This is a genomic window from Flavobacterium sp. Sd200, from assembly GCF_009826935.1.
In the GTDB taxonomy this organism is placed as follows: domain Bacteria; phylum Bacteroidota; class Bacteroidia; order Flavobacteriales; family Flavobacteriaceae; genus Flavobacterium.
The window spans coordinates 1-57,671 of sequence record NZ_WUMN01000002.1; the positions used below are offsets into that span (position 1 = coordinate 1).

General features: G+C 42.1%; 36 protein-coding genes (1 of these 36 running past the window's edge). 7 read left to right on the plus strand and 29 right to left on the minus strand.

The genetic code is table 11. The features are described 5' to 3' along the window. From GR160_RS06205 to GR160_RS06215, 3 genes are all read left to right on the plus strand, one after another. A partial coding sequence (locus tag GR160_RS06205; protein WP_160749001.1) for a T9SS type A sorting domain-containing protein occupies positions 1 to 3,139 on the plus strand: 3,139 nt, incomplete at its 5' end. 167 nt (positions 3,140 to 3,306) lie between these two features. Beyond that, a complete protein-coding gene (gene pta, locus GR160_RS06210; RefSeq protein WP_160749002.1) occupies positions 3,307 to 5,400 on the plus strand; it encodes a phosphate acetyltransferase in 2,094 nt (697 codons plus the stop codon). 25 nt (positions 5,401 to 5,425) lie between these two features. After that, positions 5,426 to 6,622, plus strand: coding sequence for an acetate kinase (locus tag GR160_RS06215; RefSeq protein WP_160749003.1), 1,197 nt, complete (start codon positions 5,426 to 5,428; stop codon positions 6,620 to 6,622). A 90-nt stretch (positions 6,623 to 6,712) separates the two neighbouring features. Here GR160_RS06215 and GR160_RS06220 read toward each other — a convergent pair whose 3' ends face one another. From GR160_RS06220 to GR160_RS06240, 5 genes are all read right to left on the minus strand, one after another. Beyond that, entirely contained in the window at positions 6,713 to 8,641 is a 1,929-nt protein-coding gene (locus tag GR160_RS06220) for a family 43 glycosylhydrolase (RefSeq protein WP_160749004.1), read from the minus strand. 289 nt (positions 8,642 to 8,930) lie between these two features. Further along, positions 8,931 to 10,079 (minus strand): alpha-hydroxy acid oxidase, encoded by a 1,149-nt coding sequence (locus GR160_RS06225; protein ID WP_160749005.1) that lies wholly within the window; start codon positions 10,077 to 10,079, stop codon positions 8,931 to 8,933. Positions 10,080 to 10,140: 61 nt separating this feature from the next. Continuing rightward, positions 10,141 to 11,517 (minus strand): FGGY-family carbohydrate kinase, encoded by a 1,377-nt coding sequence (locus GR160_RS06230; protein WP_160749006.1) that lies wholly within the window; start codon positions 11,515 to 11,517, stop codon positions 10,141 to 10,143. Positions 11,518 to 11,529: 12 nt separating this feature from the next. Continuing rightward, a complete protein-coding gene (locus GR160_RS06235) occupies positions 11,530 to 12,810 on the minus strand; it encodes a sugar isomerase (protein ID WP_160749007.1) in 1,281 nt (426 codons plus the stop codon). A 100-nt stretch (positions 12,811 to 12,910) separates the two neighbouring features. After that, complete coding sequence (locus tag GR160_RS06240) at positions 12,911 to 15,007, minus strand: bifunctional aldolase/short-chain dehydrogenase (RefSeq protein WP_160749008.1); 2,097 nt, start codon at positions 15,005 to 15,007, stop codon at positions 12,911 to 12,913. A 400-nt stretch (positions 15,008 to 15,407) separates the two neighbouring features. On the opposite strand from GR160_RS06240, the gene rhaT reads away from it, so the two are divergent. Then, positions 15,408 to 16,463 carry an L-rhamnose/proton symporter RhaT gene (rhaT, locus tag GR160_RS06245; protein WP_160749009.1) on the plus strand — a complete coding sequence of 352 codons (1,056 nt, stop codon included), beginning with the start codon at positions 15,408 to 15,410 and terminating at the stop codon, positions 16,461 to 16,463. 260 nt (positions 16,464 to 16,723) lie between these two features. Beyond that, on the plus strand, positions 16,724 to 17,770 hold the full coding sequence (locus GR160_RS06250; protein WP_160749010.1) for a GntR family transcriptional regulator: 1,047 nt from the start codon (positions 16,724 to 16,726) through the stop codon (positions 17,768 to 17,770). A gap of 103 nt (positions 17,771 to 17,873) precedes the next feature. On the opposite strand, the gene GR160_RS06255 is transcribed toward GR160_RS06250, so the two are convergent. The 3 genes from GR160_RS06255 to GR160_RS06265 are packed head-to-tail and all read right to left on the minus strand — an operon-like array spanning position 17,874 to position 23,466. Next, positions 17,874 to 20,588, minus strand: a complete 2,715-nt coding sequence (locus GR160_RS06255; RefSeq protein ID WP_160749011.1) for a family 78 glycoside hydrolase catalytic domain — start codon at positions 20,586 to 20,588, stop codon at positions 17,874 to 17,876. A 52-nt stretch (positions 20,589 to 20,640) separates the two neighbouring features. After that, complete coding sequence (locus GR160_RS06260) at positions 20,641 to 21,996, minus strand: glycoside hydrolase family 28 protein (RefSeq protein WP_160749012.1); 1,356 nt, start codon at positions 21,994 to 21,996, stop codon at positions 20,641 to 20,643. Positions 21,997 to 22,023: 27 nt separating this feature from the next. Beyond that, complete coding sequence (locus GR160_RS06265) at positions 22,024 to 23,466, minus strand: family 43 glycosylhydrolase (protein WP_160749013.1); 1,443 nt, start codon at positions 23,464 to 23,466, stop codon at positions 22,024 to 22,026. A gap of 209 nt (positions 23,467 to 23,675) precedes the next feature. Between GR160_RS06265 and GR160_RS06270 the strand changes: the two genes are divergently transcribed. Beyond that, positions 23,676 to 24,863, plus strand: coding sequence for a DUF4861 family protein (locus GR160_RS06270; RefSeq protein ID WP_160749014.1), 1,188 nt, complete (start codon positions 23,676 to 23,678; stop codon positions 24,861 to 24,863). Positions 24,864 to 24,951: 88 nt separating this feature from the next. Here GR160_RS06270 and GR160_RS06275 read toward each other — a convergent pair whose 3' ends face one another. After that, the gene (locus GR160_RS06275) at positions 24,952 to 25,509 is read right to left on the minus strand and encodes a hypothetical protein (RefSeq protein ID WP_160749015.1); all 558 of its coding nucleotides are present in this window, start codon (positions 25,507 to 25,509) and stop codon (positions 24,952 to 24,954) included. Between the two features lie 126 nt (positions 25,510 to 25,635). Between GR160_RS06275 and GR160_RS06280 the strand changes: the two genes are divergently transcribed. Continuing rightward, positions 25,636 to 26,535, plus strand: coding sequence for a LysR family transcriptional regulator (locus GR160_RS06280; protein ID WP_160749016.1), 900 nt, complete (start codon positions 25,636 to 25,638; stop codon positions 26,533 to 26,535). 90 nt (positions 26,536 to 26,625) lie between these two features. Here GR160_RS06280 and rhaM read toward each other — a convergent pair whose 3' ends face one another. From rhaM to GR160_RS06380, 20 genes are all read right to left on the minus strand, one after another. Further along, a complete protein-coding gene (gene rhaM / locus GR160_RS06285; RefSeq protein ID WP_160749017.1) occupies positions 26,626 to 26,940 on the minus strand; it encodes an L-rhamnose mutarotase in 315 nt (104 codons plus the stop codon). Between the two features lie 16 nt (positions 26,941 to 26,956). Then, complete coding sequence (locus GR160_RS06290) at positions 26,957 to 29,416, minus strand: glycoside hydrolase N-terminal domain-containing protein (protein WP_160749018.1); 2,460 nt, start codon at positions 29,414 to 29,416, stop codon at positions 26,957 to 26,959. A 98-nt stretch (positions 29,417 to 29,514) separates the two neighbouring features. Continuing rightward, positions 29,515 to 30,675 carry a glycoside hydrolase family 88 protein gene (locus GR160_RS06295; RefSeq protein WP_160749019.1) on the minus strand — a complete coding sequence of 387 codons (1,161 nt, stop codon included), beginning with the start codon at positions 30,673 to 30,675 and terminating at the stop codon, positions 29,515 to 29,517. Positions 30,676 to 30,816: 141 nt separating this feature from the next. Next, positions 30,817 to 32,889: a beta-galactosidase gene (locus GR160_RS06300; RefSeq protein ID WP_160749020.1), complete on the minus strand. Its 2,073-nt coding sequence runs from the start codon at positions 32,887 to 32,889 to the stop codon at positions 30,817 to 30,819. 10 nt (positions 32,890 to 32,899) lie between these two features. Beyond that, positions 32,900 to 34,405, minus strand: coding sequence for a glycoside hydrolase family 43 protein (locus GR160_RS06305; RefSeq protein ID WP_202390734.1), 1,506 nt, complete (start codon positions 34,403 to 34,405; stop codon positions 32,900 to 32,902). Between the two features lie 145 nt (positions 34,406 to 34,550). Then, complete coding sequence (locus tag GR160_RS06310; protein WP_160749022.1) at positions 34,551 to 35,336, minus strand: rhamnogalacturonan acetylesterase; 786 nt, start codon at positions 35,334 to 35,336, stop codon at positions 34,551 to 34,553. Between the two features lie 49 nt (positions 35,337 to 35,385). After that, complete coding sequence (locus GR160_RS06315; protein WP_237421176.1) at positions 35,386 to 37,293, minus strand: rhamnogalacturonan lyase; 1,908 nt, start codon at positions 37,291 to 37,293, stop codon at positions 35,386 to 35,388. A gap of 138 nt (positions 37,294 to 37,431) precedes the next feature. After that, positions 37,432 to 39,069 (minus strand): UxaA family hydrolase, encoded by a 1,638-nt coding sequence (locus tag GR160_RS06320; protein WP_160749023.1) that lies wholly within the window; start codon positions 39,067 to 39,069, stop codon positions 37,432 to 37,434. Next, positions 39,069 to 40,580, minus strand: a complete 1,512-nt coding sequence (locus tag GR160_RS06325; protein ID WP_160749024.1) for a tagaturonate reductase — start codon at positions 40,578 to 40,580, stop codon at positions 39,069 to 39,071. Before GR160_RS06325 ends, GR160_RS06320 begins: the two co-directional genes overlap by 1 nt. A 2-nt stretch (positions 40,581 to 40,582) precedes the next feature. Further along, positions 40,583 to 41,407, minus strand: a complete 825-nt coding sequence (locus GR160_RS06330) for a DUF4350 domain-containing protein (RefSeq protein WP_160749025.1) — start codon at positions 41,405 to 41,407, stop codon at positions 40,583 to 40,585. 56 nt (positions 41,408 to 41,463) lie between these two features. Then, on the minus strand, positions 41,464 to 42,795 hold the full coding sequence (locus GR160_RS06335) for a rhamnogalacturonan acetylesterase (RefSeq protein ID WP_160749026.1): 1,332 nt from the start codon (positions 42,793 to 42,795) through the stop codon (positions 41,464 to 41,466). 144 nt (positions 42,796 to 42,939) lie between these two features. Next, positions 42,940 to 44,304, minus strand: a complete 1,365-nt coding sequence (locus GR160_RS06340; RefSeq protein WP_160749027.1) for a glycoside hydrolase family 105 protein — start codon at positions 44,302 to 44,304, stop codon at positions 42,940 to 42,942. Positions 44,305 to 44,475: 171 nt separating this feature from the next. Next, on the minus strand, positions 44,476 to 46,551 hold the full coding sequence (locus GR160_RS06345) for a beta-galactosidase (RefSeq protein ID WP_160749028.1): 2,076 nt from the start codon (positions 46,549 to 46,551) through the stop codon (positions 44,476 to 44,478). 11 nt (positions 46,552 to 46,562) lie between these two features. Further along, complete coding sequence (locus GR160_RS06350; protein WP_160749029.1) at positions 46,563 to 49,388, minus strand: glycoside hydrolase family 2 protein; 2,826 nt, start codon at positions 49,386 to 49,388, stop codon at positions 46,563 to 46,565. A gap of 104 nt (positions 49,389 to 49,492) precedes the next feature. Then, a complete protein-coding gene (locus GR160_RS06355) occupies positions 49,493 to 51,040 on the minus strand; it encodes a glycoside hydrolase family 28 protein (protein WP_160749030.1) in 1,548 nt (515 codons plus the stop codon). Between the two features lie 4 nt (positions 51,041 to 51,044). Beyond that, positions 51,045 to 52,718 carry a glycoside hydrolase family 28 protein gene (locus GR160_RS06360; RefSeq protein ID WP_160749031.1) on the minus strand — a complete coding sequence of 558 codons (1,674 nt, stop codon included), beginning with the start codon at positions 52,716 to 52,718 and terminating at the stop codon, positions 51,045 to 51,047. An 8-nt stretch (positions 52,719 to 52,726) separates the two neighbouring features. Next, entirely contained in the window at positions 52,727 to 53,884 is a 1,158-nt protein-coding gene (locus GR160_RS06365; RefSeq protein ID WP_160749032.1) for a glycoside hydrolase family 105 protein, read from the minus strand. Between the two features lie 218 nt (positions 53,885 to 54,102). After that, on the minus strand, positions 54,103 to 56,241 hold the full coding sequence (locus tag GR160_RS06370) for a hypothetical protein (protein WP_160749033.1): 2,139 nt from the start codon (positions 56,239 to 56,241) through the stop codon (positions 54,103 to 54,105). Between the two features lie 44 nt (positions 56,242 to 56,285). Continuing rightward, complete coding sequence (locus GR160_RS06375; RefSeq protein ID WP_160749034.1) at positions 56,286 to 57,605, minus strand: glycoside hydrolase family 28 protein; 1,320 nt, start codon at positions 57,603 to 57,605, stop codon at positions 56,286 to 56,288. Positions 57,606 to 57,611: 6 nt separating this feature from the next. After that, positions 57,612 to 57,671, minus strand: partial view of an acetylxylan esterase gene (locus GR160_RS06380; RefSeq protein WP_160749035.1) — the end only. Its footprint extends 1,236 nt past the window's final position; 60 of the gene's 1,296 nt are visible here — the last part of the coding sequence; its start codon lies off the right edge, out of view — the gene reads right to left on this strand; the stop codon is at positions 57,612 to 57,614.

A 57,671-nucleotide genomic window follows, 5' to 3' on the forward strand; every position in this document is an offset into this window, starting at 1 on the left:
AACACTGAACTCTTGTGAGAGTACAAGAACGGCAGTTGCAGTTACAATCAATACTACCGCTTCTCCAACAGCATCGGCACAGACATTCTGTAGCGGCGCTACTGTAGTAAACTTAGTGGCTAACGGTACTTCACTAAAATGGTACTCTGTTGCTACAGGCGGAACGCAGCTTGCTTCAAATACTGCACTTGCAACGGGTACTTACTATGTATCGCAGACTTTAAATAGCTGTGAGAGTACAAGGACAACAGTTGCAGTAACTATCAATATTACCGCTGCTCCAACAGCATCGGCACAAACATTCTGCGTGGGTGCAACGATAGCTGAGCTTATTGCTGAAGGTACTGACTTAGCTTGGTATTCAGATGCAACTTCAACAGTGGCACTTGCTTCTACCGAAGTACTTGCAACAAGTACATATTATGTATCGCAAACATTGAACTCTTGTGAGAGTACAAGAACGGCAGTTGCAGTAACCATCAACACTACTGCTGAACCAACAGCCGATGCGCAGACGTTCTGTAATGGTGCTACCGTAGCGGAACTTACTGCTGAAGGTACTGACTTAGCTTGGTATGCTGATGAAACTTCAACAGTGGCACTTGCTTCTACCCAAGTACTTGCAACAAGTACATATTATGTATCGCAAACATTGAACTCTTGTGAGAGTACAAGAACGGCAGTTGCAGTAACTATCAACACTACTGCTGAACCAACAGCCGATGCGCAGACGTTCTGCGTTGGTGCTACGGTAGCGGAGTTTATTGCTGAAGGTACTGACTTAGCTTGGTATGCTGATGCGACTTCGGCTACAGCTTTAGCTTCTACAGAAGTGCTTGCAACAGGTACTTATTATGTATCGCAAACACTGAACGCTTGCGAAAGTACAAGGACAGCAGTTAGCGTAACTATTAACACTACTGCTGCTCCAACGGCTGCTGCACAGACATTCTGTAATGGTGCTACCGTAGCGGAACTTACTGCTGAAGGTACTGACTTAGCTTGGTATGCTGATGAAACTTCAACTGTGGCACTTGCTTCTACAGAGGTTCTTGCAACAGGTACTTATTATGTATCTCAGACATTGAACGCTTGTGAAAGCGTAAGGACTGCGGTTGCTGTAACTATTAATACTACTGCTGTACCAACAGCCGATGCACAGACATTCTGTAATGGTGCTACGGTAGCGGAACTTACTGCTGAAGGTACTGACTTGGTTTGGTATGCTGACGCAACTTCAACTACAACCTTAACTTCTACAGAGATTCTTGCAACAGGAACTTACTATGTATCACAAACACTAAACGCCTGCGAAAGCGTAAGGACAGCGGTTGCTGTAACTATTAATACTACAACTGCTCCAATAGCCGATGCACAGACATTCTGTAATGGTGCTACCGTAGCGGAACTTACTGCTGAAGGTACTGACTTAGCTTGGTATGCTGATGCGACTTCGGCTACAGCCTTGACTTCGACAGAGGTGCTTGTAACAGGTACTTACTATGTATCACAAACACTGAACGCTTGCGAGAGTACAAGAACAGCGGTTGCTGTAACTATCAATACTACAACTGCTCCAATAGCCGATGCACAGACATTCTGTAATGGTGCTACCGTAGCGGAACTTACTGCTGAAGGTACTGACTTAGCTTGGTATGCTAGCGAGACTTCAACTACAGCCTTAACTTCGACAGAAGTGCTTGCAACGGGTACTTACTATGTATCGCAAACGCTTAACGCCTGCGAGAGTGTGAGGACTGCTGTTAGCGTAACTATTAATACTACTGCTGCACCAACGGCCGATGCACAGACATTCTGTACAGGTGCTACCGTAGCCGAGCTTGTGGCTGAAGGTACTGACTTGGCTTGGTATTCAGATGCAACTTCAACTACAGCCTTAACTTCGACAGAAGTGCTTGCAACAGGTACTTATTATGTATCGCAAACACTAAACGCTTGCGAGAGTACAAGGACAGCAGTTAGCGTAACTATTAACACTACTGCTGCACCAACAGCCGACACACAAACATTCTGTAACGGTGCAACGGTTGCACAACTGACAGCTGAAGGTACTGACTTAGCTTGGTATGATAATGAAACTTCAACTACAGCTTTAGCTTCTACAGAGGTGCTTGCAACAGGTACATATTATGTATCACAGACAGTTAACGGATGTGATAGTACAAGAACGGCAGTTGCAGTAACTATTAACACTACTGCTGCTCCAACGGCTGCTGCACAGACATTCTGTAATGGTGCAACGGTGGCAGAGCTTACTGCGACTGGCGATAACTTAGTTTGGTATGCTAATGAAACTTCAACTACAGCCTTAACTTCGACAGAAGTGCTTGCAGCAGGTACTTACTATGTATCGCAAACACTAAACGCCTGCGAAAGTACAAGGACAGCAGTTAGCGTAACTATTAATACTACAACTGCACCAACGGCATCTGCACAAACATTCTGTAATGGTGCAACGGTTGTAGAACTGACAGCTGAAGGTACTGACTTAGCTTGGTATGCTAGCGAGACTTCAACTACAGCCTTAACTTCTACAGAAGTGCTTGCAACGGGTACTTACTATGTATCGCAAACACTAAACGCTTGCGAAAGTACAAGGACAGCAGTTAGCGTAACTATTAATACTACTGCTGCACCGGATGGTCTAACCCAACAGGCATTTAACAGTACGGATAACGCTACTATTGCAGATATCGAAGTTATTGGCGAAGGTGTACTTTGGTATGCATCAGAAGATGAAGCACTAAATGGTGGTACTCCGCTATCTTCGGATACTGTTTTAGAAAATGCAGTTACCTACTATGCTACCCAAACTGTTAACGGCTGTACAAGCCAGACCACTTTGGCAGTAACGATCTCTATAATTTTAGGTAATGACCATTTTACTCAGGATACGTTTAAATACTATCCTAACCCGGTTGATACTGAACTTAACATAGAGTCGTCTCAAAACATCTCGAATGTGGCGGTTTACGACCTGCATGGCAAACTGGTATTTGAAGTGAAATGGAATGTCAATAAAGGCAAACTTAACATGAGTACACTTCAGGCAGCAAGCTATATTGTGAGGGTTACTACGGGTAACAAGGTTAAAAACCTTACGATTATCAAAAAATAATCCTTAACCAAATTATTATATTTAAAGACGGCCTAACGGCCGTCTTTTTTTGTACCTTTAATACATGGCAGAATTAGATTTTTATTTAGTTAAACTTCATATATTAATTAGAACAATTCTAAATAATAATTAATTTTGCATGACATCTACTGCATAAAACAACACCAATGATCAAAACAGTTTTTATTGCCGGAACCGAACCTTACAGTGGTAAATCTATTGTATCGATCGGGCTGGTAAACATGCTTTTGGGTAAAGCCCAAAAAATAGGTTACTACAAACCCATCATTACACAAAATCAACTGGAGGAAAAAGATAACCACATACACACCATATTGAATTATTTTGACCTCCCTATGACATTTGAAGACAGCTATGCCTTTACCTGGCAGCAGGCTATGCAACAAATGGAGACCGAAACCCAAGGTGAGGTTATTGATACGATTATACGTAAATTTAAATACCTTGAGAATAAATATGATTTTACGGTAGTTGAAGGTACAGATTATACAGGAGACGGATCGGCTTTTGAATTTGATATCAATGTGCAGATTGCAAAAAACTTACGTGCGCCGGTTATCGTGGTGGTATCGGGCGAAGGTAAATCTACTGCACAGGTGGTAAATGGTGCACTTACCGCCCTACACAATTTTGATGCCCGTGAAATACAGGTGCTCGCCATTGTTGCGAATAAAATAAAACCTGAAAATGTAAATGATATAGAAGAGTTGCTAAAACAACAACTTCCACCTGAAGTAGTTTTGGCAATTATTCCACAGGACAAGGGCTTACTAAGTCCCACCATGAAAGAGATCAACAAAAAACTAAAAGGTAAACTCCTTTTTGGTGAAGAATTGTTGAGCAATCAGGCGGACACCTTTGTAACCGGAGCCATGCAGGTCCCTAACTTTTTAAATTATATTAAAGAGAATGTGGTGATTGTTACCCCCGGCGACCGTGGCGATATAATTATAAGTGCATTACAGGCTAATCTTTCCACTACTTATCCAAAAGTATCAGGTATCATATTAACCGCAGGGCAGGAACCTGAAGAGCCTATCATTAAGCTCTTAAATGGACTCCAAACTGTTATACCGATTATAGCTGTTGAAACAGGAACATTCCAGACCAGTATTGACGTTGGTGCTATACGTTCTAAAATAACATCCGATAATACACGTAAGATTCAGCTTGCAATAAATACTTTTAATAAGTGTGTAAATACTGCTGAGCTTGATAAACGCATTGTTACCTCTACCCCATCGGGCATTACGCCGCGCATGTTCCAGTATCAGCTTACGGAATGGGCAAAGAGTTCTAAAAAACATATAGTATTACCCGAAGGCAAAGACGAACGTATACTTAAAGCCGCTGCCCGTCTTATCAGTCAGGATATTGTTAACCTTACCATACTGGGAGACGTAAACGAAATTAGCGAAAAAATAAACCGTCTTGGCATTCCTCTTGACCTGGGTAGTGTAAGGATCGTTAACCCTGCAGACGATAGTTATTATAACGACTATGTGGAAACACTTTATGAGCTTCGCAAGACCAAGAACGTAAACATGGAAATGGCCCGCGACATGATGACCGACGTATCTTACTTTGGCACCATGATGGTTTACAAAGGACATGCCGACGGTATGGTTAGCGGTGCTGTACACACTACACAACATACCATTAGACCTGCATTGCAGTTTGTAAAAACAAAACCCGGAATATCTGTAGTATCTTCAATATTCTTTATGTGCCTTCCGGACAGGGTTTGCATTTTTGGCGACTGTGCCGTAAACCCTAACCCTACTGCCGAGCAACTTGCTGAAATAGCCATATCATCAGCAGAGAGCAGCATTCGTTTTGGTATAGAACCAAGAGTCGCCATGTTGTCTTACTCGTCGGGTACATCGGGCGAAGGTGCTGATGTAGAGAAAGTGCGACGTGCTACTGAAATCGTAAAAGAACGCCGTCCTGATCTCAAAGTGGAAGGACCTATACAATATGATGCGGCAGTAGACCCTGTTGTGGGAAGCAGCAAATTGCCGGGCAGCGAAGTTGCCGGACAGGCAAGCGTGCTTATATTTCCGGACCTCAACACCGGTAACAATACCTACAAAGCCGTGCAGCGCGAAACCGGAGCTCTTGCCATTGGCCCCATGCTACAGGGGCTCAACAAACCTGTAAACGACCTGAGCCGTGGCTGTACTGTAGACGATATTTTTAATACCGTTATTATTACTGCCATACAGTGTCAGGAAAATTAATAATTCATAATCCCTATTTATACAAGTGAACATTTTTGTAATAAATTCCGGCAGCAGTTCTATAAAATATCAATTGTTTACCATGCCGTCTGTCAGTCCCATTTGTGTGGGGTTGGTAGAACGCATTGGTCTTGATGATGCCCTTATCATCCATAAAACGTATACCGATGGCGAAGAAACATCGCAAAGATTTGTACTCGATATACCCGACCATGAGGCAGGACTTAACGAAGTAAACAGCCTGCTTACCCACCCTGAGTTTGGCGTTATTAAAAATACAGCCGATATTGCTGCTGTGGGTCATCGCATTGTTCATGGTGGCGAATTATTTTCTACAACAACAATTATCGATGCCGGAGTTAAGGAAGAGCTTAAAAAAACCTTTCAGCTTGCACCGCTGCACAACCCATCTGGTTACAGGGGGATAGAGGTTGCCGAAAAGATCTTTACCAATGCCACACAGGTTGCTGTTTTTGACACGGCCTTTCATCAAACAATGCCATCCGAGGCATATCGTTTTGCACTTCCTAACTCTTATTATACTGATTATAACATTCGTAGTTATGGCTTTCATGGCACTAGCCATAAATATGTATCGGAGCGCGCCAATGCACATTTAGGTAAAAACGACACAAAACTTATCTCTGTCCACCTTGGAAATGGTTGCAGCATTACCGCCATAAAAAATGGGCAAAGTATCGATACAAGCATGGGCTTTGGCCCATTAAGCGGCCTTATTATGGGCACCCGTACAGGCGATATAGACCCAACAGTAGTATTCTATCTTGTAAATTCATTAGGCTATGATATAGAACAGGTGAGCAACCTACTAAACAAGCGTAGCGGTATGCAGGGCTTAACAGGATACAGCGACATGCGCGATATTACCAAAGCTATTAACGAAGGCGACGAAAATGCTAAACTCGCTTATGATATGTATGCCTACCGCATAAAAAAATACATTGGGTCTTATGTTGCTGCTCTTAACGGTATAGATGCCATTATATTTACAGCGGGCGTTGGAGAAAATGATGCCATGGTTCGCCAACTGGTATGTTCTGATTTAGAATATTTGGGCATCGAAATTAATACAGAAGAGAACAGCACCCGAAAACCCGGGTTGCGCGAAATAAACACAGTAGCCTCTAAAGTAAAGATATTGATCATACCTACCAACGAAGAACTCGAAATTGCAAACCAGTGTTATGAACTGCTGAAGTAGGTTTATTTAGAACGAAATACAATAAAATCTAAAACAAAAAATGAGGTGCTGATTATTTAGCACCTCATTTTTGTATCTGTATCTATAGAATTATTTTACAGGCTTAATCCCTTCTAAAGTTGGCTTAACGGTAATGATATTACCTTTGCTGTCAAACTCCAGTTTATCGATGCATACTTCGCGGTGAAAACCTGCAGCATCGCCCATTTTGTATCCGTTAGGATAACTAAACCTGTGGTAAACTATATACCATTCATCCTTGCCCGGCACCTGAACTACTGAGTTATGCCCTGTTCCAAATAGTTTTTTATCAGCATCCTGTTTGATAACAATATTGTCTTTAGGAATGGTAAACTTGCCCAATGGCGATTTTGCAGTAGCATACCTTACTTTATAGTTAGGACTGCGGGTATCGTCTTCGCTCCACAGAAAATAGTAAGTACCGTTACGGTAAATTACATACGTGCCTTCACGATATGTATTATCGGGTTTAAGAACTGTTAATGTTTTTTTGTTAATAGAAACCATATCATCATTAAGCTCTACTCCTGCCATGTAACCGTTACCCCAGTACAAATAGCTTTTATTGGTTTTAGGATCGGTAAATACATCCGGATCTATTTCCTGACCGTCTTTAATACCATCCGGCCTGAAATCTATTAATGCTTTTCCGCTGTCTTTAAACGGTCCGGTAGGATTATCGGCAACAGCCACCCCTACTTTTTGCGCGGCAGTAAAATAATAGAAGTATTTATAAACACCATTTATCTTTTTCTCTACAATACATGGTGCCCATGCGTTTCGGTTAGCCCAGGTAACATCTTTTTTAAGATCGAGCATAATACCTTCGTCTTTCCAGTCAACCAAATTATCCGAAGAGAATACTTTAAAGTAGTAGCCACTCCAACCATCAAAACCATCGCTGGTTGGATAAATATAATATTTGCCTGTTTTTTGCGAATATAAAACCTCCGGATCGGCATAAAAACCTTCCAAAGCGGGGTTGTTATTCACTTTAATCCCTTCAGGAGTACCCCATTTTGCCATAAGGCGTTTCAATTCTGTACGTGTAATAGGCATAACGGTGCCATGGCGTGGTTTAAAATCCATGGTAACGTCCTTATTGATAACCTTGAAGTCCTCAAGATCAGAGCTCTTAGTAAACTCATAACGCCCGTTCTTATAAACGTCATACATAAGGATGTACTCATCAGAATTATTCAGTTTAAACACCCCTGCACCTTCCACACTTTGCGTGGTTTGCTGTAGATATTTATCATGCTCCGTCCACTGGTTAGAAGTCAGGTTTTTAGTAGTAGCCACTTTAATACCGGCAGTATTATCTTCGGTTTTATAGAACAGATGATAAACACCGTCTTTCTCTACAATATCGCTATCTATACATGCACCTTTAGACTTTGGTATAAATAGTAACTTTGGTGCAGCTTCAAGGCCTGTAAAATCGGCATTGGCGTAGGCATAATAAATCTTATCAGGATCGTTATTATGCTGCATTGAGAAATAGATCATGTATTTACCCACAGAGGCATCATATACAGTTTGCGGTGCCCAAACACGCTTTAGGTTTTCGTTGCCCGGAAAGGTTTTCTGTATGTTCACGACCGCCGATGTCCAGTTAACAAGATCGGTTGATTTTAGCAAAACCATAGCCCTGTTAGAATCCCAACCTTTAGACGATGTCATATCGGTAACCACCATATAAAAAGTTTTGCCGTCATGTCCTCTCAAAATATGTGGATCTCTTACTCCCCCGGTAGAACTTATTTTTTTAGAATCGATAACCGGCTGGTTATTGTTTAGTGCTTTAAAGTTATAACCATCGGTGCTTACTCCAAATTTTATAGCTTCGTCTACCACATCGTTACCTGTAAAGTAAGTAAACAAATAAGCAACATAATCTTTATCAGGATATGTTGGCTGGTTTTGCGCAGTGGTTTTGAAACCAAAAATTAACGCAATAAATAAAAGAAGAGAAGAGCCTGAGAACACTTTTTTCATAAAAATAAATTATAGGTTTTAGAGGGATAGCACCCTGCGTTTAGCTATATCGTTTTAGTTTTAACAATCGCAAATTAAAGACTTTTAAACGATATATAAAGGGGGGTAAATTGAAAATGAGGGATGGTAAAATGGAAATTTATTCTGAAAAAGCCATTTTAGAACGATTAATTTGCAGGCATATTATAGCAATTTCATACTATTGTTAAACAACAAAAGCCTGCATTTTGCAATGCAGACTCTTGCTAAATAAATATAAAAATTTAAAAACAACTTCTAATTTTACACCTTACTTTATTAGGTGATTAGGAAAATCTTCAACCCTTTCACAGCACACCTGCTCCATTACCTGTTGCAGTTGTACTTTAAGCATAGATATAGCATGATTGCCACCTTCGTTTCCTAAAGCGGCAACACTGTACATAAAGGTACGCCCCATAAAGGTAAAATCGGCGCCACAGGCAAGGGTACGTGCAACATCTACACCGCTGCGAATGCCGCTGTCCATCATTACTTTTATCTGTCCTTTGTATTTTTCTACAATAGGGTGCATAGATGCTATGGCGCTCTGACCTGCATCAAGCTGCCTGCCACCGTGGTTTGAAACTATAACACCATCAAAGCCAAGTCGTATAGCCATTTCTACATCTTCTTCGCTGCCCACACCTTTAAGCACCAGCTTGCCTTTCCACTTATCGCGAATAGGGGCTATGCGCTCTTCATTCAGCCTTCCGCTAAAGGTGCGGTTCATAAACTGGCCAAGCTGTTTCATGTTCATACCCTTTTCCATATAAGGCTCCAAGGTTTTAAAGCTTGGTTGTCCATGAATAAGGGTTTTAATGGCCCACTCCGGCCTGCCTAATATTTGCAATATATTTCTTAAAGACATACTTGGCGGCATGGCAAGACCATTACGAATATCACGTGGGCGGAAACCAAACGTAGGCACATCGCTAAGTGCTACCAAAACAGGATATTCTGCTGCTGCTGCACGGTCTATAATACTGTCTCTAACAACCGGGTCGGCCGGATGGTATAACTGGTACCAGGCCTGACCGTGGGTGATCTCGGCAATACGTTCTATACTGGCTGTAGTAACAGTGCTTAGTATAAACGGAATATTGTGCTCATAGGCTGCCTTAGCTAAAATTTCAGGTGCATTGGGCCACATAAGCCCCTGCAATCCTACCGGCGATATACCAAAAGGCGCATCATATGTATGCCCAAACAGTTCGGTCTTCATTTCCGACTTAATGTGTTTGGTCAGGTAGTAAGGCTTTAGCTCAATATCGCGAATATCGGCTGTATTCTTTATAAGGTTTACATCTTCGTTGCAGCCTCCGTCAAGATACTCAAAAGCGAAGCGCGGAATTTTGCGCTTTGCCTGTTTTATAAGATCTTCCACCGACGGGTAATTGCTGTTGTATTTAATTTGCATTGTAATTTAATTAGTTATCCTAAATCTACTGATTATAGAATATGAATAATCGACACCGTTGTTATACATCAAAAAACAACGGAACCAGCTTTTTCATCCTGTAATTTTCCTTCAGGAAATTTGAGGTGATCTTTTTATCTGATATTACCATGGCTGCGCCCAGTGCAGAACCTAACGGAGATTGTGTAGACAAGACTTTGAAACTACTGAAATGGTGCGACATGAGTTTCATAAATACATCATTGTCGGTAAATCCACCATCAATATAGATAGTTTTAATATCGCTGTTGCCTATAGCACTGTTAATAGTGTCTATTTGTAACTCCATCAGCTCGATCATCAACTGATGATAAGCTTCCTCAAAAGTATCAAAAGGCTCGAGCTCGGTTTCCTGTGGAAGCCTTTGCAACGATATGCCTTCAAACTTGAAGTACATTGCTGGTTTTTGTATAAGCTTTAAGTATATATCCTGGTCAAACTGCACATTGCGGTGGTAGCCGTACTCCTTTTGGTAGTATGCCGATAGCTTTTCTACTTGTAGGCGATACTCATTACCCATAAAAAAACGAGATGCTTTTACACGCTTGCCATCTATTCGCAGGTAATTAAGACTGTTATTCTCTATATCCTGCTCCGTTAAGCTTTCAGAATTATAAGGGTTAAGCGCAATACTCCATGTTCCGGTAGATAGCAGCAGAAAAGGTTTTTTCTTGCTTAGGATATAAGGCAAAAGTGCCGATGAACTGTCGTGTATGCCTACACCTATTTTTATCTTCTTGTCTTTATAGGTAGTGTTTATGCTGGCCGATGTTGGAACAATTGGAGGAAGTATCTTATCGATGCCCTCGGCATGTACCCACGCATGATAGTCTTCTGCATCATAATCCCAAAGGCTTGTATGACAACCTATGCTTGTATATTCGCTAACCGGGATACCCGTAAACAAATAAGACAGGTATTGTGGCAGGTGCAGGCTATATTTTATCTGGCTGAAAACCTCGGGCTTTGTGGTCTTTATCCAATATAGCTGTAAGCCCGAATTAAGCATTCCCGCCGGGGGAGATGCCGTTTTAGCCGCTATGGTAAGCTCGTTACCGTATTTTTCATAAAAACCGTCAGTAACTGCCTGCGGCATATCTTTAGTATAATTGTACAGCGGTGTTAGTGCTTTACCTTTATAATCAAGATGTACAAGGCTTGCCCCATATGACGAAAAGTTTAATGTTTTTATATCAAACTCAGGGTTTTCCAACACTGTATCAAACGTATCTTTCATCCACTGGCGCAGGGCTTCAAGGTTTTCAGTCTCATAGCCGTCTTCATCAGTCGTTAGCGGAAGGTTTACATACTCGCGGTGTACCTCGTTGTAATCGTCATCAAAAAGAAAGAATTTTTTGTTGGTCTTGCCTATATCAAATACCGCATTAACTTTTACCATCTGTACTGCTTTTTATAAACCTGTAGCTTTAACGTTCATACCTCTTTCTTTAATAAGTTCGCCACGCACTGCAAGAGAGCGGTAAGCTGCCAATGGGTCTATTGCACCACCTGCTTTTTGGCGTGCTGCCTTAAGAATTGGCCTAACATCGGTACGGTAAGCATCCTGAAGTATTTCCTGACATTTAACCACATCGTTATCCTGCTGCGCTGCCCTAAGCTCGTCCTGATTTACCAGCAACGCCTGTGTATAAGCAATAAGTATGGCCTCAAGCGATTGTATAAGGTCTTCCAGAGGGTCTTTAGTATTGTGGCTGGCATCAATCATCCAGGCAAGATCAGGGTTTTGAGGATTGTTCTGCATACCGTAAACCAGCTCGTTGAAAATTAGGAATAACGGATAAGGCTTAATTGAACCTACAGTAACGTCGTCGTCACCATATTTGCTGTCGTTAAAGTGGAAACCACCCAGCTTGCCCCTCATCATCAGTGTAGCAACAATTTGCTCAATGTTTGTATTAGGCAGGTGGTGACCAAGGTCTACAAGTGTGTAAGCCCTGTCTCCGCAGGCATTAGCCAGCATGAACGAAGTACCCCAGTCCTGTATTACAGTGCTGTAAAAAGCAGGCTCATATGGTTTGTATTCTATAAACAGGCTCCAGTCTGCCGGAAGACCTGCATAGATTGTTTTAAGGCTATCCTCTGTATGTTTCAGTACGGTTTGAAAATTGCGCTGACCAGGGAAGTTAGACCCATCTGCCAACCATACGGTAAGCGATTTTGAGCCTAACTCCTGCCCTATTTTAACCACATCAAGGTTATGCTGTATAGCATACTCGCGCGATGCATCTATAGTGCTGCTCAATGAGCCATGTTTGTAGCTTTCCTTAGCACCCGGCTGATCCTGAAAGGTATTAGAGTTCATAGCGTCGAACACTATGCCGTGGCTTGCAGCCACTTCTTTTATTGCTTTTGCATCCTGAGGAATATCCCACGGAATGTGTAACGACACGGCACCAGCCGATTGTGTAAGGGCATGCAGTATACCTATATCGTCAAGTTTTTGCTCCAGTGAAGCAGGCTCGCCGCCATAAGAAAAACGGCCAAAACGTGTGCCTCCTGCGCCCAAAGCCCAGCTTGGTATTGCCACCTGAAAATCGGCAACTTTTTGTACAATTTCGTCAACAGATACTCCTTTTTTAGCGAACCTTTCTGAAATAATGTTCAGTTCGGCATTAAAAACAGTATCCTGCATTTTATTTAAGTCAGCTATTTGCTGTGCAGTAATCTTCATTTTTTGTATTTGTTTTTTTGCCACGAATTACACGAATTTTCTCAAATTGATTTAATTCAATAGTAATGATAATCCGTGAAATTCGTGGCTTTATAATTTATTAGCGAACAAAAGCATTGGCCATACCGCCATCTACATTTATAATTCCGCCTGTACTCTTATCAAGTATGCCCACGCAGGCAAATACACCGTTTGCTATATCATCCGGAAGGATAATTTCGTTAAGCAGGCTGCGTTTAGCATAGTGTGCAGGCAGTTCTTCTACAGTAATGCCATAAGCTTTAGCACGGCCTTCGGCCCAAGCGCCTTCCCAAATTTTACTACCCACAATAACACCGTCAGGGTTTACTGTGTTTACACGTATTTTATCGGCAGCAAGTTCGGCAGCAAGCAGCCTTGTCATGTGTTGCTGTGCAGCCTTAGCAGTACCATAAGCCACATTGTTAGGACCTGCAACAAGGCCATTTTTACTGGCAATGTTTACAATATCGCCACCAAAGCCCTGTTTCCTCATGATTGCCGTTCCATGCTGCGCCATAAGGAACTGACCTTTTACAAGAACATCCTGAAGTATGTTCCAGTCTTTAAGTGTAGTTTCTTCAATTGGTTTAGAGATAGCAAGCCCTGCAGAGTGTACAATAATATCTACACCGCCAAAGGCAAGACACGCTTCTTTATATGCTTTTACTACAGACTCTTCATCTGTCACATTACACACAGCACCATCTGCAAGGTCTCTTTTATAAGTAGCCAAAGCCACCTGAAGGTTCTCGGCATTAAGATCTGTAAGTACTACATTAGCACCTTCCTGCACTAACTTATCAGCAATAGCTTTACCAATACCACCTGCTGCACCGGTAACGATAGCAACCCTGCGGCTTAATGGTTTTTCGGCAGGCATACGGCTAAGTTTAGCCTCTTCAAGAAGCCAGTATTCTATATCAAAAGCCTCCTGCCTTGGCAAAGATGTATATTCGGTAATAGCCTCTGCGCCACGCATTACATTGATAGCATTAATGTAAAACTCGCTGGCTACACGTGTAGTTTGTTTATCTTTAGAGAAACTGAACATACCTACGCCAGGATAAATAATGATAACCGGGTTAGGGTCTCTCATTGCCGGGCTGTTAGGGTGCTTGCAGGTTTCATAATATTCTGCATATTCTTTGCGGTACTGCTCAAAAGCAGGCTCGATCTTTTTAAGTATCTCCTCTGTATTGTACACATCTTCGCTTGTACTTAGCGGAAGCACTAACGGCTGGATTTTGGTACGTAGGAAGTGGTCAGGACAGCTTGTCCCCAGTGGTGCAAGACGCTCAAGGTCGTTACTGTTAATAAACTCAAGAACCGTATCGCTATCGTTAAAATGGCCTATCATTTTCTTTTCAGAAGATGCCAGACCGCGAAGCAACGGCATTAGTGTAGCGGCTTTATCAAGACGCTCTTCTTTAGGAAGGCTCTGTATTTTTTGTCCGCCAAATACACTACCTTTTTCTTTTATTTTCTTCTCAATGTAAGCACTTGCAGCTTCAATAACTTCAAGGCTGTTGATGTAGCACTCATATGAAGTATCGCCCCATGTAAACAAACCGTGGCTGCCCAATACAATTCCGCGGATGCCCGGGTTGTCGGCAAGGCATTTTTCAAGCTGAAGACCAAGGTCGAAGCCAGGACGCTGCCATGGCACCCAACCCATAGTATCTCCCCAAATATCTTTGGTTACCTGCTCGCTGTCTTTAGCAGCAGCAACAGCAATAAGTGCATCAGGATGAAGGTGGTCTATATGTTTAAACGGAAGCAGTCCGTGTAATGGAGTATCTATAGATGGCGCTTTACTGTCAAGGTCAAAAATGCAGTGATTGAAAAGACCTACCATGCGGTCTTCATCTGCAAGGCCGCCGTACACATTTTTAAGGTCGCGAAGCCTTTTAGTATAAAGCCCTGCAATACCGCTGCGTGTAAGGGTACCAATATCGCCGCCGGAACCTTTTACCCACATAACCTCTACATCTTCATTGGTAAGCGGATCTTTTTCTATGGTTTTACATGATGTGTTGCCACCGCCATAGTTGGTTATCCTTAAATCGCTGCCCAGTATATTTGAGCGGTACAGGAACAAAGCAACCTGATCATCGCCAAGCGCAGCAGCCTTTTGCTCATCCCATAGATAATTTACATACTTAAATGTTTTTTCCATTATTTATATTTTTGAATTCGGTTTATCATTTTGATTCTCAAAAATAGGATGAAACAACGACGTCAGTATCCTGTGCTGTACTGCTTAACACCGTAATTATTATGTTTAGTATGGCACAAAATTTTGCAACACCTCTACATTATATGTAAAATACCCCTACTGCAACATTTTTACAATTACAGGATACTACAGGATGCCCGTTATACTTAAGATTTTTAATATTGATAAAAATTTACAATTATAATTATTGGCTGTATTTTTAAATCAGGTTTTTAAAAGATTTAATATAAAAACAACAACAGCTATTTTTTTGGTTTGGAAATATAGGAATAAATTTGCCTCAAAGCCGAAAACGATATAGCTTTTTTATTTACAGGCACTATAAATTTATTATATTATTATGCACGCATTACTTGGGGTTATTTTTCACTTAATAGGATCTACAGCAGCAGGCAGTTTTTACATGCCCTATAAAAAAGTAACCGGGTGGCGTTGGGAAATATACTGGATCGTTGGCGGATTTTTTTCGTGGCTTATCGCTCCTTTTATTGCATTATGGCTTACGTTTCCTGAATTTGCATCATTACTGTTCAGTAACCCAAGCGTAATGTTCTACACCATACTTTTTGGTGTATTATGGGGCATTGGCGGTTTGACCTACGGTTTAGGAATGCGCTACTTAGGAATGTCTTTAGGCAACTCTGTTATATTAGGTTTCAGCTCTGCGTTTGGGGCGTTATTACCTGCCATATATTATGATTTTAACCGCGAAGTGGGAAAAGTAAGCTTTACCGACATGTTGGGCTCAAGCGGTGGCCAGGTTATATTGTTTGGTATCGCACTGTGCCTTACAGGTATTGCACTATCAGGCAAATCGGGTATAATGAAAGAGAAAGAACGTGCCTTATCCGGGGAAGTTCCTGCAAAAGACAGCGAGTATAACTTTAAAAAAGGTATTGTAGTAGCGATACTTTCGGGCATATTAAGTTCTTGTTTTAATTACGGAATAGAAGCAGGGAAACCTCTTGCCGAAGCCGCTGTAGAAGCTGGTGTTAACCCTCTTTTCCAGAACAATATTACGTTCGTATTGGTGCTTTGGGGTGGCTTTACAACCAATTTTTTATGGTGTATATATCTTATTATTAAAAACAAAAGCGTTAGCGACCTTAACAACAAGAGTATGCCGCTTACCAAAAACTATATTTTTTGTGCCATTGCGGGTACTACATGGTTCTTACAGTTCTTTTTTTACGGTATGGGCGAAAGCAGATTGGGCAACGGTGCCAGCAGCTGGATACTGCACATGAGTGCTATTATACTTGTAGGCAACCTGTGGGGTATTTATTTAAAAGAGTGGAAAGGCGTTAGCAATAAAACAAAATATACTATGCTTACCGGGGTGGCTGTATTGCTGATATCGGTAATAATAGTAGGGTACGGAAATTCGATAGATTAAATATAAATTTCATTCAATATACTCGTTTGAGTTAGTTAATTTTTTGGTTAGATTAGGTTAGTTACAATGTTATGTTAGGCACTGTAATGATAAAGCGGCTGGGTGGTTCCTGCCGCTTTTTTTATTACCCCAAAAAACACTTATTACTTCCAAAAGAAGCTATTAAATATGCGCTATACAGCTAAAAAAAACGTTTGAATACTATACTGGCTAATAATAATTACCTACATTTAGCCTATTATTACTTTAGGTTCAAAATCATGTCACAATTGTTTGAAATACAGATAAACGAAAGTTCAAGGGTACCAAAATACAAACAAATTGTAGACTCCATTATAGGAGACCTTTCTACCGGAAAGATAAAAGTAGGCGAAAAAGTACCTTCTATAAATGAACTAAGCGAAAACTGCTATCTATCCAGAGACACTGTCGAAAAAGCCTACAAATACCTGAAAGAGCGCAATATAATCGTGGCTGTTAGGGGCAAAGGATACTACACCAGTAAAGCAGACCATGCGCTAAAATCGAACATTTTCTTTTTGGTAAACAAGCCAAGCACCTACAAAATGATGATATATAACTCTTTTGTAGATGCCATAGGGATACAGGCTAATATTGACATGTATATTTATCATTGCGATGAAACGCTATTTATAAATGCATTAGAAAAGGCCATGGGAATGTATGACTACTATGTTATCATGCCACACTTTAGGGATGAAAACTACAACCACGTAAGCTTTACGCCTGATGTGCTTAACATTTTAGAACAGATACCAAAAGACAAACTGGTAATGCTCGACAATACCAAACCGGGCATATCGGGCGATTATGGAACAATATACCAGGATTTTAAAACCGATATTTACAATGCTTTAAAGGAAGGTTTAGATAAAATAAAAAAATACGACAAGATAATTTTAGTCTACCCCAACAAATCGGCTAATCCATACCCAAGGCGTATTATGCATGGCTTTCAGCAATTTTGCCGTGAGTTTAACCTTGACCACGAGGTGCTTGACGAAATTTATGAAGACATGGAGCTTTCCAGCAAAGACGTTTATGTTACCATACAGGAACGCGACCTTGTAAATTTGGTACGACAGTTAAGGGCAAAAAACCTAACCTTGGGTGAAGACATTGGCATAATTTCCTACAACGAAACTCCACTAAAAGAACTTTTAGGCATTACCGTTATCAGCACTGATTTTAAAGCAATGGGCGAATCAGCAGCATATATGGTTTTAAAGAACAAAAAAGAAAAGGTTAAAAACGTATTTAAGTATATAGAACGCAACTCGCTTTAAAATATATAAGCCACGAATTACATTAATTTTTACAAATTGATGTAATTCGTGGCTTTTCCATTTTTTAAACCTGCAAGGTTAAAAACCTTGCAGGTTTAAAAGATTACTCCCTCACAAAAGTATGTATACCTGAGCCCACATTTTCCACTACAAGGTAATTACCTTTTACAGTGGCAGTAACTTCTTTGCCGTCTACTTTTAATTTTGCAGATGCCGATGTGCCTTTTGGTATATAAACCTCAGCGGTTACATTTACAGGAGATGTCAGCGTAAGCTCATACTTTTTAGCATCCTGTTTCCAGGCAAGGTCTATTACACCTTTATCGGTATTTACTTTACCCGAAGCGTGTGTAAGCTTACCTTTAAAATCAAGCGGCTTAACCTCTATAAGGTCATACTGCGGCTGCACTGCCTTAATCCCTAAAACATAGCGTTGAATACCGCTAAGTCCCGCAGTACCCCACGGGTGGCACATACTCTGGTTGGTCTCCAATGCATCCCAGGCCTCCCAGGTAGCAGTCCCGCCTTTGGAGATGGTTTGCGCCCAGCCGTCCCACTGAGGGTTGGTGTACAGCTCTAACAAGTGGGCAGCCTCGGCATTTTCGCCCAGAGCTTCAGTAAGGAAACGCACCGTAACCATACCTGCACTCATTTTACGTTCCTTTACTGCATTCACCGCTGCTTTTATGTTAGCCTGCGGCACCAGTCCCACCGCAAGCGGAAACATATTGGCATGCTGCGACACGTGCGTACTTAAACTGCCATCAGCCAGAAGCCCGTCGGCATACACACCCTGCGCATTAATAAAATATTTGTTGAATGCCGTTTTAATGGCATCGGCTTTGCCTTTAAACAGGGCAACATCGGCAGTATTGCCGATAACTTCAGCTATTTTAGAAATGATGATAAAATCAGTATAGGCGTAGGCGTTTATTACCGTACGTGCTTCGGCAGTCATATCATAACCGTAACGCATGGTAGCAGGCCAGTCTATAATGCCATACTCATAAGGACCTTTGCCACCTGCAAGGTTATGGATAAGCCCGGTTTTAACATTCGTATAAGCATCCACATAGGTCGCCACCTTTTTAATCTTGGCATAATTGTCTTTAAGAAATTGCAGGTTACCCGTTTGAATATAATAGTCCCATGCCCACATTAAATATTGCTGTGTAAAATCAGGTATATCGCGCTTGCCGTCGTTATTAGGGTACACGGCATTCATGCGCCCGTCAGGCCAATATTGGTCTTGTGAATCTATAAACTCAAGCAGCATCCTGTGGTTAAGCGAACGCTCGCCCATACTTAGCATAGAGGCCACACCTTGGCTGAACGCATCACCAAGGAACTCGCCTTTTTCGCGCGTGGGTGTATCTACAAAACCTTCCTGTGCGCCAAGCGTTAAAGAATGTATCATCATATCCCACACCTGGTTCAGCATTTTATCAGACGATGTAAAGTTTGCCTTTTCGGGTTGTAATTCAAAGTATCTTGTAACAAATGCTGTATTAGCCTTTGTAAGCGATACAGGCGAATTATTAACCTGCAAATAGCGGTAGCCCAAATACAGCTCCGGCCTGAAGGTTGCTTTCTTACCGTTCAGTACAAAAAAGTAAGACATATTAGTGCTCTGGTTTATTTTAGGGTTTACTGTACCGTCATCTTTCAGTACAAAACCACCCTGCATACTTACGGTATCTCCGGCTTTGCCACCTTCAAAAACAATCTCGGGCATACCGGCATACACTTTACCAAGGTCTATTAAGTAAGAGTTTTTACCCAGGCTTTTTATAGAAGCCACCTGTATCTTTGTTTCTTTAGAACGTGTAAGGTCAGGCTGCAATTCTCCTGTAAAAGGCTCTGTCGGATGCGCCCCAAGCACGGTGGCAGGCTGCCAGTCTTTATCATTAAATTTCGGGCTGTTCCAGTCGGTTATAATTTTGCGGCTATCTATTACATCTATGTAACCAATTCCCTCGCCCGGGTTACGGCCTTTACTGTTCGGGTCATAAGCCTCAACAGCTTTATGCTTCCATGTATTATCTGTACCAAAAACAGCCTTTGTACCGTCTTTATATTCTACAATAAGCTTAAGCAAAAAACCGCGGTCGCCCTTAGCCCTGCCCTGCCCGCCGCCATACCAGTGTGTCATAGCAGCAAAAGTGCTTTGCGCTTTTACGGCAGAAGTAACATCATAAGCGTTATAGTAGGCATATTGCGGGTAATGATAGCCGGGGCCTTTGCCTATCAGCTTACCGTCTATAAACAGCTCATAGTTATGAAATGCCGTAAGGTAAACCGTTGCCCTTTTTACGGGCTTGGCACCTGCTTTTATGGTTTTGCGATAATAGGTATAATCGTTAGCGTCTTTAGTGTCGCGCTTTATCCACACGGCCCCGTTCCAGTCTTTTGCGGTAAAAAGCCCGGTATCAAAATATGATGCTGCCGACCACGGGCTTACATTGCCGTCTTTATCCCACGTGCGCACTTTCCAGTAATATCGAGTGGCAGGAGCCAATGCCTTGCCTCCAAAATACACATAGTTTTGCTGGCGCGAATTTACCTTTTTGCTGTCCCAAAGGTCGGCTTTTTCGGGAGTAAGTAAATTTTCAGACGATGCCACTACAACTTGGTAGGCCGATTGGATTTCGTTAGCATCAACATCCTGTACGTACCACCCAAAAAAAGGTTTATCATCAGTACCCACGGGCTGTACTTTATCGCTTGCCCTTAAATTATTTGGGGCTGTGGGGTTTGCAGCACGCAGGTGCACCGATTGCAAAAACAGTATGCTGAACAGTAATATTGGTAATCTCATTTTAATTTGATTATGTGCTAACCTAATGCAGCACTATTAGTATAAGGCTGATTTATTTTGAGGTAAAGTTTACCACATTTTCGTGTATATCTTTTTTCTCGGCAATGGTAGTGGCGTTTACATTTTTAAGGCTGATGTTTTTTACAGGAAGTTCTTTTTGCCCCAGTATGCGCGACACAAACTTAACATCAGTGGCGGTTACATTCTCAAGATATACACTCTCTATAGGGGTAAGTTTTTTAATCACGGTAGGCACCAGGTTTTTCCATTGGTAAAGCACATCGGTTTCTATGCCCAGTATGCCCAGGTCTATCTTGCCCGATTTCACATTGCTCATATAAATGTTCTTTACATAGCCGCCCATGCGCTCGTTGGTTTTTATAAACAACAGGTGGAATAGCTTTGCACCATCCAGCACCTGACAGTTGTCTATAAATACATTTTCTATCCCGCCCGAAAGCTCACTCCCTATCGCCACAAGTTGGTGGCCGTTTTTAACCGTACAGTTACGCATTACTATATTTTTAGACGGAGTTTTTAAACGCCAGCCCTCAGGGTTGCGCCCTGATTTTATGGCAATAGCATCATCGCCCTGATCAAAAACACAGTTTTCTATAAGCACGTTCTGGCTCATTTCGGGGTCTACCCCATCGTTATTATGCCCGTGTGCATATACTTTTAAATCACGAAGCACCACATTTTTACACAGGTAGGGGTGTATGGTCCAGAACGGGCTGTTGGTAACCTTAACGCCCTGCATCAAAACATTCTCGCAACGGTTAAACTGTATAAATTGCGGGCGCAGGTGGGCTGTATCGTTTACCATTTGGCGCTGCTCCACCGGAACGTAATTAAACGCATCAGTGTACAGTTTCTTTATGCTTTCCATGTGTGGCTTGGGGCGCGAGAACCATTCTTTCCACACCTCCATTTTTGCCTTAAGCTCGCCTTCGCCGGTTATGGCAACATTCTCGCATTTGTAGGCATACACCAGTGGCGAATAGTTATAACACTCCATGCCCTCCCAGGTGCTGTGTACGGCAGGCAGGTAATCGTTAGGGTCTTCGCTAAACAGCAGCACCGCATCTTTATCAAGCTGCAGGTTTACATTGCTTTTAAGGTGCACCTTACCGGTTAGCCATTCGCCTTTAGGTACTACTACAATGCCCCCACCCTGCTCATTGGCTTTGGCAATGGCCTGCGCAATGGCCTGCGAGTTTTTTTGCTTATCGCCTGGTACAGCACCAAAATCAGTTATAACAAACTTTTTGGCCTTTTTAAAATCCGGGCTGGTAACCGTCACCGTACCAAACGGAGCCTTAACCTTTGTGGTTACAGAAGCTATCTTTTGTGCAAAAGCGCCGGTTAGCGAAGCAAAGACTAAAACCGAACATAAAATTTTCTTCATATGTATATATCTTAAGGCATAAAGCCCTTATTCTTTAATAATTATGCTGTGCAGCGATATGAAATCGTCGGTACTGCCGTAATTTGATTTTCGCTTGTCGCTCCATTTGCTGTGGTGGCCGCGCACAGTAACCGTTAGGATGTAGTTGCCTTTTTTAAGCAGAGGTGTTAAAAACAACAGCGACTTCACTTCGTATTTACTGTAGGCATCTACAATGGCAGAGGCTACTGCTTTGCCTTTGCTATCTGTCACCACCACATCGGCATAGCCGCCCACAGGGTTTGCTATACCATAAAACCCAATCTGCGTGCCAGTAAATTTCACAGAGAAGTTATCGCCCTTAGAGTTGGATCGTGCCGATGCAAATTCTCCATCAGTAGTTTTCCATTCTCCTTTGTAAGCAATGCTTTTATCTTCGTTATTTAATGTTTTACCTGTAATTTTTAATTCAGTCGCTATACCCGTTTTAGTATCAAGCTGCCAAGCCTCCTGATATTCAGGTATTGAAAGCACTGTGTTATTTACATGCAACGGCTGCCACACATAGGTTGCCGCCGATGCCTGATACGGGAATGACCATCGGTCTCCCATATACATATAAGTAGTTTGCTGTGTTCCGGTTACGGGCAACACAAAGCTGCATTGCGAGTTCCAGGTAAGCGTGCCTTTCGGGGCAACGTTGCCGCCATACGTCCACGGCCCTTTAAGCGATGCTGCGGTATAATAAAAATTATCGTTACGCTCCCAACTCGTTAGGTCAGATGCCAGCCAGAAGTAAACCCCTTCCTTTTTAAAAATCGTAGGCGATTCGCTGCCGTGCCATTTATTATCCACTACCTCTTCGGCTATACTTTTATAATCGTCGCTCAGTTTATACAGCAGCCCACTGTGTATTATAAGATAAGCCGAACCGTCATCATCCTGAAAGGTTCCCATATCCCATTTGCGAATGGGTTTGCCGTTAAATAATATCGGGCCTTTAAACTCATAAGGTCCCGTAATTTTCTTAGCCGTGGCATAGCCCGTAAACTGGTCTTTATAGGTAAGGGTATCGGCATGCATAAGCATAATGTACTCTCCGGTTTTAGGGCATTTTAAAACCTTTGGGCGTTCGCCAATGCGGTTAGGGCCAAGCTTGCCGCTTTTTTGTACAGGCAGGGCTGTGCTTTCAAACTTCCAGTTATAAAGATCATCCGACGAATAGCAGTTAAAACCTGCAAATGCAGGATTATCATCATAATGCTTTTCGCCAAAAAGATAGTATTTCCCGTTATCTTTTATAATATTGGCTCCGTGCGCGCTTACAGGATCGCCATTTTGATCGAACCACGAAACACCCGAAACTATACCGCGAACCGTTACAACTTTTTGTGCTGATGTAATGAAAACATTAGTCGAGAGAAAAATAATTGCAATAATTATTTTTAAGGATTTTATATTTTTTCTGACCGCTAATTTTGTATCGGGCATTTTTATTAGAGATTATGAAGTAAGGTATCAAACAAATATAACTATTACGTTTTAGGTAACCGTCATGGTCTATCCTGCATTTATTACAGGACAGCACAGGACACAATGCCCATGGCTAACTTTTATTTTTGAAAATAACATCAATACTTCTTCAAATACTATAACGTTTGCTATATTTACGTTTATAATAAATCAATTGCATTTAATTTATGAAACAATTAAAAACAAATTGGGCTGCCATTTTTACGGTAGCATCTTTTGGATTAACAACTCTTTCGGCTCAGGAGAGCATATCTGTTACTGTTAAAAACAATGTTGGTTTCGACCGTAACGAAGTAGTTGCCTTAAACAGCAAAAGCCTTAGCGGTTTTATGAAAGGTAAAAAGGAAGCCGACATACACATAAAAAATGCCATTACAGGCCAAAACGAGCCTTTGCAATGGATAGATTATGACGGAGATAAAAAGAGTGACGAACTTTTATTTATGGCCAATGTAAAAGCAAAAGGCTCTGCAAAATATATACTTGTAAACATACCAGGTGCACCCGCAGCAGAAAGTAAGCTTACTACCTACTCACGTTTTGTTCCTGAGCGTACCGACGACTATACATGGGAGAACGACAAAGTTGCCTTTAGAACCTATGGCCCTGATGCACAACAACGCACCGAACAAAAGCGCGAAAACGGTACTTTGAGCAGTGGTATAGACATTTGGTTGAAACGCACCTCTAAGTCTGTAATCAATGAATGGTATAAAGGTTATTTAACAGACCCAATGTTCTACCACAAAGACCGTGGCGAAGGCTATGACCCTTATCACGTAGGTGCAAGTCGCGGAACCGGCGGTACAGGAGTTTGGGAAAATGACAGCCTGTTGGTTTCTAAAAATTTTATTAGCTATAAAACTATTGCAACAGGTCCGTTGCGCACGGTTTTCGAGCTTGATTATGCCCCGTATAGTAACTATGGCGTTAAAGAAACCAAACGTATATCGTTAGATCTAAACACTAATTTCTCTAAATTTGAAATTACTTACAGTTCTAAAAAACAACTACCCAACTTTGCAACCGGAATTACACTGCACAATAACGAAGGTAAAGCCGAACTGTTTACAGAAAAAGGTATTGTGGCCCACCACGAAAAAATAGACGGTGTTTATATTGGAGAGGGTATTGTAGCTGTACCAGGCACTATACAAAAAGCCTTTATAAACAAAAGCAAGACCAAAGACCAAAGCAATGTAATTGCACTTTTAAAGCCAACTGGTAAAGCAGTTTATTATGCAGGTTTTGCATGGGCAAAGGCAGGACAGGCAACCAACGAAACCGAATGGAACGCCCTGCTTAAAAAACAAGCAGAAATTGTAGCAAGCCCATTGGTAATTACAGTAAAATAAGATTTTCTGAACTCAGCAAAAAAAAGGGATGATTGCATTAGTGCAGTCATCCCTTTTTTGTTTGTCCGTAAATAACACTGATTAACATTTAAAAAGGCTGATTGTATTTTTTGGTTAACGCTTTATTCTCTATACTTTTTGCAAAATTAGGAGTTTCCTCATGGTTGTGCGCATCAGAAGCATCCTGTCTTGCTTTGGCGGCCTGCTCTAAAGTTATGTTGTTGGCTTTTATAAATTCTAAAAACTCCGGTGTGGCAGTTGCATGAATACTATTGGTATACAACGTAGTATTATCATCAATTTTATCAGCTTTCAGTTCCCAAAGCACCTGAACTTTAGAGCGCCCTGCTGCGGTAATAGTATCTGAAACTGATAACATACGGCAATAATCTGCCCGGGATTCTGTAGCCACATAATGCTGGATGACCAATGCCGAGCCTACATATTCAACATTAATAGACATAAGCTGTCCGTCAAAATTTGATGTAATTCCGGCAGCGATGTGATTTACAGAGCAACGTTGATATTCTTCATCAGGTAAATTAAAAAGCCAGTCTGCAATATTTACTTTTTCAATTGGAGCATTGATAACAGCAGAAACAACAGATGCAGACAATGCATTTTGAGGTGTTTGTAAAATTTCCATGATTTTTGTTTTTAAAATTAACAATGTAAAGTTCTGCACTATTTATTAATTGTAAAAATGATATATTTAGATAAAAATAATCGATAATTTCGATTTAGGCTTATCTTTACATTAAACAAACATTCCATGGAACTACGTCAGTTAAAATATTTTGTGCGCGCAGCAGAGCTTTTAAACTTTACAAAAGCAGCCGATGAATTGTTTATTACCCAAAGCACACTTTCACACCAAATAAAAGAGTTAGAAACCAAATTAAAGTCACAACTATTTGACCGTATTGGAAAAAGGGTAAAACTCACCGAAGCGGGCAAGCTGTTTCTTGATCATGCAAGAAAAACAATCCGTACCTCAGAGGAAGGCCTACTGGTTTTAAGGGATCTCGACAACCAGAAAACCGGGAGCGTTTGCATTGGGGCTACTTATGGAATGACCGAATTATTGATCAGCACACTGGCTGAATTTGGTAAGGAGTTTCCGGATATACAAATCCAAATCGTATTTGGCTCTACTGATGACCTGTTGCAAAAGATCAGCCTTTACCAAATTGACTGCATGCTGTCGTTCCTTCCGGTATCATCCAAAAACGAACTATTGGAAATCACAGCACTTTTCAGTTCCAGGCTTTCCCTTATTGTTCATCGTTCGCATTCTTGGTCTAACCTAAACAAAATATCATTACAAAAAATAACAACCCTGCCTTTAGCACTTCCATCGTCAGGTTATAGCATTCGGATCTCATTAGATAACATACTTTGTAAAAACGCACTGAAACTAAATATAAAAATAGAGACCAACGATATACATAGCCTTTTAGAGCTTACCAATACCCAACAGTGGAGCACTATTTTAATGAACAGTTCTTTATTTGGTTATCCTGAACTAAAAGCCATTCCCCTCGAAGGAAAGACCATGATGCGGGAAGCCACCATTGCCTTTCCTAAAGAAGTTTACCGCAAAAAAGCCCTAATATCGTTCTACGAATGTGTTCAGCAACAATGCAAAATGTTTCGTGAGCGGTTCGATTAGCCGCTTATATATCGATTTGCTATAAAAATTCCAAAGCCGGATTCAATTAAATTGAATCCGGCTTTGGAATAGAAGTCAAATATTAAAATATTATGGAAGGAAAAATACCTCTTTAAGTGGTATGCTTACAGGAGAATTATCTGGGTTACTCTCCATAATATCTTTCATATAGGCCCACCATTTTTGCATTACAGGATGCGATGGCAGGTCATCCAGTTTCTCTTCATCACTTACAACCAATGTAGCAAAAAGGCTATTAGTGGTTTCATCAAGAAAAATATAATAATCGCTAACCCCGGTTTCGGCTAAAAGCTGTGCCAGCTCAGGCCAAATTTCATTATGCCGTTTTTTATATTCGGCTTCGAAGCCCTTATGCAGTTGCATTTTAGATGCTATTCTTTTCATAATTTATTGGTTTATTTTATTTAGCAGGCAAAACTTTATAGGTTTTTCCCTTCATAGTTTCAAAAGTAATGGTATAGCCTATAGCTGTTTTTTTGCTTTTCGCTTTTACTCCTTTTACACTGAAAGGTTGTGCATTGCGAACAGTACATGTTCCACCTATGTTAGAAGTAATAACAGCTTGTGTTAGTTTATTGCCATTCCACTCAATATCAACAGTAAAGTTGCCTTTGGCTACTATACCTTTAATTGCGCCCTCTTTCCACGCATCGGGCAAGGCAGGCAACAAATGTATTTCGTTATTCTGGCTTTGCATAAGCATTTCTATAACACCTGCCGTGCCTGCAAAATTGCCATCTATCTGAAAAGGAGGGTGTGCATCGAAAAGGTTTGGATAAGCACCCCCGTGTCCTTTAAAGGCGGGATCATTGTCTTTAGTCAAACGCAACTGGTTCCTGAATAATGTATAGGCATGGTTGCCATCTAACAATCTTGCCCACATGTTTACCTTCCAGGCAAGGCTCCAGCCTGTGCCGTCATCTCCGCGCAATTCTAAAGTTTTTCTTGCGGCGTTGGCAAGCTCCGGAGTTTTTAAAGGCGATATAATGTTTGCAGGATGCAATGCGTATAAGTGGGAAGTATGCCTGTGATGTGGGTCTACATCTTCAAAATCTTTGTACCATTCCTGCAATTGTCCCTTGCTGCCTATTTGGAACGGAAACAGTTTTTCATTAGCCTTTTGCAGTGTTTGCCTAAAATCTGCATCGGTATTTAAAATTTCTGATGCCTGTATAGTATTAGCAAAAAGGTCTTTTATAATACCCATATCCATAGTTGTTGCTACAGACACTATACCTTTTTGTTTATCTCCATAATAGAAATCATTCTCCGGAGAGGTCGATGGCATAGTAACCAATCTCCCTTCTTTATCTTGTTGCAACCAGTCTAAGCTAAACTCAACCGCCCCTTTAAGTATAGGATAAATTTCTTTAAGATATTCTTTATCTCCGGTATATTGATAGTGTTCCCATAAATGCCTGCTAAGCCAGTTGGCTCCCATATACCAGTTAGCCCATTTGGGGTCGCCTTTGCCAAGTTCTCCAACGGGATTGCTTGTAGCCCATATATCTGAGTTATGATGCACCACCCATCCCTTGGCATGATAAAAACTTTTGGCTGTCTCTGCTCCGGTAACCGCAAGGTTTTTTATTAGCCCATCCAGCGGAAAGAACAGTTCCGACAGGTTAGCTGTTTCTACCGGCCAGTAGTTCATCTGCACATTGATGTTTGTAGTATAGTTGCTGCTCCAGGGTGCACGGAGTTTATTATTCCAAATGCCCTGCAGGTTCGCCGGTGCATCTTTAGTACGCGAAGATGATATTAATAAATAACGTCCATACTGAAAAAACAATGCTTCAAGCTGTGGGTCTTTTTGTCCGGCAGTATATTCTTCCAGTCTTTTATCGGTAGTTATCGAAGATTTATCGATATCACCTTTGTTAAGGCTTAAAGATACCCTGTTAAAAAAATGCTGAAAATCTTTTGTGTGTTCTTTTAAAAGATCGTCAAAGTTTTTACCATCGTTTTTTTGAATACCTACAAGTGCCAGTTGATGCTCATCTTTTCCTTCGCTATCGGGGCATTTATCAAAGCCATTAAAGCTCGTGGCAGCAGAGATTATCAACACAACATCTGTTGCATCTTTAATAACGATTCCTTTTTCCGTAGTAGTAACTGTACCGTCTTTAACTATAGGTTTTACAATGAGTTCAAAGCGCATGCCACGACAGCCCGCAGCATCTTCATAAATAATAGGCTCCGGATTGTACTTTACATAGTTAGGATCGGCATGAGATGGAGCCTTACCTTTTAAAACCAGCATATTTTGCTGTACCGAATTTTTAAACGGCAATTGGCTGTTAGTGCCTACAGCTAATGAAAGTGCTTTGGGCTTATCAGCACTAAGCCTTACAACAATGGCTTCTCCCGGTGCCGATGCAAATATTTCGCGCTTATATTTTATACCATTAACAACAAAAGATGTAGTGGCAACCCCGTTGGCAATATTCAGGTCACGATAGTATTGTGTTGGTGTGCTGTTACCAAACTCCTGTTTCAGGCTAAGGTCGCCCAACGGCAAATAGCTCTCGCTATACAGCCCCTGCATATTTTTAGTTAGCTCATATGCTTTTTTATAATCTCCAGCTTCAAGAGCAGCCCTGGTGAGTGCCAAAGATTCAAAAGCCGAAGGGTTGATATTTTTGGAAACAGGGCCGCCACTCCATAGTGTTGCCTCGTTTAACTGTATCAGTTCTTCGCCCGCACGACCAAAAACCATAGCCCCAAGCCTTCCGTTACCTACAGGAAGTGCTTCTGTCCATTCTACTGCAGGTTTATCATAATGAAGTTTGAGTTCCTGCTGGGAGTAAACAACAGAAAAACAAAAAAATAAAAAGAACGAGCTGTATATCTTCAGCATAATAAGGTGATTTACAATTAAAAAAATATTGGTAACTAAAAATTAATTCAATTACCAATATACTGCATTCTTAAAAATAAATAACGAAATTTAAATTCCTATTTCAGTTTGTAAACCTCGCTTCCTGCCAGCAAAAAGCAACCAAGGCCATAATCTTCAAAATCAGGTTCTTTAGAAACTGATAGCGGCTGACCGTCTTTTGGCTCTTTACCTGTGCCCTGCACCCAGCCAAGGAAACCGTTTGGCTGTACACAGTCTTTTATCATGGCATCCCATGCCTTTAAAAGTACCGGAAGATAAGTATCCCTGTCTATAAGGTTGTTGTTTATACCATAGGCCATGCCATAAACGAACAGCGCAGTGCCTGTCATTTCTTTACCACCAAAATGTGTTGGATCATGAAGGCTTACATTCCATAAACCGTCTTCACGCTGAAGCGGAGGCAATGCCGAAAGCAGGTCTTTATAATCCTGTAAATATTCTTTATAATGTGGATCCGATTTTGGAGTAATATCCATAGTGCGCACAAGGGCAGCCACTACCCAACCGTCTCCACGGCTCCAGTAGCAATCCTGTCCATTAGGTTCTTTGTAAGGCGGATCAAAATCACCATCCCTCCACCAAAGTTTATCTTCCGGATTGTAAAGCCCATTAGCACCATGTTTATATTTTGTGTAGGCATACATTTGATAGTTGCGTTCAAAATATTTCGGATCATTATAGAGTACTCCCAACTTAGCATAGACAGGCATACACATTTGCAATGCATCGATCCAATCCCAATCATCAATTTTGTCCGTAGCCATCATTCTGTCTATCGACTCTTTAATATCCTTAACTCTTTCCGGATTTTTCTTCCCGTCCATTACATACAGATCAATGTACGTTTGCCCTGCACAATGGTTATCTGCATGGCGTGTTTGCACACCGCTGCGCAACCCCCATTTATGGCGCTCGCCCCACAGCACGGCATAATCATAATATTCTTTCTTAGGGTCTACAGCATACATGGCCATAAGCCCTTCATAATATACAGCCCTTGTCCATAAATTACTGGTCCTTTCCTTGCCACCGCCAAAGGTAGGTGCTCCCGGGTCGGGCCATTTTTGCATAAAGTAAGCATTGGTTTTGCGCATTGCATCTAACACATCGGCCTTCGCCGGAATTTTCTTGTCAGACGCCACCGCGCCCTTTTGAGAACCGCAGGCCGTTAAAAAAACACCTGCAATAAATAAACTTAATAGTGATTTGTATTTCATATTTAATTTGTGTTCAACATTAACCGTTAGTTCGCAAAAAATAAATGCCCTCAAACGGTAAAATTTTCAGCATTGATTTAAAAAGAATCCGAAAATTAGTAAATCTGTAATAAAAATTATCCTGCTGTGTCCTGCTATACCTTATTCTTCGGTAATAACAACACCCCAGGCAGGTATTTCCAAATTGTCGTTTTTATTGATGCTGCGCCCATCCAGCAGCGATTTAGCCTTACCGTAAGGGTAAGCAACCTGTTTAGGTTCGGCACTGTAATTAAACAGGTAATGTATTTTTTTACCTTTATCATTAGTGCCCTCCCTCAATATTACAGGAAATGTGTATTGCCCGTTTAGCGGCAGCACCCCGGCCCTTTGTGCCGATTTTTTTACGATTTTGTAAAGCAACTCGTCCGACGGTACTGTGCCTATATAAACCAGGTTACCTTTGCCATAGGCATTCTCGGTTACGGTAGCCCATTTGCCAAAGAACGGATGGTTTACAGTAGCCAATACCTTTGCCGTTTCGGGCACCAGGAATTCAAACCATGAATTAGCGGCAGCTTTGGTAACGCCAAATTCATTGTCCTTAAAGTCCAGTTTGTCTATGGTAGAGTATTCCTGATAGTAAAAGCCGCAGGCTTTGCGCAACGGCCCGGGTGCTTTCATGGCACGCACGGCATTATACTCATTGCAGTAGCCGCTTTTAAACAGCATTACCACCTCGCCCCCATCCTTTACAAACGCATCTATTTTTTGCAGCAGTGCATCTGTTGCCACATAAAGCGGCGGTATGATAAGCAGTTTGTACTGGCTGAAATCAGACATCAGGTCGCACGGAATAACATCTGCCTCAATGTTTTGGTCATACAGCGACTGATACAGTTTTTTTATAAACTCATAATGGTCGTCGTTAGAAAAAGGCATGAAACCAATGCCATAGTAAGAATCGTGGCTAAACAGCAACGCGGCCTTATTTTGCTTTTTAAGGTTTACCAGTTTATCGCCTATTTTATTCAGTTCCTTTGAAGATTTGGCAAATTCGTTATACACACGGTTAGGCTCCTGGTCGTGACCCAAAAGCCCGCTCCAGTAGGTTTCCTGCCCGTAATGAAGCGTTGCCCAATGCCAGTACTCTACCATATTAGCACCACTGGCCAAGTGACTGTACAGGTTTTGGCGCAATTGCCCATCATAAGGCGGGTAGTAACTTTTTAAATCCCAGCCTATACCGTTGGCGTTGGTTTCAGTAATAAGGTAATTGCCTTTAGCAACGGTACGCATGTAATCGCCCGCATAGGCTATGTAGCGCCCATCCTGCTTATCCTGCACTTTATTGTAAACATTTATGGCAGGATAGTCCATCTGTCTGAACGATTCCACATGGTCTATATCATAAAAGCGGGGCATAAAACAGTGCGTCATAAACTGGTCTTTGCGCTTGTATTCCTTAACAATATCTGCCTGCCAGTTTAAAAAATCGGCAAGTGCCTTACGGTTCCAGCGTTCCCATTCCAGTTTATAACTTGGGTTGGTTACGCCGTCGCGCTCATAAAACTCATCCCAGGTATTAATATTCATACCCCAATAGTTTAAGCCCCATTCTTTGTTAAGCAGTTTCAGGTCGCCCTTAAATTTATCTTTCACATAAGCTTTGTAGCCCTCAAAATAGTCTTTATTATTTACCCCGCGCGCTATAAGCTCATTATCTAACTGAAAGCCTATAACATTAGGATTTTTGGCATATCGCTCCATTAGTTTGCGAATTATGCGCTCGCAGAAAAAGCGGTACTTTGCGTTGTAAAAGTCCATATTCTGGCGTATACCGTAGTAGCTCTTCTCTCCTTCGACCTTTACCGAAAGCACTTCCGGGTAGGCCTTTGCCATCCATGCCGGGATACTGTAAGTGGGCGTGCCGAAAATTACTTTTATGCCCGCCTTTTCAAACTTGTTTACAATACGGTCCATCCATTCAAATTGGAAGTTCCCCTCACTGGATTCAAAAATCCCCCATGATGATTCGCCAATGCGCACCACGCTTACACCGCTTTCTTTCATCATCTCCACATCTTTGTCAAGGCGGTCTGTGGGAGTGTATTCGCTGTAGTATGCCGCACCATATAGCGGTTTGTCAAACTTATATTGTGCGTTAGAGGGTAACGCCCAAAGCAAGGAAATCAAAACGGCTACTACCTTATACCTTTTAATAATGCTTTTCATAAAATTGCATTTATAATGTTTTATACTCAAACCAGTCGAAAGCAGCACCGTTGCTGCTCTTAGCACTGTTAGCCGTGGCATACATGCCCACACCTGTGCCGTTAAATTTATTTACAGGGCTATCAGAGAGCACGTTTATATCCTGCACACCCCCAACAGGCTGCATCGAATTTTCTGAACTCCCCGCACTGAAACTCAGTTTTAAACCATCGGCAACAACACCTAAATAAACATCTGAACCCGTATGTGGCATTTTTGCCACAATTTCTTTCTTGCCGTTATCTTTCTTAATCAGCACAATACCTGCTTTTTCTTTGAGCAACATATAGTAGCTTTCAGAATTGCGGTAAAGGATTATGCCTGCCTGCTCATTACCCTTTTTTGTACTAAAATTTAGTTTAGTTATCGCACTAAAATTATGATGTTTAATTTTTTGGATGATGAGAGAAGGACTGACTAAACTGTCGGCAGTTTCAGGCTTAAGCTTAAGCATTAAACTACCTTTAGAAAACTCATAGTTATTTTCTTTAGGTGTGCGTATAAAATACCATTTTAAACCAAGTACTTTACCCTCAAAATCATCCCTGCCAAGTACTGGTTTTACCGGTGTCCAAGACAGGTTTGGGCGTTCCTGTTCGTTCAATACCCGGCCATATCCGGGATTAAAAACGGGCGTACCCTCTTCAAAAGCTACTTTACACAAAAAGGTTTCCCGCGAAAGCGGTGTTTCTTTCCCGACCAGCCTCTTGCCCAGTGCAACACCCCACCAGTCTCCGTTTTGCGTCTGCACAATATCGGCATGCCCTACGGCCTGTATAGGATATTCTTTGCCCAGTTGCCTGTGCGACAACACCGGGTTTATTTTATCGGATGTATAGGTGCCCATTACTGTTTCAGAATGGTGCGCCGTTACCGAATGGTAGGTATCTGTACCTCCTTCGGCAGTAAGCAACAGGTATTTGTCTTTTATTTTATACAGATGCGGAGACTCTGTATAGCTGGCATTATTGGCATGCCCATAGGTAAGGATTTTTCTTTCGCCCACCAATTTCTTTTGAGACAGGTCGAGTTCCTGTCCCCATATGGCACACTGACCGGGCCACGACTTTTTAAAGTCCCAGGTATTACCTGTATAGTAGCATTTACCATCAGTATCCCAAAACAATGAGGGGTCTATGCCCGGTGCATCTTTAAGCCACACAGGGTCAGACCATGGGCCGGCAGGGTCTTTAGCCGTAATATAAAAATTGCCCCCGCAACCGGAACAGGTTGTTATAAGGTAAAAAAGTCCGTCGTGGTGCCTTATGGTAACCGCCCAAATGCCGTCTTTATCTTTAAGACCTGTGAAATCTGCCTGGCTGCTGCGGGTAATCCCATGGCCTATAAGCTCCCAGTTTACAAGGTCTTTGCTATGATAAACCGGTATGCCCGGAAACCACACAAAAGACGATGTTACCAAATAATAATCATCTCCCACCCTGCATACGGAAGGGTCAGGATTAAAACCGGGAAGCACGGGATTTTGAAAATTCTTAGGGGGTTCCTGCGCTGTTGCGCAAAAAAATACAAACAAGGCAAACACAAAAACACATATGTGTTTATTGCACTTTAAGCTGTTAGCAGACCTGTTTGTATTGTTGCGCATTCTTTAATAACCCCAATTATTTTTTAAGATACTTATCCAATCCCGCAACCTTATCTTTTTTAATGGCACCGGCAATTATCTTAGCATTAAGCAATGCGCCCGGGCCATTAGTATGCGTATGGTCTTTAGGGAAATATTTTTTTGTGGCTGCCTCGCCTATTTTTTCATATTCGGCTATCACAAGGTCGTTTAACGGAATGAAAGATGCTCCCGTTTTTGTAGCTACCTCTTTAGCCCAGACGGCATACTTATCTTTTTTCATCTTACCCTTATCATCAAAATCAGAGCGCGGTATAGGCGAACAGATAACAACCGTGGCACCTTTTGCTTTGGCCTCTTTTACATACTTCGTCATGTACCAGCCATAAGTGTGCACCACCTCTTTTACTTTGCGTATGGGATTGTATATCTCTGTGCTATCGGTACCCGTACCCTGAATGGTTCCGCGTGCGCGGGCTTCATCATCCAGTGGGCCGCCATCATTATGGCCAAACTGTATCATTACATAATCGCCTTTTTTAAGCGTTTGCAATACCTTTTCCCAACGCCCTTCCGTTAAAAAAGTGCGGCTGCTGCGCCCACCCATGGCATGGTTTTGAATGTCTATCTTTAAGGTATCTAAAAAACTGCCCATATGGCTGCCCCAACCCCAAAGCGAATCAGAGCCTTTGCCCGAACCATTCTTTACTGTAGAGTCGCCAATGATGTATAATGTGGGTTTGGTTTTCTGCGCCACAAATGACATTCCTGTTATCGCGACAAATGTTAATGCTATTATGGCAAAGATGTTTTTTAATCTCATATTTATTGCTATTAATCCTTTTTCTCTTTACGACTTTTAAACTTTCTGCTTACTTACCTTTTACAATAGTAATATTTGGTTTAGGCACTTCAGGCATTTTTTCGTCCATATAGAAACTGGCATGAGGTGGCTGATTGTATGCCACATTTTGCCACGCAATGCTAAGCCTGTATTGTGGATTGTGCATTAGTGTGTACAGTCTGTGGTCTGTAGGTATAGATGTACTGAAAATACGTAGTTCGTTGTTATCTTTTGTCCTGTAAATTACTTCTTCACGCCAGTCACCAAAAAGATCTACCGATAATACTGGTGTCGATTTTGTTCCGTTGTTACTAACACAGTCGTAATTAGCGGCATCAAAAATAGTGTTGCTTTTACCGTTTATATAATCCCATTTGTCTATTACAGTACTGTTAAGTATTTCGCTAAGCATGTCTCCATCCCAGTAAATACCAAAATTGCAGGCGGGTGCCGTTTCAGATATCCTGTTACCTTTACAGTCGAACATACCGCTCATACCTGCACTGGTAGCCCAACATTCTGAACCCGGATAACGCGGATCTATATTTAACGCAAGGCCGCGTCCTGGCCCCTGGCCTTTATCTGCCTTAGAAAGAGAAGGTTTTTTCCAAAGCACCTCGCCTGTAGCACCATCTCTAAAGTGCATACCGGCATCGTCAAAACGTTCCTGGATGTCAAATATCTCTATCCCCGGATGTGTCGGGTCCAAATCACCCACATGCAAAGCATCGCCATGGCCAAAACCTGTACTGTTCAATCCTTTGCCATTGTCGTCTAACGTCATGGCACCATACACAATTTCATCTTTACCATCGTTATCTACATCGGTAACAGATAGGTTATGATTTCCCTGCCCTCTGTATTTTCTATTTTCTTCAGAACTGTCGCTATCAAACAACCAGCGCAGGCTTAGTTTCTTATCTTTAAAATCGTAAGCAGCAATCGCAGTACGGGTGTAGTAGCCCCTTGCCATTACAAGGCTCGGTTTTTTTCCGTCTAAATAGGCAACTGCAGCTAAAAAGCGGTCGCTGCGGTTACCATTACCATCTCCCCATATTTCTTTAAGTTGTTCCTGTGTAGGGTTTTCAGTATCCGGATGACGTGGCACCTCATATTTTACCGTGTGTATTTCGGCACCTGTAAGTCCGTCAAAAACGGTTAAATATTCAGGCCCCAAAAGTATATGCCCTTTTTCGTTTCGCCAGTCTTTAGAAGCGTCGCCTATTACTTTACCTTTTCCGTCTTTAGTACCGTCGGCAGTCTTCATAGCAATTTCTGCCTTACCATCACCATCAAGGTCATATACCATAAACTGAGTATAGTGTGCGCCTTCGCGAATATTTTTCCCTAAATTAATTGTCCACAATAATGTACCATCTAATTTATAAGCCTGAAATATCGGGTCGTCTGTTGGACCATCATGGCTGTTATCATGAGCTTTACCCGTTTGGTGCAATATAATTTCATATTCGCCATCGCCATCAAGATCTCCAACCGATGCATCTCCCGGTGCATAACCTTCCGGTGTTTTTAAGGGTATTGACAAATAAGGCACATCCCCGGGTTTAAGTGTAAATGAATCTTTAGATGGTAATTCTTTTTTACCTTCTAAAGCTTTTACCACATAGGTATTAGGCTTATTTTTATCGGCTTTAGCATCTAAGAAATTAGTACCTTTTGTTAACGGCTTCGAGTTTAGTTTCACTTCTTTACCATTGGTAACTTTATAAACATTAAAAGCTGTTTTGGCATCGTCAGTACCCAGCAATCTCCAACTTACGAAAACTCCGTTACTACTGTGGGTTGCCGAGACACCTCTGTTTAAATATTCCATTTGCTGCTGTGCCATAAGGCTTCCTGTGGCGCCAAAGAACAGCATCGCTGCACATGACACATCTCGAAATCGATTTAGTAAACAAGGTAAACTTTTTGCCATTTTAATGTTGTTTAAGTTATTGTTTTTAGATTGACGGTACAGGATGAATTATTCCTGACCGTTAAATGTAAACCTGTGGGGTTTGACGCCCACAGGCTTTTTAAATCCCATTCTTAACCCAAAAGTATGGTATTGTTTTTATAAAGATACCCCGCGCTTCCACGGAATAAAATCGTCCTGATTGAGCTGAACCGCTTTAGGTAACACCTCTCCGCTTGCTGCTTTAATACAGTACTCCAATATTTCCTCGCCCATTTGCTGAATAGTCCTTTCGCCTTCAATAACCGGTCCGCAGTCTATATCTATAATATCGCCCATGCGCTTAGTAAGGCTGCTGTTTGTAGACACTTTAATTACAGGGCAAACAGGATTTCCGGTTGGTGTGCCCAAACCTGTAGTAAATAATATTAAAGTGGCGCCACTTGCGGCTTTGCCTGTTGTAGCTTCTACATCGTTGCCCGGTGTGCACACAAGGTTTAACCCGGGTTTTGTTGCAGGCTCTGTATAATCAAGCACATCTACCACAGGCGATGTACCTCCTTTTTTTGCTGCACCGGCACTCTTAATGGCATCGGTAATCAGGCCGTCTTTAATATTACCCGGCGATGGGTTCATTGAAAAGCTCGATCCGGCATTCGTAACGATCCTGTCGTAGCTTTTCATTAAATGAATGAATTTCTCTGCCACCGGCTGACTCACTGAACGGTCTACAAGCTCCTGCTCAACCCCACACAGTTCCGGAAACTCGGCTAATAATACCTGACCACCCAATCCAACAAGCAAATCGGCACAATAGCCCACAGACGGATTAGCCGATATACCGCTAAAGCCGTCACTTCCACCGCATTTTACGCCAAGGCACAATTTGCTTAACGGTGCAGGCTTGCGCTCCAGTTTATTTACTTCCACAAGTCCTTCAAATGTCTTGCGAATGGCATCGGCGATAAGCTGTTCTTCGCTTTGCGATTGCTGCTGCTCAAAAATAAACAACGGCTTATCAAAATTAGGGTTGTGTGCTTTTAGATCGTTATTAAAATCCTGTACCTGTAAGTTTTGACAACCAAGACTAAGTACCGTTACACCCGCCACGTTAGGATGATCGGCATAGGCCGCAAGCAGTTTGCTAAGCACTGCCGCATCCTGCCTGATACCGCCACAACCACCCTGGTGGTTTAGGAATTTTATGCCATCTACATTTTTAAACGGCCTGTTTTGATTGTGTAACGATGGGCTAAGGTCTACCTCCTCTACCGATTCGCCTTTAGCATATGCGTCAAGCAACTGGTGTGTAAACTGTTTATATTTATGTGTTACGGCATAACCAAGTTCATTATGCATAGCCTCACGAATAACATCGAGATTACGGTTCTCGCAAAAAACGGTAGGTATGAACAGCCAATAATTTGCTGTACCCACTCTTCCGTCAGTACGATGATACCCATTAAACGTTCTGCCTTCAAACCTTGAGACATCCGGCGCATGCCATTCATAATCAACATCCCTGTAAGCATAAGGCTCAGCGGCATGTTTAAGGTTTTCGGTACTCATTCGGCTACCTGCCTTTACCGGAAGCTGAATTTTTCCAACAAGCACACCATACATGGTTACCTCATCACCAGGCTGCATATCCTGCATGTAAAACTTATGTTTTGCCGGAATGTTTTCCTGCAAAACATAATCACCGCCTTCAAAAGAAATAGTTTCTCCTTTTGAAAGATTGGTAAGGGCAACTATTACATTATCCTTACTGTTTACTTTTAAAACCTTATGATTCATTACTGTTGTTTTGCTTCCTGTAGCCCGGCTACGGTTTGCAGGGCGCCATTATTAATTATGCCTGATAACTGTGCTTTAACCGCCTCTAAAAAGCCCGGAAGTTGAGTAAGATCTGTATCCCAAAGCGATACATCTTCTAAAACAGCCTGTGCAACATTATTAGCTTCATTGTTTTGCCACGCCTCATAAAAATAGGCTGCTGAATCATCTTTTATTTCATACAACTCGCCGTTACGCTCGCCATAATATACATCGCCATCTTTTTTTACTGCTTTCATAAACAGTAAATAAGCAGCAAACCCTGTAGCCATATATTGCGGAGCTTCACTGTTTAGTTCATAATGACGCTGCAACAATGGTATATTGCGCATTTTCATTTTAGAGGTGTACTGCACAGTAATGCTGATCCATTGATGGTTAATAAAAGGATTGCAAAAACGTTCAAAAGTGTTTTTAGCAAAATCTGCCTTTATAGTTTCATCAATTTCATAAGGTATAGCATTGCTAATCTGTTTCATAAGCTCTTTGGCAAATATGCTGTATTCGGCATCGCCAACGGCCTCTCTTGTAAGGCTAAAACCGCTTAAATAAGCCAGTCCGCAATTAAAGCTATGTGTACCATTAAGCAGGCGAAGCTTCAGTTCTTTATATAAAGTAATATCCGGAACGATCTTTACAGCATCGTCTATAGCGTGGAACGAAAGAACTTCTTTTACTTTTTCGTCACCTTCTATAGCCCATAGCCTGAAGGGCTCGCTCATAGTAAGAAGCGCATCAGTATATCCTAATTTAGCTTCTATTTCCTGTAGGTCTGCACCTGAAGGCTTCCCGGGAACGATCCTGTCTACAAGGGAATTGCAAAATGTATTGCTGTTTTTTAACCAGGCAATAAAATCCGGATCAAAATTATTGAAACGCGCCAGTTGCAATACTATATTTTTAAGCTTATCGCCATTATCGGTAATAAGTTCTGTAGGCACAATAATGATTCCGCTCTCCTCCGACCCGTTGAAAGCCTTAAAGCGTTCGTGTAAAAACGCCAGCAATTTACCTGGGAATGACGATGGAACACCATTCAAAACATTTTCCTCTACAAGCTGTATGCCCACCTCAGTAGTGTTAGAGAACACTATCTTCATGTCTTTATTATGTGCACATTCTAAAATAGCAGCCCAGTCAGACTTTGCCGCAAGTACCCTGCTAACCGATGCATTTATAATATCTTCCGATACATTTTCTCCGTTTGCCACACCACGAACGCAAATAGTATAAAGCCCATCCTGCTGTGCAAACTCATCATTGCTTCCATCAGTAGATTTTACAATAACTATTCTGCCGTTAAAAATACCTTGTTTGTTGGCTTTATCAACAAAATGATCTGGAAGGCCACGCAGCAGTACACCTGTACCAAATTGTAATATCTTTTCGGGTAAAGCAAAAAGTTTTTCATCCGGAATTTCTAACCCCGGTTGTGCAATAATATTTTGTAAGTTGTTTTTAGTAAGTTGCATATTTATTTAGCTTGTTTCAATAACCATTTTGCAAATTCTTCGGCCGCCTGATAGTTAACAAAATCAGCAGGCATTTTTTTCCCACCCACATATTCGTTATAGATCCATGGGTCGCCAAGTGCAAACACGGTTCCTTTTCCATATTTTGCAACTGCCATTAGGTCGTTCTCTCCGCTTTTAAGCACCGTTTTGGCAGGACTGCTCACTTTTAAAGAGCTGTATTCTTTTACATACAGCTTTTTAGCAGAGCCAAATATTTCATGCCCTTCCGGTGTCATTACTGCTCCCTGTTCAAAAATGTCGTTCTTAACGCGGTTATGGCTGTCTTCGTTAAAATGAATGCCGAATTTTTCTGAAAGTATATTGAATTTTTCAAGCTCGCAGTTTCCTGTATCGTTGGTAAGCATTACCAATACACCGCCTTTTTTAACCCAGTCTGCAATAGCTTTAGCTGCTTCTGCATCCATATAATTAGGATTAGCGGTTTCTTTTGCCGTATCAGGATCTACAATAATATAAACCGATGCGTTTTTTAAATTGGCAGCAGTAGGCTTTTGGTCTAAAGAAGCAATTTTTGCCCCCTCTTTTTTAAATATATTACCAAGCTCTGAATAGCCTCCAAAAGTGGTGTCTTCCCAAGTGTAATGCCAACGATAGTCTTTACCTTCTTTGTCTTTTTTCCACTCGTTGTTGTAATAGTAGTCCAGCACCACTGTCTTTTCTTTTGCAGAAGCCTGATTTACCACAACAGGATTGTTGCTAACGGGTTGCGGCAATACGAGCATTCCTAATGCTGAAGCCAGAACCCTGATAGGATAGTTAAACATAATCTTTTAGTTTTTGTATTACTGTTCTGTTTTTTAGCTATTCAAACCACATGCCATTAATTACCGTCCGGTTTTGTAATACCAGCCTTACTTGCAGGCCAGTAAAAACTTTTAAAAGGTGTTGGTTTTTCCGGACTGTAATCGATTACACCAGTTTGGATAAACTTTGACAAAGATAAGTTTTGTTTACGAATACTGCTAACAACGCACTTAGATAATTCATAGGCACCATACATATTAAAATGCGTATTGTCTTCGAGGGCTTTGGTTTGGTTAGGGTATGTATTGGCAGGATAGTGCACCAATGCATTTTTAGACCCTTCTTCTCCAAGTGTTTCATACAATGTTTTGCTCATTGCACTAAGGTCTATCAGTGCAACATTTTCTTCTTTTGCAGTTTGCCTCAATGCTTCAGGATATTCCAGCAGCGTGTTTTCTATTTTGCCATCTGCACCAAACTTCCTGCGTTGGGTAGAGGTAACCAATACCGGTATCATGCCTCTTTTTTTAGCTTCGGCAATTTGCTGTTTAACCGTTTCTTTATAGGTAGTAAACGGGTCCAGATGATTACCCCCGGGTTTTTGGTCGTTGTGTGTAAACTCAATAAACAAATAATCGCCGGGTTTGGCCATGCTCCAAATTTTCGCAAACCTGTTCTCGCGCTCAAAAGCTTTTAACGTTTCACCGCTCTCTGCATAATTTGCAACAGCCACTTTGCCGGGAACAAGAAAAACAGGGAACATTTGCCCCCACGATGCCCATGGGTCCTCAGGCTGATCTGTAACTGTAGAATCGCCCGCAAGAAAAATAGTAGTAGCTGTTTTGTTAGGAATAATTTCTACCGCACAAATTTTGGGCAACGAGTCGTTAAACTCAATGGTAAGTAAATCATCCCAATGCTTATTTTGCCTTTCCCTGGGTTTTATTTTGGTTTTACTAACAACATTCCCATTGTTATCTCTTATTATACTGTCTCGAATGTGAACCGTAAATAATTTTTCTGCTGTTTCGCCTTTCTTAGTTTTTATGTTTTCCAGCATAAGTCTTCTGCTTTCAACACGAACGGTTGTTGCAGATGTTCCTTTTGTATCTCCTAACAGCAACTTTACATCATAATTACCTTCCGGCAGTTTTACCGAAAAGAAGAATGGTTCTTTAGCAGTAATATAATCGGCTGCAGCTCCTTTACCACCACTGTTAAAAGATTGTACTTTTGAGCCTGCTTCAAAACCATAACCCGTTTTATCGCTGTAGGCACTTTCAGGGGTAATTTTAATATAGCCTTTGGCGGCTTTACCCTGACCAAAATCAAATTTATAAGAAGACTGCTGTGCGGTTCCTGCAAGTGAAGTCAATGAAAGGACAACTAACAAGATGATTTTTTTCATATTGAGACTTTTAAGTAATTCATAATAAATAGTGTCGCACTTTAAAATCGGGAATATAACTCTATGGCTTTGAGATTGAAATATTTTTAATTGCCGTAGCTACTTTTGACTTTACGACTTTAGATTTTATAACTTTCGACTCACTTATTTTTTATAATACTGCAATGCGCTATCGTTAAGTTTAATATCAGAATTTTTAACAAGCCTGATGATCTCTCCGCCCGCCATAAGTACAGGGCCATAGCCATGGGCAGCGTAATTGTTTACCGGACGGTAGTAGTAAAAAGCAGGATCAAAGCCCATTCCTGTACCCACACAGGTACCTTCTACTTCGCCTTTGGCGTTTACTTTTGTAGCCACAGCGTTCCATGCAATCAGTACCATTGGGCTGTATGCCTGAGCATCAAGCCAGCCATTATTTATTCCGCGCGCAATACAATAGGTATATATGGCTGTCGCCGAAGTTTCAAGATACGAATCAGGCTTATCTAAAAGCTGATGCCAAAACCCTAAAGCTGACTGGTATGACGCAAGCCCTTTTGCATGAGCCTGAAACTGCGCCAATACGAACGGTCTGTCTGGATGATTTGCAGGCAACACGTCAAGCAGCTCTACAGCCGTAAGGAAAGCCCAACCGTTTGCCCTTGCCCAATGAAATTGAGGATGCGGATCCATACCCTCTATCCAACCGTGCATATACACGTTTTTTTCTTTATTAAACATGCGGGGCACGAACTGTTTAAACTGCTTTAGTGCATCGTCTAAATATTTTTTATCACCCGTAAGGCGGTTAAGCTGCGCCAATGCAGGCACACCCATATAAAGATCGTCTAACCAAAGTGCATTTTTTAAAGGGCGAAGGCGTGCCAATGTACCATCTGCTAAACGGTGTTCTTTATTAGTTATAAAATCAGAATAAATATCAATAGTCGGTTTTAATAAAGACTCATTGGCATTTCCTGTTTTAATGGCTTTTATCATCGCCGCACAAATGGCACCGCAATCGTCAAGCGCATGCGGTTCTATAGAACCACGCAACGGATAACCTTTTTCTTTAATGCGCCCGTCAGCTATTGCCTTTTTAACGGCAGGTATCCATGTTCCCATAAAATTAAAACGATTGCGAACATAGTCCGAATAACGCTTGTCACCGGTGATCTCGGCAACAGTTAGCATGGCACCATAAGTAACACCCCACTCATAGCTGTTAAGACGGTAGCTGCCAGCCTTAAGGGCTACATTGTCGTCTATTTTTTTGGTATCGGTAAAAGGCTTACCGTCTTTTTTAGACACCATTTCATAAGGAGTTTCTGCATCAAGATAGGTAAACACGCGGTCTAACACGCCTTTAACCTCGTCCGTTTTAGGAACCGAATAAGGTGTATCATAATCAGGTTTTAAAAGGTGCAATGGCGATGTAACATCATTGCCTTTTTTCTCTGTGTATTGTGCCGATGCGGTAAAACCCGCTATCGATAATATTGTAAAAAAAAAGTATTTTTTTTTCATTGTCATTAATTAAAAAAGGGTTGTTTTAAAAACTACATTAAATTATTATGCATTCTAAATCGCTAATCTAATAATTTCTTAAAAAAGCACTGTCCTGAACTATCCTGTATAAAAAAGGTAAAGCGGACCTAAAAGTCCGCTTTACTAAACTGTTATTATAAAAAATAACACTTACTTAATTTTCCACACCAATACGTCGGCAGTATTAAGAGTTGGTTTGCCCACAAGAATCTCAGTTCCCGCCGGAAGTTTCATCTCATATGGTTTATCACTATAGTTCATAGCAATACCAAAACCATCACGATATTCTACCGTTACCCCTGCCGGATAATTCTCTACAGGAATGTTAAGCTGTTTGTACAGTTTGGTAAGCACTGCCTGCTCTAAATCGCCTGTATTGCTATCAGGCCCCACATAGGTTACGGTGCCTTTGCCCAGGTTTGTAAAAGTAACCGCAGGCTTGCCCTCATAAAAATCGCCTGCATAAGTAGCCCAGGTTTTAGTGCTGCCTGTAGGCTTCAGCACATCGCCCCAGCTTGTCCAGGCATAACTTTGGCCTTCCATTTTTACATTGTCGGGGGCATGGGGTTTTAGCAGGTCGTAAAATTCTATCTCTGCACCAATAAGCGGATATATAGGCTCGGCATGGCGCGCTTCCCACAAATGACCCTGCTCGTCCTGATGCCCTGTTCTTGCAGAAAGCACCAAATGACCGCCTGCTTTGGCATAAGTCGTTAACTTGGCAATAAGCGCTTTGCTCATTTGCTGGTAGGCAGGCACTACTATTACCGGATATTGTTTAAAGTCTGTACTGTCGCGAATGAAATCTACTGGTGCGCCAAGCCCTTTAAGGGTTTTGTAATATTTAAGCACATGTGCCTCAGTGTTCCACACAGTAGTTTGCTTGTTTTGCCTTATCGCTACGGTATTATCCGGATCGTATAACACAGCGGTTTTACGTTTTAGGTAATCGGCCGGTACTTTGCCCGGAGACTGTTTTTTGCGCAGCAGGTTTATATCTTTGATATACTGTTCAAACTCAAGGCCGCCGCTTGTTGGTGTAACGCCGTCGGTACCAATTATACCGGCATGGTATTGCTCATAGCCATATATTGGCGCACGGAAACGGTAGGTACACATTAGCTTGCTGCCCCCCGCAAACACGTGCCATAGCCACAGGCGCACCGCACCTGGCAACGGCTGCGAGTTAATACTGCCCCAGTTTACCTGCCCCGGCTGCAGTTCCATAACCCCATAGTAAGGCGACAGCGGGCGGAAATAATCGTTAGACATTGCAATGCGCGAAAAATCGCCCACACGATAACCTTTAGTTCCTATACCATTATGCTCTCCATATACCATATAACGGGTGTAGGTAATATAGTCGAGTTCTTTACTGTTTCCTATATAACGCGACTCATAATTTGGAATGTAATTAGAAGTTATCCATTGCTTAGGAGTAGAATACTGACGGATAACCTTTGCCTGCATATCTAAAAAATCAGCAGTCTCATTATCGCAAAAACGACTATGGTCTAATTGGTGGTACAGGTTCATGCCCCACTGTGCATGCTGCGGAAGGTTTATCTGGTCGAAACTGCTGTAGGTAACGCTCCAAAAGTTAGTACCCCAGGCTTTATTAAGAGCATCAATATTTTTATACTTGTCTTTCAGCCAAACACGAAAGCGGTTTTGGGCATCAGTACCATAATCTACATTGCTTGCAGGCTCGTTATCAAGCTGCCAACCCATAATACGGTTGTCTTTGCCGTAATGTTTTGCCAACTCTGCAATCATTTTTACCGAATATTTACGATAAACCTCACTGGAAAATGATGCATGCTGACGTGAACCGTGATCATCACTGGTACCGTCTTCGTGCTTTTTTAATATTTCCGGATATTTACGTGTAAGCCAAACAGGTGGCGTGGCGGTAGAGGTACACATAATTACCTTAAGCTTATATTTTGCTGCAAGTGCTACTGCCCTATCCAGCCATGCAAAATCATATTTGCCTTCTTCTGGTTCAAGTTGTGCCCATGCAAATTCGGCAAAGTGAGTAAACTCAAAGCCCATTGCAGCCATCTTTTTAAAGTCGCGCTCCCATTGCGATTCGTCCCAATGCTCCGGATAATAATAAGCCCCTGTAGTGGTTAGCTGACTATCAGGAAAATAATTTTCTTTTTTTTGGGCAAAGCCATTGAGAGTAAGGCTAAGCATGAGTGCCGAACAAAGTATTTTTTTCATTTATTGTTTGTTTATTCTTTTACATCGGGTGATCCAAAGTAAAAATACAACGTTTTCTTTATAGTTGAAGTAATAAAATTAAGATCGCTTTCCGGCCCAAACCCTTTTACCTGATTTTGGCTGATTCCCATTTTAGAACCCACAGCTGGAATGGCATTAAGGAATGATATGTCGCCTACCGGAAGTTCCGGGTGTGGCTTGCTGCCGTTTATGGCATAAAAGTCAAACAGGCGAACAAACAGCCCTTCATCTGCCGAAGCTATGGTAAACTTACCTTCCATAGTACTGAGCTCCATCCACACAATATCTGAATAATAGCCTTTAAATTCAGGGTACACCCATGGTGCCCTGCCCGTTTGGGTATTGTTGTACATGCTTTCATACACCTCAAAAGTAACGCCTTTCATACGGTTTTTCCATACGCGATACGGGCCTTTGCCAAGCCATTTTGCACCAATCATCATCCCCTCAGGGTAGCTGAAACTGATGCCCGCAAAAGGATATTTGCCATTTAACACATATTGGTAATCCATTTGCAGCCAGCCGTTGGGCTGCATTGTCCATTTAACTGAATTAAGGTTGCCCGTGTAAGAACTCTCCACCACATAACTGCTCCCCTCTTTGTAATGTTTTAAAGCACCAAACTGCGCATTGCCGCTAACCATTACAGGGCCATTTTTAAAAGAAAGTCCGGTACTTTTATCATTGGCAAGTTTAACCAGCAGGCCTGTTTTTTTACTGAAACTAACCGATATTCCGTTTGCCTTGAGGGTAACAATGCTGTCGCTCTCCGTCATAACCACTTCAGATGTGGCTTTGTCATTAAGCAAATCCAACAGCAGTGTTTTATTAGGTTTAACTTTCCATACCCAGCGGTACAGCTCTTTTTTAGTATGGTCAAAAGCACGCAGGGCAAGGCCGTCATAATTTTTCCAGTCGGCAGGCAGGTTCAGTTTTAAAACGCCTTTGCCAAATGGCGCAACCGCAGGCCCTGCAAAATCTCCCTGCTTAGCCACCGCATGCCCTGCAACGCCATTTTTATCATTAAAATTGATAAGCTCCCATTTAAAAGAACACTGGTTTAAGTTGGTAAAATTAAAGCGGTTTTCTACCTCAATATCGCCTTTAAAATTTTCGGGCAATTCCTTAAGAGCAATTCTTACCGGAGAATATATTTCGCGTATGGAGTTAATGCTGCCCTCTTTTTCACGGTGCGGCCCCACAATACCATCGGCGGCATTAAGGCCGTTAACATCTATAATGTTGTTACGGTCGGTGCGCACAATGCCTTCATCGGCTAAATCCCAAATAAATCCACCGGCACCTTTTTTAGAGTTCCAGTGCAAATCCCACATATCATTCAGTCCTGCCGCTCCGCCGCCATCGTGCATGGCATGCAAAAACTCGGTAGGCATGTACAGGTTGGTGTCTGCCATAATTTTTTCGGCACTGTAGTAGTCTTCATAGTGGTTGCAGTCTATACCGTTTATGGCATTGCCCGGTTTATGGTGTGCATGGATAACAGTGCGGTTAGACAGGTCGTATTTTGCAAAATCGTCTACAAAGTCTTTATTATGCCCACCCTCGTTACCGTTGCTCCAAAACAGTACCGATGGTCGGTTGGCATCGCGCATAACCATTTCTTTAAGCAAAGGCGTTCCGGCAGCGGTGCTGTATGCTTTTTGCCAGCCTGCCAGTTCATCAATTACATAAAGACCAAGGGAATCGCACACCCGCAAAAAGTTTTCATCGGGCGGATAGTGCGAGCAGCGCACGGCATTCATGTTCATATCTTTAATAAGGTTCACATCTATCAAATCGGCATCAGGGTAGGTGGCACGACCATACTCCGGCCAAAAAACGTGTCGGTTAACACCTTTTACTTTTATCTTGTTCCCGTTTACATAAATACCGTCCTGCTTCCTGACCTCGATGGTGCGGAACCCGAATTTATCCTGCGTTTCATAAACCACACTGCCACAGCTCTTTACCCGAAATGTAACCGTGTACAGGTTAGGGGTTTCCGCCGTCCATAGCTTTGGATTTTTAACCTTAGTGTTTAGCTTAACCACCGTATCTTTTGCAGTAATTTTTGTAGATGCTTCGGCAACTTTTTTGCCGGTCGCGTCTGTAATTTGGGCAGTAACTTCATGCCCCGAAACAGGGTTATTTATGTACACATTAGCATTAAATGCACCGCTGGCTTTTGCATCTATAGCCGTCCAGGCAATGTGTTCTTTAGGCACTGCCTCCAGATATACCGGACGGTAAATCCCGCCAAATATCCAGTAATCAGCAAGGCGTTCTGCATTGTTAACCGATTTATCTGCCGACATTTTGCTTACCGTTACCTCAAGCAGGTTCTTCTGCCCTACTTTTAGCTTACTGCCAATATTATATTTAAAACGGTAAAATGACCCCTGGTGAATTGCGCCTGCAAACTGCCCGTTTACCTTTACTTCGGTATCGGTCATGGAACCTTCAAAAACTATAAATATTTCTTTGTCTTTCCAATGGGCAGGCACATTAAATTCGAGTTTATAGAACCCTTTTTCGTCATGAAAGCGAAAATTCTTTCCGTTGGTAACATCATCGCGCCCGTAATCATAATCGCCAAAGCCCTGCTGTTCCCAGTGCGACGGCACCTGTATGGTAGTCCACTTAGCGCTGTTGCGGCCTGCGCTTACCATAAAATCCCAGGTCTTGGTGTGCAACACATCGGTACCGGAAAGGTATTGTATTTCTTTCTTTGAGAGGTTTTGCTGTGCCCAAGCAGCCTCGCTAAAAGATATAGCGAGTAAGAACAGGACAAATTTAAAAATGTAATTTTTTATCATGAATGTATAAGTTTGGTATAACCTCAAAAATATTATTCAGCTATCGTAAATACCTAAAGTAATTACCAATTCAACTAAAACGTTTTCGAAAGCATCTGTAAAAACTACAACTTCAAAATTTTCACTTCTTTAAGATTTTTATCTTTTAAATCATTTACCCTGTGCGTACTGAAGCTGCTTACATCTTTCAGTTTAAACGCCTCAACACCGGGCATGGTTTGTACTTTAATATCAGAGAAATCTGCCCCTTTAACATCTTCCAGTATAAAGGCTGGGCGGTAATCGGGCGTATCAAATTCGAGGGTAATGTTATGCATTCTTATGTTTCTTGCATGACGAATGTAAAATCCATAAGCCGGAATGTCTCCAAACTCCTGGGGGTCTGGGTAAGAAGTTTCCTTTTCAGGAACTATTACCGCTGACTGTTCTTTAGGCGCACCGCCCTTTACCCTTATGTAAATGTTTGAAAGTACAACATCTTCAACATCATGCCCCGGTATGCCCATAAGCATGGAGCCATATTGCGGGTTAGATGCTGTAATGGTTACATTGTCTATAAGTACGCGCTTAAAGCTGCCCACTTTCATTTCGGCAGGGCCACGCATGCGTTTTCCCAACCTGAAAAAAAACGGTGCATTAAGCACGTCGTCCATTACAATATTAGATACGGTTATGTTTTCAAGGTGTGAGCCGTCTACCGTTTCCAGTGCCAAACCGCGACAGTGCTGAAACGTACAGTTTGATATGGTTATGTTCCTGAAATCTCCGTTACTTTCCGTTCCCAGTTTTATCCTGCCTGTAACCACACCTTTATCGGGTGCGGCTTTTTGGGTGGTTTTATAAGTGCCATCCAAAAAAGTACCTTCGTCAAAACCGTAAACAGCGCAGTTGGTTATGGTAATATTTTCGGTAGGTGCGGCATAGCCTAAAGCGTACGATGCCTTTAGTACCAATGCATCGTCGTTAGGCGAATTAAGCGAGCAGTCGCTCACCCGCACATGGCGGCAACAGTCTATATCTATAGCATCGCGGTTGGTGTCTATTTTTAAATTATTAATGGTAAGGTTATCAACCCCTGTGGTAATAATGGCAAAATGCCCACCGTGCAGTATTGAAAAATCACGCAATATTACATTACGGCATTTTTTTAAGGCGATAGATTTGTTGCCCAAACCCGGAGTGGCCCTGCCCCATTTTTGCAGGCCTTTGCCGTGAATTAATCCCGAGCCAAGAATGGAAACATTATCAAGCTCTTCGCCCCAAATAAGACTGTTGCGGAAATGGCTGTGGCCAAAGTCCTGATATTTTAAGGAATCGCCCCATACGTTGGGTTCGGGGTCGTCGTACTTGCCGGGATGTTCGTCCATATTGGCAGCCGTAATGGTACTGCCCGCACTCAGGTAAAGCGAGATATTGCTTTTTAGCCTGATGGAAAAACTAAGGTAATTACCCGCCGGAAAAACCACCGTGCCGCCACCGTCTTTAAAGGCGGCATCTATGGTTTTATTTATGGCATCGGTATCTAAAGTGGTGCCGTTGCCGGTTGCCCCATAATCTTTTACATTATAAAAAGGCTTGCCGTTGCCCGGCTGTTGTGCCAAGGTTGGTAAACCAAAAACTGTAAGCAGAAACAACAGGGCAATATACTTCATACCCTTATTTTTTAGAGAGTTTTAAAACAGATTTGCCTACCTCTTTTGCCGTAGTAACCTTTTCTTTACCGTAAGCCGATTTTATGGCTACGTTTTTGGTTTTGCTGCCCTGTACTTCTATAACCGTTCCCACGCTTTCTGCGGTAGTAAAACCGTCTATAGCTACGTTCTTTACATTTCTAAGCACTAATGGGGCACCTTTCTCTGCAATGATTTTTACATTCTTAAGGTTGATGTTTTCCGACTCTACTATCTCACCGCCATTCTCAGAGTTTACTGTAATGTTCTCAACGTTTATATTGTCGATATTTTTTTCAGGAAGCCCATTAAAAAACATGGCCCTTTTGGCACCGCTGCATATTACATTTTTAATGTAGATGTTTTTAAACACCGGGGTGGTTTCGTCAACTTTAGGCAGTACTTCAGTTTTTGGAGTTTTTACGCCTTCGTCTAATGTTTCCACTGCCGATTTACCCCCATAATACAGGTCAAAAAGCAACGGGTCGGTCGAAATATCAAACATGCTGATGTTATTGATGTAGATGTTTTCTACAACTCCGCCCCTGCCCCTGCGGCTTTTGAAGCGAAGGCCCACATCGGTACCCAGAAACTGACAGTTAGAAACCGAAACGTTTTTAACCCCGCCCGACATTTCGCTGCCTACCACAAAACCACCATGGCCTCTAAACACTGTACAGTTATATACAATAAGGTTTTCACACGGGAAAGCGCGTTTCCTGCCGTCTTCATCCTTACCTGATTTGATACAGATACCATCATCGCCCGCATCAAAAGTGCTGTTTACAATGATGGAGTTCTTGCACGACTCAAGGTCGAGTGCATCGCCGTTTTGCGAATACGAAGGGTTTTTGGCCAAGATGCCGTCTATAATTACATTTTCGCACATCAGCGGGTGCAGGTTCCACGCAGGTGAGTTTTGGAAAATCACACCCTGCAGCAATACGTTTTTACACTCCTGTATGCTTACCATTACAGGACGTAAAAAATCGTGTATAGATTCCCATTCCGCCTGTGTTTTTAAGTTGGTAGGCACATTCATGTTACTTATCGTGTCGCCCTTTAAAAATTGTGCCGATGGCACCCAATAATCTTTACGCTTAAACACACCTCCTTTAGAGGTCATTTCTTTCCACTGCCTGTCAGTCACCTTGTCTTTTTTAAGGGCGCGCCAATATTGACCGTTACCGTCTATAGCACCTTTACCTGTAATAGCCACATTGGTTTGACCCTTAGCCCATATGGGCGACTGGCAACGTTTTGTATCCAAACCTTCAAACGAAGTGTCGATTATTGGATATAATTTTTTATCAGGCGAAAACAATATAATCGCATTGTCTTCCAGGTGCAGGTCGATGTTACTTTTCAGCACAATAGGGCCTGTAAACCAAACCCCGGCAGGCACCCTTAAATGCCCACCACCTTTAGCCACAAGGGCATCTATAGCCTTGGCAAAGGCTTGGGTGTTTAGTGTAACGCCATCGCCCACACCGCCAAAATCGGTTATTAGCACCCTGTTTTCAGGAAAAACGGGAGCAGACAATACCGGCATGCTGAATGGCAGGTCTTTATAAAGATATTCGTAGGTGCTTTTTTGCGCAAATGCTGTAAGGCTGCAAAAGGCAGCCACAACGGTTAACAGTATAATTGATCTTTTCATTGTATATTTTATTTTCCTAATTCTAAACATCCCATAATAAAAGGTCCGGTAGCTTTGGCATCGTTATCCCTTATGCGCTCGTTAACATAGTATTCAAAACTGCCGTCTCGGTATGGCGTTCCACCCAGTCCGGCCACGGCACAGCATTTTGTAAGGGTCAGCGTTCCGTCGGCATTTTTAACAATAAGATTTTTCATCAGACCATCATATGCCTTTTCGGCTACCTTTCTATACTTGGCATCTATGTAACCTTTGTTAACGGCCTTGGCATAGCTATACATAAACATAGACGATACCGATGCTTCAAGGTAATTGCCCTGCTGTGTACCTTTGTCTACCACCTGATACCACAACCCGGTTTTGTCCTGATATTTAAGCAGCGTTTCGGCAAGCCCTTTAATAATATTGATAAGCTCTGCACGTTTAGGGTGGTTTTGCGGTACATAATCCAGTACATCTACCAATGCCATGTACCACCAGCCTATGCTCCTGCCCCAAAAATTCGGCGAATGCCCCGTGGTTTTATCGGCCCATTTTTGGTTTTTGCTTTCGTCCCACGCGTGGTAGTACAAACCTGTTTTGGCATCATACGTGCGGTTGGCACAAACTAAAAACTGGTTAATTACATCGTCTATCATTTCAGGTTTGTTGAACGTTGCGCCATACTGCGCCAAAAAAGGCGACCCCATATACAAACCGTCCAGCCATATCTGGTGCGGATACACCAGCTTGTGCCAGTACACCCCCTCGTGCGTGCGCGGGTGATGTTTCATTTGGTCCACAAGCCTGTCCATGGCCAGTTTGTATTTGTTGTTGCCGGTTTGCTTATATACGTCAAACAGTATTTTCCCCGAGTTTACATAATCTATATTGTAAGTATGCAGTTCATACAGATGAATTTCGCCTTTATCATTAATAATGGTGTCTGCCCATTTAACAACGTAGTCCAGGTATTTTTTGTCATTGGTTTTTTCCCAAACCTTAAGCATGGCAAGGCAACCAAGCCCCTGCGAATAGCCAAAGTATAAACGCTTGCCATGGTCCAGCTGCCACGCTTCGGGAAAGCGCTTCATCTCCGAATCAGCAAATAGCTTAGCCGTTTTTTGCGCTTGTACCATAGGGGCAAGTAAAAGCAATATTATTAGTATTAAAAAGTGTTTTCTCATATTGGTAATTTTCACCATTAATTAGTATAAATAGCCCTTTGCATTTATTGTCTCGCAAAGGCGCGAAGGCGCAAAGCGTGACGAAATATTTTTCAGCATAAAGCGGCTGATAAGCCGCTAAGCTTAGCGGCTTATCAGCCGCTTTATGAATTAGATTTTAAGGTTATCGCTCTGCGCCTTCGCGCCTTTGCGAGACAATAAACCGTAGATATAAACTCTTAAGGCATTGGTTTCAGTCCTTCCCAAACAATATCCCATTTGCCGTTTTTAGGGAAACCCGGTGTTGTGGTGGTTGCACCGTCCCACCCGGCACACATCATGGCTACGGCAGCAAGCATACCGCCATTGCCCGGCAGGTACACGCGCAGCCTTTCGTCCTGATAGTTGTGCCCATTCAACAAATAGGTGTTGGTACGCTTATCCATAAGCAGTGCACCCACGGCTTTTTCGGGCTCACCCAGGCGGGCAGCACTCATGGCTACCATAGGGTAATCCCAGCCCCAGGTTTCGTCCCAGTTCCAGTTGTCCCAAATCCAGTTCAGGGTGGTTTTCATGGTTTCGGGCTTAAGCAGTTTGGTTTGCGGCAGTATGCCCACAGCACCTAAAACGGCAGGGTGGTCTGACGTAAAGCGTACATCGGTATAGGTATTCAGTGCATCTTCAGAGGCAAGGTATAAACCGTCTTTTTCTTTAAGCGATGATAGTTTTGCTATAATTTTGTCCCACTCAGGGTTGCGTTTTTCGCCCATGCGCTCCCTCCACTTTTGCGCTGTGGAAAGTGCGAAATGCCAGTATGAAAGTTCAAAAGGCGGGTTTACAGTTTCAGATGCCCTAAGGGTTTCCTGCGCAGCAATAACCCCCTGAAGAATGTAGCGGTCTTTAGCCTTATCATAATCGGCAAACGATGCCATGAACTCAGCAGTTTGCTGTACCAGGAAGTTATATTTTTCAACCACTTTTTTATCAGGGTTGTTCCTGTAAATAAGCTCTGCCATATAAATAAAGTGTGGCTGCTGCCAAATAAGGAACGAGCCTACACCCGATGGTGCTTCTTCTGCCGAAGGGTCGGTCATTTTCATCCAGCGGATGCCTTTAAAACCCTGTCTTTCGGCAATTTGTTTAGCTATAGGATAGGCTTTTGCATACCAGTCCATGCTTCTTTCAAGCAGGTCGGCACGGTTCCAAAGTGCAAAATGGGCTGCGTGCCACCAATGCATCTCTAAGTGAAATTTGCCGAACCAGCTATTATATGTAAGCCCTGTTTCCTGCGGAGGATACATCCCTGCCGACTGTATAGCCATTAAATATTGCGACAGCATAATGCGGCGTTCCAGTTCTTTTGCCCTGGCATCGGTAGCTTTAGAGAAATCTATGGCACCTCCTTTTTTCCAAAAATCGTTCCAGTAGGTTTGTGAACTGTTGTAGGTTTCCTGCGCTGTGCCTAAAGATTTGGCAGGTGCCTTATCTGTAAATTCGCAGACAAAAGAAAATTCCCTACCCGATGGCGTTAGCACAAAATAATGCGGCTCTTTTTCTTTTAAAGTGGCTTTGCCTGTATATTTAACAGATACGTAATACACCGTGGTATCCAGCGTTCTTTTTAACGTAAACGATTGCGAGTCCTGCGAAAAAATTTCGGTTTTATGTTTACCGGGAGAAGTCCAGTCTGAAGCATCGTCGGTATGTTTCCCTGTAGGGTAAGGAAAACGGAAGTTGATGCCCAATTGTTTTTTGCTTATCAGTGCCGATTTAACAGATACCGCTATCTGGTCTTTTTGTGCACTGGCCGCTGTTTTTACGGTTACGGGGGTGCCTTCAACCATATAGGAACTGTTTATAAAACCGTTCCACAACTCCAGCTTTTGGTGTATGTTAGTAATATCTTCAGGCTTTATTGCACTACCATTTTTGTTTGTAAGTTCGAGCCCAACGTAGCCCAAGTGCAGCCTATGCGCATTGGCCCTAAAATAATTTGATGCATCCTGCTGCCTTCCCGGTTCTTTTATCTGTACAGAATAGGGTTCTTCTTTACCCCTAAAGTTGTAATTTTTTAAGGCCTCTTCATGTTTATAATTTTCTACATTAGGATAGCTGTGCCATCCCCATTGCGACTGTGTTCCCAGCGGTACACCTGTGTTGTACACCTCCGGAAAGGTTTGCAGCCCGGTAGCATCTACCGTATAAGCAAAGTTGCCGTTACCGACTGACAACGATGCATGTCTGTCAAACTTGGTTACCTGAGGGTTGTTGCGGTCAGCAAGCGCCTTCCGGTCTATTTTGTTTTGGGCGTTTACTATCCCGAAGGATAAGGCAAGCGCGCCAACTAACAGTTTCTTTTTTAATGTGTTGTAGGTCATTATAGTTTTATTGTAGGGTTTAGTTTTTAAGCAGAAGTTAATAGTTAGGGTTTAACATCTACTTTTTTAAGGACTACATTTTTAATAGCCTTGGTATTATCTATTAAACCTTTGTTGGTTTTAAGACTAATGTTCTGGAATGTAAAATCTTTAAGCTGGTATTTGTCTGAATCAGAAATATCGAAGCCCATTCCAACCTCCAACTTAATGTTTTTCATAACAATTTTTTGCGCGTAAGACATTAATGGTTCCGTACGGCCTTTAAGGTCAAAAAACTGGGTCCATGGCTTAATGCTTATTAGGCTGCCGGCACTGCCTGTAAGGTCTTCTACCGTAATGTATTCGTAGTTTTGAGGGGTGTCGGGACGCATTTTAAGGTGTAGTGTTTTTTGTGCACCATTCAGTTTGCAACGCCTGAAGATAATGTTATAATTGTGTATCGACTCACTGCCACAAGTAAGGGCACTGTGGGTAAAACCATACTCATTATCTTCAATTATAATGTTGCGGTTTTCGCCATTGGCTTCGTCTTTGTCTGAATATGGGCCTTTGCCGCCTTTCAGCGCAATGGCATCATCGTTGACCGACATGTAGCAGTTTTTAACCAATACGTTTTTGCAAACATCAAGGTCTATGGCATCAGTGCTTGGTGCTTTTACCGGATCTTTAGGCGATGTAATGCGCAGGTTAAGCAGTTTTACATTCTCGCATTTGTAGTAATGAGTAGTCCAGAACGGGGCATCTTTTAAGTTAAGACCCGACACCTGAATATTTTTACTGTTAGAAACATAAATAAGGCGCGGCCTCATTTCGTCTTTGTTGGTACATTTAGGATTCCACGAGCGGCGCAGCCAAAAGGCTTTCCAGTACCTTAGCCCGTTACCGTTTATGGTTCCGCTGCCGCTGATAGTAAAACCGTCTACACCATCGGCATTAACCAACGCTGGGAAGTATTTACAGGTTTCGCCCTCTATGCGAGTGGTTACCACCGGGAAATCGCTAATATCATCGCTGCCCTTAAGTACACCGCCCTGCTCTACATACAGGTGCGTGCCCTGTTTAAAAAACAATGCACCGCTAAGGTAGATGCCTTTAGGTACTACTATAACCCCACCGCCCGATTGTGCAGCCTTGTCTATTACCGCCTGTAATTTTTCGGTTTGCACCACTGTACTGTCTCCCGAAACTCCAAAATCAGTTATTTTATACTGTTTGCCCAGTTTAGCAATATTTGTTGGCTCACTTTTTTTGAACCAGTCCGGTATTACTGTGCCATCAGGAAATTTGTCCTGAGCAGTCACCAATACAGGGACTGCCAATAGCAGTAACAGAAGTCTTAAAAACGGTAAGGTTACGTTTTTCATGATAAGTTATTTAAGCTGTGTTTTTATCCAGTTAAGGATCTTTATTTTTGTATTATCTGATGACCA

Bases quoted from the DNA above. Each gene is read 5' to 3' on its own strand.
- pta (WP_160749002.1), top strand. From the start codon at position 3,307: ATGATCAAAACAGTTTTTATTGCCGGAACCGAACCTTACAGTGGTAAA.
- GR160_RS06220 (WP_160749004.1), bottom strand. From the start codon at position 8,641: ATGAAAAAAGTGTTCTCAGGCTCTTCTCTTCTTTTATTTATTGCGTTA.
- GR160_RS06225 (WP_160749005.1), bottom strand. From the start codon at position 10,079: ATGCAAATTAAATACAACAGCAATTACCCGTCGGTGGAAGATCTTATA.
- GR160_RS06230 (WP_160749006.1), bottom strand. From the start codon at position 11,517: ATGGTAAAAGTTAATGCGGTATTTGATATAGGCAAGACCAACAAAAAA.
- GR160_RS06235 (WP_160749007.1), bottom strand. From the start codon at position 12,810: ATGAAGATTACTGCACAGCAAATAGCTGACTTAAATAAAATGCAGGAT.
- GR160_RS06240 (WP_160749008.1), bottom strand. From the start codon at position 15,007: ATGGAAAAAACATTTAAGTATGTAAATTATCTATGGGATGAGCAAAAG.
- rhaT (WP_160749009.1), top strand. From the start codon at position 15,408: ATGCACGCATTACTTGGGGTTATTTTTCACTTAATAGGATCTACAGCA.
- GR160_RS06250 (WP_160749010.1), top strand. From the start codon at position 16,724: ATGTCACAATTGTTTGAAATACAGATAAACGAAAGTTCAAGGGTACCA.
- GR160_RS06255 (WP_160749011.1), bottom strand. From the start codon at position 20,588: ATGAGATTACCAATATTACTGTTCAGCATACTGTTTTTGCAATCGGTG.
- GR160_RS06260 (WP_160749012.1), bottom strand. From the start codon at position 21,996: ATGAAGAAAATTTTATGTTCGGTTTTAGTCTTTGCTTCGCTAACCGGC.
- GR160_RS06265 (WP_160749013.1), bottom strand. From the start codon at position 23,466: ATGCCCGATACAAAATTAGCGGTCAGAAAAAATATAAAATCCTTAAAA.
- GR160_RS06270 (WP_160749014.1), top strand. From the start codon at position 23,676: ATGAAACAATTAAAAACAAATTGGGCTGCCATTTTTACGGTAGCATCT.
- GR160_RS06275 (WP_160749015.1), bottom strand. From the start codon at position 25,509: ATGGAAATTTTACAAACACCTCAAAATGCATTGTCTGCATCTGTTGTT.
- GR160_RS06280 (WP_160749016.1), top strand. From the start codon at position 25,636: ATGGAACTACGTCAGTTAAAATATTTTGTGCGCGCAGCAGAGCTTTTA.
- rhaM (WP_160749017.1), bottom strand. From the start codon at position 26,940: ATGAAAAGAATAGCATCTAAAATGCAACTGCATAAGGGCTTCGAAGCC.
- GR160_RS06290 (WP_160749018.1), bottom strand. From the start codon at position 29,416: ATGCTGAAGATATACAGCTCGTTCTTTTTATTTTTTTGTTTTTCTGTT.
- GR160_RS06295 (WP_160749019.1), bottom strand. From the start codon at position 30,675: ATGAAATACAAATCACTATTAAGTTTATTTATTGCAGGTGTTTTTTTA.
- GR160_RS06300 (WP_160749020.1), bottom strand. From the start codon at position 32,889: ATGAAAAGCATTATTAAAAGGTATAAGGTAGTAGCCGTTTTGATTTCC.
- GR160_RS06310 (WP_160749022.1), bottom strand. From the start codon at position 35,336: ATGAGATTAAAAAACATCTTTGCCATAATAGCATTAACATTTGTCGCG.
- GR160_RS06315 (WP_237421176.1), bottom strand. From the start codon at position 37,293: ATGGCAAAAAGTTTACCTTGTTTACTAAATCGATTTCGAGATGTGTCA.
- GR160_RS06320 (WP_160749023.1), bottom strand. From the start codon at position 39,069: ATGAATCATAAGGTTTTAAAAGTAAACAGTAAGGATAATGTAATAGTT.
- GR160_RS06325 (WP_160749024.1), bottom strand. From the start codon at position 40,580: ATGCAACTTACTAAAAACAACTTACAAAATATTATTGCACAACCGGGG.
- GR160_RS06330 (WP_160749025.1), bottom strand. From the start codon at position 41,407: ATGTTTAACTATCCTATCAGGGTTCTGGCTTCAGCATTAGGAATGCTC.
- GR160_RS06335 (WP_160749026.1), bottom strand. From the start codon at position 42,795: ATGAAAAAAATCATCTTGTTAGTTGTCCTTTCATTGACTTCACTTGCA.
- GR160_RS06340 (WP_160749027.1), bottom strand. From the start codon at position 44,304: ATGAAAAAAAAATACTTTTTTTTTACAATATTATCGATAGCGGGTTTT.
- GR160_RS06345 (WP_160749028.1), bottom strand. From the start codon at position 46,551: ATGAAAAAAATACTTTGTTCGGCACTCATGCTTAGCCTTACTCTCAAT.
- GR160_RS06350 (WP_160749029.1), bottom strand. From the start codon at position 49,388: ATGATAAAAAATTACATTTTTAAATTTGTCCTGTTCTTACTCGCTATA.
- GR160_RS06355 (WP_160749030.1), bottom strand. From the start codon at position 51,040: ATGAAGTATATTGCCCTGTTGTTTCTGCTTACAGTTTTTGGTTTACCA.
- GR160_RS06360 (WP_160749031.1), bottom strand. From the start codon at position 52,718: ATGAAAAGATCAATTATACTGTTAACCGTTGTGGCTGCCTTTTGCAGC.
- GR160_RS06365 (WP_160749032.1), bottom strand. From the start codon at position 53,884: ATGAGAAAACACTTTTTAATACTAATAATATTGCTTTTACTTGCCCCT.
- GR160_RS06370 (WP_160749033.1), bottom strand. From the start codon at position 56,241: ATGACCTACAACACATTAAAAAAGAAACTGTTAGTTGGCGCGCTTGCC.
- GR160_RS06375 (WP_160749034.1), bottom strand. From the start codon at position 57,605: ATGAAAAACGTAACCTTACCGTTTTTAAGACTTCTGTTACTGCTATTG.